This window comes from Allobosea psychrotolerans, assembly GCF_002917105.1.
Classification (GTDB): domain Bacteria; phylum Pseudomonadota; class Alphaproteobacteria; order Rhizobiales; family Beijerinckiaceae; genus Allobosea; species Allobosea psychrotolerans.
Window position 1 is genome coordinate 454058 of sequence record NZ_PQFZ01000002.1, and the last position, 57671, is coordinate 511728.

49 protein-coding genes and 2 pseudogenes (2 of these 51 running past the window's edge) are annotated in these 57671 nt (G+C 66.2%); 27 read left to right on the top strand and 24 right to left on the bottom strand.

The window, feature by feature from the left end; genetic code table 11:
• On the bottom strand, nt 1–957 hold the 5' portion of the coding sequence (locus tag CYD53_RS29835) for a PHA/PHB synthase family protein (RefSeq protein WP_181011717.1). Its footprint begins 1230 nt before the window's first position; 957 of the gene's 2187 nt are visible here — the first part of the coding sequence; its start codon is at nt 955–957; its stop codon lies off the left edge, out of view.
• On the opposite strand from CYD53_RS29835, the gene CYD53_RS30135 reads away from it, so the two are divergent.
• Together CYD53_RS30135 and CYD53_RS05200 are read left to right on the top strand one after the other, a co-directional pair.
• Nucleotides 931–1149, top strand: coding sequence for a hypothetical protein (locus CYD53_RS30135; protein ID WP_181011718.1), 219 nt, complete (start codon nt 931–933; stop codon nt 1147–1149). The genes CYD53_RS29835 and CYD53_RS30135 overlap by 27 nt on opposite strands.
• Before the next feature lie 33 nt (nt 1150–1182).
• A complete protein-coding gene (locus tag CYD53_RS05200) occupies nt 1183–3051 on the top strand; it encodes a heavy metal translocating P-type ATPase (protein WP_103717023.1) in 1869 nt (622 codons plus the stop codon).
• Nucleotides 3052–3244: 193 nt separating this feature from the next.
• Here the strand turns inward: CYD53_RS05200 and CYD53_RS05205 are convergent, their stop codons facing one another.
• Nucleotides 3245–4078, bottom strand: coding sequence for a hypothetical protein (locus CYD53_RS05205; RefSeq protein WP_103717024.1), 834 nt, complete (start codon nt 4076–4078; stop codon nt 3245–3247).
• A gap of 128 nt (nt 4079–4206) precedes the next feature.
• Between CYD53_RS05205 and CYD53_RS05210 the strand changes: the two genes are divergently transcribed.
• Together CYD53_RS05210 and CYD53_RS05215 are read left to right on the top strand one after the other, a co-directional pair.
• Entirely contained in the window at nt 4207–5910 is a 1704-nt protein-coding gene (locus tag CYD53_RS05210) for a bifunctional aminoglycoside phosphotransferase/ATP-binding protein (RefSeq protein WP_103717025.1), read from the top strand.
• The gene (locus CYD53_RS05215) at nt 5907–6800 is read left to right on the top strand and encodes a universal stress protein (RefSeq protein ID WP_181011719.1); all 894 of its coding nucleotides are present in this window, start codon (nt 5907–5909) and stop codon (nt 6798–6800) included. Before CYD53_RS05210 ends, CYD53_RS05215 begins: the two co-directional genes overlap by 4 nt.
• A 36-nt stretch (nt 6801–6836) precedes the next feature.
• On the opposite strand, the gene CYD53_RS05220 is transcribed toward CYD53_RS05215, so the two are convergent.
• On the bottom strand, nt 6837–7298 hold the full coding sequence (locus tag CYD53_RS05220) for an NUDIX hydrolase (RefSeq protein ID WP_103717133.1): 462 nt from the start codon (nt 7296–7298) through the stop codon (nt 6837–6839).
• Between the two features lie 200 nt (nt 7299–7498).
• Here CYD53_RS05220 and CYD53_RS30645 point away from each other — a divergent pair, with 200 nt between their 5' ends.
• Nucleotides 7499–7648 carry a CBS domain-containing protein gene (locus CYD53_RS30645; protein WP_245928088.1) on the top strand — a complete coding sequence of 50 codons (150 nt, stop codon included), beginning with the start codon at nt 7499–7501 and terminating at the stop codon, nt 7646–7648.
• Nucleotides 7649–7842: 194 nt separating this feature from the next.
• Here the strand turns inward: CYD53_RS30645 and CYD53_RS05230 are convergent, their stop codons facing one another.
• The 9 genes and pseudogenes from CYD53_RS05230 to phnA form a co-directional block, all read right to left on the bottom strand.
• Entirely contained in the window at nt 7843–8907 is a 1065-nt protein-coding gene (locus CYD53_RS05230; RefSeq protein WP_210202282.1) for an NAD(P)-dependent alcohol dehydrogenase, read from the bottom strand.
• A gap of 506 nt (nt 8908–9413) precedes the next feature.
• Entirely contained in the window at nt 9414–11222 is a 1809-nt protein-coding gene (pabB, locus tag CYD53_RS05235) for an aminodeoxychorismate synthase component I (RefSeq protein ID WP_181011720.1), read from the bottom strand.
• 168 nt (nt 11223–11390) lie between these two features.
• Nucleotides 11391–12152: a precorrin-6A synthase (deacetylating) gene (gene cobF / locus CYD53_RS05240; protein WP_103717029.1), complete on the bottom strand. Its 762-nt coding sequence runs from the start codon at nt 12150–12152 to the stop codon at nt 11391–11393.
• Between the two features lie 171 nt (nt 12153–12323).
• A complete protein-coding gene (locus tag CYD53_RS05245) occupies nt 12324–13949 on the bottom strand; it encodes a dipeptide ABC transporter ATP-binding protein (RefSeq protein WP_210202283.1) in 1626 nt (541 codons plus the stop codon).
• Nucleotides 13949–14856, bottom strand: a pseudogene (locus CYD53_RS05250) (ABC transporter permease). The gene CYD53_RS05245 and the pseudogene CYD53_RS05250 overlap by 1 nt, the downstream one beginning before the upstream one ends.
• A gap of 113 nt (nt 14857–14969) precedes the next feature.
• A complete protein-coding gene (locus CYD53_RS05255; RefSeq protein WP_103717031.1) occupies nt 14970–15905 on the bottom strand; it encodes an ABC transporter permease in 936 nt (311 codons plus the stop codon).
• A gap of 20 nt (nt 15906–15925) precedes the next feature.
• Nucleotides 15926–17476, bottom strand: a complete 1551-nt coding sequence (locus tag CYD53_RS05260) for an ABC transporter substrate-binding protein (RefSeq protein WP_103717134.1) — start codon at nt 17474–17476, stop codon at nt 15926–15928.
• A gap of 29 nt (nt 17477–17505) precedes the next feature.
• Nucleotides 17506–18786 (bottom strand): alkaline phosphatase family protein, encoded by a 1281-nt coding sequence (locus tag CYD53_RS05265; RefSeq protein ID WP_103717032.1) that lies wholly within the window; start codon nt 18784–18786, stop codon nt 17506–17508.
• Nucleotides 18787–18789: 3 nt separating this feature from the next.
• Nucleotides 18790–20058 carry a phosphonoacetate hydrolase gene (gene phnA, locus CYD53_RS05270; protein ID WP_103717033.1) on the bottom strand — a complete coding sequence of 423 codons (1269 nt, stop codon included), beginning with the start codon at nt 20056–20058 and terminating at the stop codon, nt 18790–18792.
• A gap of 102 nt (nt 20059–20160) precedes the next feature.
• Here phnA and CYD53_RS05275 point away from each other — a divergent pair, with 102 nt between their 5' ends.
• Nucleotides 20161–21027: a LysR family transcriptional regulator gene (locus CYD53_RS05275; RefSeq protein ID WP_103717034.1), complete on the top strand. Its 867-nt coding sequence runs from the start codon at nt 20161–20163 to the stop codon at nt 21025–21027.
• A gap of 39 nt (nt 21028–21066) precedes the next feature.
• On the opposite strand, the gene CYD53_RS30650 is transcribed toward CYD53_RS05275, so the two are convergent.
• Both CYD53_RS30650 and CYD53_RS05285 read right to left on the bottom strand, forming a co-directional pair.
• On the bottom strand, nt 21067–21546 hold the full coding sequence (locus CYD53_RS30650; RefSeq protein WP_245928090.1) for an invasion associated locus B family protein: 480 nt from the start codon (nt 21544–21546) through the stop codon (nt 21067–21069).
• 295 nt (nt 21547–21841) lie between these two features.
• Nucleotides 21842–22702: an ATP-binding cassette domain-containing protein gene (locus CYD53_RS05285; protein ID WP_103717036.1), complete on the bottom strand. Its 861-nt coding sequence runs from the start codon at nt 22700–22702 to the stop codon at nt 21842–21844.
• A gap of 485 nt (nt 22703–23187) precedes the next feature.
• Between CYD53_RS05285 and CYD53_RS05290 the strand changes: the two genes are divergently transcribed.
• The 6 genes from CYD53_RS05290 to CYD53_RS05315 all read left to right on the top strand — a co-directional run bounded on the left by CYD53_RS05290 (nt 23188) and on the right by CYD53_RS05315 (nt 29016).
• Nucleotides 23188–23472 (top strand): hypothetical protein, encoded by a 285-nt coding sequence (locus CYD53_RS05290; RefSeq protein ID WP_103717037.1) that lies wholly within the window; start codon nt 23188–23190, stop codon nt 23470–23472.
• Nucleotides 23473–23611: 139 nt separating this feature from the next.
• Complete coding sequence (locus tag CYD53_RS05295) at nt 23612–23824, top strand: hypothetical protein (RefSeq protein ID WP_103717038.1); 213 nt, start codon at nt 23612–23614, stop codon at nt 23822–23824.
• 209 nt (nt 23825–24033) lie between these two features.
• A complete protein-coding gene (locus CYD53_RS05300) occupies nt 24034–26163 on the top strand; it encodes a TonB-dependent siderophore receptor (protein WP_210202286.1) in 2130 nt (709 codons plus the stop codon).
• Nucleotides 26163–27239, top strand: a complete 1077-nt coding sequence (locus CYD53_RS05305; protein ID WP_103717040.1) for an ABC transporter substrate-binding protein — start codon at nt 26163–26165, stop codon at nt 27237–27239. Before CYD53_RS05300 ends, CYD53_RS05305 begins: the two co-directional genes overlap by 1 nt.
• A 20-nt stretch (nt 27240–27259) precedes the next feature.
• Entirely contained in the window at nt 27260–28282 is a 1023-nt protein-coding gene (locus tag CYD53_RS05310; protein WP_245928091.1) for a FecCD family ABC transporter permease, read from the top strand.
• Entirely contained in the window at nt 28279–29016 is a 738-nt protein-coding gene (locus CYD53_RS05315; RefSeq protein WP_103717042.1) for an ABC transporter ATP-binding protein, read from the top strand. The genes CYD53_RS05310 and CYD53_RS05315 overlap by 4 nt, the downstream gene beginning before the upstream one ends.
• Nucleotides 29017–29277: 261 nt before the next feature.
• On the opposite strand, the gene CYD53_RS05320 is transcribed toward CYD53_RS05315, so the two are convergent.
• Nucleotides 29278–29748, bottom strand: a complete 471-nt coding sequence (locus tag CYD53_RS05320; protein ID WP_103717043.1) for a hypothetical protein — start codon at nt 29746–29748, stop codon at nt 29278–29280.
• Here CYD53_RS05320 and CYD53_RS05325 point away from each other — a divergent pair.
• Nucleotides 29735–30058 carry a hypothetical protein gene (locus tag CYD53_RS05325; protein WP_146055817.1) on the top strand — a complete coding sequence of 108 codons (324 nt, stop codon included), beginning with the start codon at nt 29735–29737 and terminating at the stop codon, nt 30056–30058. The genes CYD53_RS05320 and CYD53_RS05325 overlap by 14 nt on opposite strands.
• 25 nt (nt 30059–30083) lie before the next feature.
• On the opposite strand, the gene CYD53_RS05330 is transcribed toward CYD53_RS05325, so the two are convergent.
• Nucleotides 30084–31010 (bottom strand): LysR substrate-binding domain-containing protein, encoded by a 927-nt coding sequence (locus CYD53_RS05330; protein ID WP_181011721.1) that lies wholly within the window; start codon nt 31008–31010, stop codon nt 30084–30086.
• Nucleotides 31011–31190: 180 nt separating this feature from the next.
• Between CYD53_RS05330 and CYD53_RS05335 the strand changes: the two genes are divergently transcribed.
• The 5 genes from CYD53_RS05335 (at nt 31191) to CYD53_RS05355 (ending at nt 39247) form a co-directional block, all read left to right on the top strand.
• Nucleotides 31191–33224 carry a hydantoinase/oxoprolinase family protein gene (locus CYD53_RS05335; RefSeq protein WP_103717046.1) on the top strand — a complete coding sequence of 678 codons (2034 nt, stop codon included), beginning with the start codon at nt 31191–31193 and terminating at the stop codon, nt 33222–33224.
• A 2-nt stretch (nt 33225–33226) separates the two neighbouring features.
• Nucleotides 33227–34981 carry a hydantoinase B/oxoprolinase family protein gene (locus tag CYD53_RS05340; protein ID WP_103717047.1) on the top strand — a complete coding sequence of 585 codons (1755 nt, stop codon included), beginning with the start codon at nt 33227–33229 and terminating at the stop codon, nt 34979–34981.
• A gap of 73 nt (nt 34982–35054) precedes the next feature.
• A complete protein-coding gene (locus tag CYD53_RS05345) occupies nt 35055–36596 on the top strand; it encodes an ABC transporter substrate-binding protein (protein ID WP_210202287.1) in 1542 nt (513 codons plus the stop codon).
• 164 nt (nt 36597–36760) lie between these two features.
• Complete coding sequence (locus tag CYD53_RS05350; RefSeq protein WP_103717048.1) at nt 36761–37468, top strand: DUF1345 domain-containing protein; 708 nt, start codon at nt 36761–36763, stop codon at nt 37466–37468.
• Nucleotides 37469–37702: 234 nt separating this feature from the next.
• On the top strand, nt 37703–39247 hold the full coding sequence (locus CYD53_RS05355; RefSeq protein WP_103717049.1) for a GMC family oxidoreductase: 1545 nt from the start codon (nt 37703–37705) through the stop codon (nt 39245–39247).
• A 133-nt stretch (nt 39248–39380) separates the two neighbouring features.
• Here CYD53_RS05355 and CYD53_RS05360 read toward each other — a convergent pair.
• Nucleotides 39381–40758 (bottom strand): annotated as a pseudogene (locus CYD53_RS05360) (M20/M25/M40 family metallo-hydrolase).
• Nucleotides 40759–41121: 363 nt separating this feature from the next.
• Between CYD53_RS05360 and CYD53_RS05365 the strand changes: the two are divergent.
• The 9 genes from CYD53_RS05365 (at nt 41122) to CYD53_RS05405 (ending at nt 50497) form a co-directional block, all read left to right on the top strand.
• Nucleotides 41122–41916, top strand: coding sequence for an IclR family transcriptional regulator (locus CYD53_RS05365; protein ID WP_181011722.1), 795 nt, complete (start codon nt 41122–41124; stop codon nt 41914–41916).
• Nucleotides 41917–41920: 4 nt separating this feature from the next.
• Nucleotides 41921–43984, top strand: a complete 2064-nt coding sequence (locus CYD53_RS05370) for a hydantoinase/oxoprolinase family protein (protein ID WP_103717051.1) — start codon at nt 41921–41923, stop codon at nt 43982–43984.
• Between the two features lie 41 nt (nt 43985–44025).
• Nucleotides 44026–45576 (top strand): hydantoinase B/oxoprolinase family protein, encoded by a 1551-nt coding sequence (locus CYD53_RS05375; RefSeq protein ID WP_103717052.1) that lies wholly within the window; start codon nt 44026–44028, stop codon nt 45574–45576.
• Between the two features lie 90 nt (nt 45577–45666).
• Nucleotides 45667–46806 carry an ABC transporter substrate-binding protein gene (locus CYD53_RS05380; RefSeq protein WP_103717053.1) on the top strand — a complete coding sequence of 380 codons (1140 nt, stop codon included), beginning with the start codon at nt 45667–45669 and terminating at the stop codon, nt 46804–46806.
• On the top strand, nt 46803–47549 hold the full coding sequence (locus tag CYD53_RS05385; RefSeq protein WP_103717054.1) for an ABC transporter ATP-binding protein: 747 nt from the start codon (nt 46803–46805) through the stop codon (nt 47547–47549). Before CYD53_RS05380 ends, CYD53_RS05385 begins: the two co-directional genes overlap by 4 nt.
• Nucleotides 47518–48483, top strand: a complete 966-nt coding sequence (locus CYD53_RS05390; RefSeq protein ID WP_103717055.1) for a branched-chain amino acid ABC transporter permease — start codon at nt 47518–47520, stop codon at nt 48481–48483. The genes CYD53_RS05385 and CYD53_RS05390 overlap by 32 nt, the downstream gene beginning before the upstream one ends.
• Complete coding sequence (locus tag CYD53_RS05395) at nt 48480–49265, top strand: ABC transporter ATP-binding protein (RefSeq protein ID WP_103717056.1); 786 nt, start codon at nt 48480–48482, stop codon at nt 49263–49265. The genes CYD53_RS05390 and CYD53_RS05395 overlap by 4 nt, the downstream gene beginning before the upstream one ends.
• Nucleotides 49258–50136, top strand: coding sequence for a branched-chain amino acid ABC transporter permease (locus CYD53_RS05400; protein WP_103717057.1), 879 nt, complete (start codon nt 49258–49260; stop codon nt 50134–50136). The genes CYD53_RS05395 and CYD53_RS05400 overlap by 8 nt, the downstream gene beginning before the upstream one ends.
• Before the next feature lie 28 nt (nt 50137–50164).
• A complete protein-coding gene (locus tag CYD53_RS05405) occupies nt 50165–50497 on the top strand; it encodes a cupin domain-containing protein (protein ID WP_092166171.1) in 333 nt (110 codons plus the stop codon).
• Nucleotides 50498–50721: 224 nt separating this feature from the next.
• Here CYD53_RS05405 and CYD53_RS05410 read toward each other — a convergent pair whose 3' ends face one another.
• The 7 genes from CYD53_RS05410 to CYD53_RS05440 form a co-directional block, all read right to left on the bottom strand.
• Nucleotides 50722–51873, bottom strand: a complete 1152-nt coding sequence (locus CYD53_RS05410) for a Gfo/Idh/MocA family protein (protein WP_103717058.1) — start codon at nt 51871–51873, stop codon at nt 50722–50724.
• A 15-nt stretch (nt 51874–51888) separates the two neighbouring features.
• Nucleotides 51889–52947, bottom strand: coding sequence for a sugar phosphate isomerase/epimerase family protein (locus CYD53_RS05415; RefSeq protein WP_103717059.1), 1059 nt, complete (start codon nt 52945–52947; stop codon nt 51889–51891).
• A gap of 117 nt (nt 52948–53064) precedes the next feature.
• Nucleotides 53065–54225 carry a Gfo/Idh/MocA family protein gene (locus CYD53_RS05420; RefSeq protein ID WP_103717060.1) on the bottom strand — a complete coding sequence of 387 codons (1161 nt, stop codon included), beginning with the start codon at nt 54223–54225 and terminating at the stop codon, nt 53065–53067.
• A gap of 10 nt (nt 54226–54235) precedes the next feature.
• Entirely contained in the window at nt 54236–54994 is a 759-nt protein-coding gene (locus CYD53_RS05425) for a sugar phosphate isomerase/epimerase family protein (RefSeq protein WP_103717061.1), read from the bottom strand.
• A gap of 26 nt (nt 54995–55020) precedes the next feature.
• Nucleotides 55021–56097 (bottom strand): ABC transporter ATP-binding protein, encoded by a 1077-nt coding sequence (locus CYD53_RS05430; protein ID WP_103717062.1) that lies wholly within the window; start codon nt 56095–56097, stop codon nt 55021–55023.
• A gap of 2 nt (nt 56098–56099) precedes the next feature.
• Nucleotides 56100–56993 carry a carbohydrate ABC transporter permease gene (locus tag CYD53_RS05435; RefSeq protein ID WP_103717063.1) on the bottom strand — a complete coding sequence of 298 codons (894 nt, stop codon included), beginning with the start codon at nt 56991–56993 and terminating at the stop codon, nt 56100–56102.
• Nucleotides 56990–57671 carry the 3' portion of a carbohydrate ABC transporter permease gene (locus CYD53_RS05440; protein WP_103717064.1) on the bottom strand. It continues 212 nt past the right edge of the window, so 682 of the gene's 894 nt are visible here — the last part of the coding sequence; its start codon lies off the right edge, out of view — the gene reads right to left on this strand; the stop codon is at nt 56990–56992. The genes CYD53_RS05435 and CYD53_RS05440 overlap by 4 nt, the downstream gene beginning before the upstream one ends.

Genomic DNA, 57671 nt, shown 5'->3' on the forward strand with positions numbered 1-57671 from the left:
GTTTTGCCCGCCACTCTTCAAGGTCGCATCCAGAACCTCGGGGTTGGTCAGCGGACTGTTCGACGGCGCCACGCAGTCGAGCGCCTGGCGGCCGACGAAACGCAGCATGGCGAGATGGTGCGGGGTCGCACCATGGATCTTGCATGTAGCCGCGTCGAGCGTCCGCTCCATCGCAAGCAGCGTCTCCGCATAGAGAGCGAAGGGCCATTGCCGCCAGCTCGGATGGCGAAAGCGCTTGTCCTGAGGCAATGCGCGCTCGCACGGGATGCATTCACCGCCATGGACCAGCATGCTCAGATTGAGTTCGGCCAAACGGCTCGCCTCCGTCGCGCAAGACATCGCGATTTCGGCAAAACGCGCAGGCGAGACGGCCAGATGCGCGGCCCAGTCGAACCACGCCTCGGCCAACCCCATTGGCGAAAAACCTGCCGACATCGTGCCGATCGCAGCGTGCAGCAGACGGTCAATCGGCTCCTCCGCGTTAAAATCGTCAGCAGCGTCGGGCTTCGCCGGCGCGACGGGATCCGAGCGGTTGATCGTAGCTTGCAGTGGGGCATGCGGCGCGGTGACCTTCGCTTGGACCGTCATGTGAACACTCCCGCAGCCCGTTCTCGATCGAAGCAGCTTTACCGACATCGACCGATACCGCCTTTGATGCGGATCAAGGCGGCATCCGCAGGATCGCCGATGCTGACTTCTTTGGAGGCCGCGCAGGATGCGCGGCCAGGCAGGAGGCAAGCCATGACGAACCCACGCACCCCTCAGAGCCCCAACGGAGCGAGCAGGAGCGGCATGCAGCCATTTGGATCCTTTGAGAGCCTGTCCAAGTCGATGCAGGGGCAGTTCGCGGCGATTTCTGCTATCCCGCACGCCATGCTCGAAGCCCAGCTGACGATGGGGTCGGAACTTTTCGGCTTCATGGGGCGGCGGATGAAGGCCCAGGCCGAACTCTGTCACGAACTCAGCCAATGTCGCGAACTCGCGGACGCTGTCCAGGCGCAGCGCAAATTCAGCGAACGCGTCACCAGCGACTATTCCGAGGAGTTCGGCCAGATCGCGACGATGCTGCGTAACGAGCTCACAAGTGTCGCGGACGCGGCGAGCGAGGCTGTCACCGAGGCCAGCAAGGCGGCCAAGCTCGCAGCCTGAGTTCAGGATTCCGAACGTGAAACGGGCGGCACTATGGCTTTCGCACAAGTGGTCAAGCGAGGCATCGTCGCCTGCCCGTTGGCCGGCCTGCTGATCGGCTTCGGGCTGCATCAGTTCGGTGGCGATGAAGTCGCCCGGTCGGTCTGGGCATGGGCCACCTTGCCCGTGCTGGCCGTGCTCTGCATCGAGATTGCCACGGCGCTTCGCCGTGGCGAGTTCGGCCTGGACATTGTCGCGGCCTTGTCGATGTCGGCAGCGCTCGTCTTCGGCGAGCCTCTCGCCGCCGTTGTCGTCGCTTTGATGTATGCCGGGGGCCAGCATCTCGAGGACTTCGCCGAGCGTCGCGCCCGCAGGGACATGACCGCCCTGCTCGGTCGCGCGCCACGCTCGGTGATGCGGTACGAGAACGGCCATCTGCGCAAGGTCGCGACCGAACTCGTCCTTCCCGGTGACGCCCTGCTGATCCGCAGCGGCGATATCATTCCCGTGGACGGCCGCATCGCGCGCGGCGCAGCGGTCCTGGATATGTCCGCACTGACCGGAGAAGCACTTCCCCAACGCATGGAAGAAGGGGCCATGATCGCCAGCGGCGCGCTCAATCGCGGCGACGCCTTCGATCTGACTGCGCTCAGGCTCGCTCGCGACAGCGTCTACGCCGGCATTGTACGCCTCGTCGACGCTGCCCAGAAGAGCAAGGCGCCGATGGCGCGTCTGGCCGACCGATACGCCCTCGGCTTCCTGGTCCTCACGCTTGTCATGGCCGGCGGCGCCTGGTGGTTGTCCGGCGACGCCAGCCGCGCAGTCGCCGTGCTCGTCGTCGCAACGCCCTGCCCCCTGCTATTGGCTGTTCCGATCGCCCTCGTCGCCGGCATGTCGCGGGCCGCGAAGGCCGGAATCCTGATCAAGAGCGGCGCTGCGCTGGAGAAACTGGCGCTCCTGCGTGCGATCGTCTTCGACAAAACCGGCACACTGACATCGGGATCAGCACAGGTCGTCGAAATCATGCCCACGACCGGCCATTCGGTAGATGAACTCCTTCGCGCTGCCGCATCGCTCGGCCAGATATCAAACCACGTCGTTTCACATCAACTCGTCTCGGAAGCCCGGCGGCGCGGGATCGAGCTGGTTATCCCGACAGGCGTTTCCGAAGCGGCCGGCGAAGGCGTGACGGGCTTCGTCGCCGGCAAGCGGACGATCATCGGCAAGCCCAGCTTCGTGCGGAATCAACTCAAGCTGGGACAGCCGGACAGCGGGGCGCCATCGGGAGCGCTCCAGATCGCAATCGCAATCGAGCAACGCTACGCTGGCCATATCATCATGTCCGATGGGCTTCGCCAGGGCACGCCCGATCTGCTGCGGGCGCTGCGCAACAGCGGCATCGCCCGCATCGTGCTCGCAACGGGGGACCGCCGCGACGTCGCGGAAGCACTCGCCGCAGACCTCGACCTCGATGCCATTGAAGCCGATCTCACGCCGGCGCAGAAGATCGCTACCGTCAGCGCAGCGCAGCGTCATGGTCCGGTCATGATGGTCGGTGACGGGATCAACGACGCGCCCGCGCTCGCGGCGGCTGATGTCGGCGTCGCCATGGGCTTGAGCGGCTCGGCGGCCTCGATCGAGACTGCGGATGTGGTTCTGCTCATCGATCGGCTTGATCGGCTTGTTACCGCTCTGCAAATCGCCAAGCGGTCACGCGCCATCGCGATACAGAGCGTTGTGGTCGGCATCGGCCTGTCAACGCTCGGCATGATCGCCGCGGCCTTCGGAGGGCTGTCTCCGGTCGAGGGCGCCCTGCTGCAAGAGGCCATTGATGTCGCAGTCATTCTCAATGCGCTACGCGCGCTCGGCGACCAGCATGGCCTCGGCCGCCGGCTTCGCCCTCAAACCGACGCCGTGGGCTAGCCCATTGTCTCCACGCGAACCGGTGTCCACTTCGCTCGAAAAGGCTCCAGCCCACCGTCTGCGCTGGCTCTTGCCAGTTTCGCATGAGCCCCTGAACCACCAGGACAGCCGCCAGGGGGCTCACTGGGGGGCAGTGACCTCAGCGGCGAGCGCCCTACGCAGCGGCTCAGGCCAGTTCCCGCCAATCTCCCCGTCACTGGCTGATAAGACACGGGATCGACAGCTCGATCATAGCGTCGACTTCGGCGGCCAGGCCAGAATGCAGCAGCTGATGATGCGTATAGCCACCGCCGACGATCAAGTCCGTCCCCTCATCTGAAGCGAAGATGCGAAGCCGCTCCATCGTCGGCATTCCCATCTGCTTCAAGGCGACCGCTCGCGCAGCAATGCCGTGACATTGCAGAAACGCGGCGACGTCCGAGGTCCCCGACACAGAATGCAAAGCGTCATTCTCCTGGTCCAACAGCTGAACCACGACCACCTGCTTCATCAACCGCAGCACAGGCAAAGCGTCACGGACCACGCGCCTGCCGGCACGGTCATCATGCCAGAGCACAATGGCATTCCGACGCAAGAACGGTTGCCCCGCAGAATGAGGTATGAACAAGAGCGGCCGCCCGCTGTTCAGCAGCAATTTGTCGAGATCGGAGCCTCCGCCCTCGTCGTCAAAGACCGTGTCCCTTCCGATGACCAGAATATCCGAAGCGCGGCCGTGCCGGATCAACGCGGGCACGCGCGGCTCACACTCTGCGATCCACTGGCCTCGACACTGTTGCCGTCCAGCCAGGGCGATAAACCGCCGCCCGGCCTCGTCGAGTTGATGCTGTGTCGCGATCCTCTGTTCCCGTATCAGATCGCGGACCATTCCAATCGTGTCATCCGGCGAAACCTCGGGCGTGGCTGGTGCCTGCGCCACCAAACCCACGAGCCGGGCATCCAAATGCCGGGCTAGCCAGATGGCGTGGTCGACGCGTCCAGCTCCGGGCCGGTCGTCGGGAACATCGACCAAAATGCTGGCATAGGACATTGCGCGCTCCTTGAGGCCTCTGACACGGCAATGAAGAGCAACTCGCTTCTGGATCCTTTGATGTCGATCAATGCCCGCGATCCTGGTGTCCTTAACCTCACATCAGAAATGAGACCGAGGCTGGGTTCATGGACAATCAGACGGAGACGATCTCGTTCCTGTCCTCCGCGGCTGGGTTGGCAGGCAAGAGCCAAGATCGCCAAACCGTCGCGACCCATATCTCGACCGTGCTCCTGCTCGGCGACAAGGCCGTCAAGCTCAAGAAGGCCGTGCAGTTTCCCTATCTCGACTTTTCGACGCCCGAACGGCGCCTGGCCGCATGCTATGACGAATTGCGACTGAACCGGCGCACCGCGCCGGCCATCTACCGCGCCGTGCATCGTATCACCCGCGAAGGCAATGGCCGGCTCGCACTGAACGGGCCTGGCAAGCTGGTCGACGCCGCGATCGAAATGGCGCGCTTCGATGACGACCAGCTCTTCGACAGGTTGGCGCGCGCTGACCGCCTGACGGTCGATCAGATGGACCAGTTGGCGGCCCAGATCGCCCGGCTGCACGAAACCGCCGAGGTCGTATCGGGCGAAGGCGCAGAGCGGTTCGAGCGCATCATCCGTGGCAACGAGCGCGCCCTGGCGGGTTGTCCGATCTTCCTGCCTTCAGAGGTCGCCGATGTGACCGGCGCCTGCCAGCGCCATTTTCAAGGGAAGGCAGCACTCCTCGACCATCGGGCTCGCTCCGGTCGTGTGAGGCACTGCCATGGCGACCTGCACCTGCGCAACATTTGCATGATCGACGGACAACCAACCCTGTTCGATTGCCTTGAGTTCAACGAAGAGCTTGCCACGACGGATGTCCTCTACGATCTCGCCTTCGTGCTGATGGATCTCTGGCATCGCAAGCTGCCCCTTCACGCCAACATCCTGTTCAATCGATACCTCGATCTGACAGGCGACGAGGGTGGCGTGGTCCTGCTGCCGCTGTTCATGGCCGTGCGCGCCGTCATTCGCGCGCATGTCACGGCCATGGAAGTGGCGGAGACCGATCTGGCCTGCGCCTGGAAGGAGGCCGAGGCGAGATCCTATCTCGATCTGGCCCGGGATTTCCTTGCCGAGAATCCAGCCCTTCTGGTGGCAGTGGGAGGTTATTCCGGCTCGGGCAAATCGACCGTTGCGACCCGGATCGCGCCAGAGATCGGACCTGTGCCGGGCGCGCGCATACTCTCCAGCGACCGCATCAGGAAGAAGCTGTTCGGCGTCGCGCCGCAAGCTCGGCTCGGCCCGGAGGCCTATGCTGACGAGATCTCGGAACAGGTCTACGCGACCATCGCCGACCGGGCGGGCGCGCTCGTGGCGGCAGGCCACGGCGTGGTGGCCGACGCCGTGTTCGATCGCCCCTCCCGGCGCGATCGGCTGGCGGCGGTTGCCGCACGCTGCAATGTGCCGTTTCGCGGACTGTGGCTCGACGCCCCCGCGGACATGCTGATGCGTCGCGTCGCAACTCGCAAGAACGATCCTTCCGACGCGACGCCCGCCGTGGTGATCGATCAGCTTGTCCGTCAGTCGGCGCCGACCGATTGGCTGATTCTGGATGCGGCCGGAGATATTGAGGTCGTCAGCAATGCGGCGCGTCTCGCCGTGCGCCCGCAATCGGCAGTCGAACATCACGCGCCGGCTTGCTCGGGAATACGCGTCGCGTCCGCCTCGCCAGAGCCTCGCCGGTCACGCGACCAGGCAGCTCGCCTCTCGCGCAACCCGCCTGACCCGACTTGCACCACTTCGGGTGCGCACGTCCCACCAGGCTCTCAAACCATCATCGCATGGAGGAAACCATGAACCAGATCGCAATGAAGTCTTCGACCACCGGTATCGCCAAGCCGATTCTGAAGGCCGGCTACAAGGATGTGATGGTCCACCTCGACGGCACCGTCGAGGACGAGATTCGCATCGCCCATGCCGAAGCGATCGCCGCCCAGTTCGAGGCCCATCTGACCGGCCTCTATACAAATGCTCTCCCCGATGCCGCCCTCTATGCCGGGGAATTCGGCACTTCGGCCATCGTCGACGCCTACGATGCCGCGCGCAGGGCTGGAGATGCAATCCATACCCGATTGACGCAACGTTTCGCCCGTCTGGGTGTCGCAAACGAGGTGCGGCGATTGGAGAGCTTCCCCGGCTTGTTGGAGAAGGACGTAGCCACCGAAGCGCGCTGGGCTGATCTCATCGTGGGCTCCTGCCCGCATGGAACATCCGATTGCGAGCGCTGGGGCAGCTTGATCGAAACGATCATGTTCAACAGCGGACACGGGCTCTATCTCGTGCCGCCCGGCTTCAAGCCGCGACAGGCGATCCGCACCGTGCTGATCGGTTGGGTCGATACGCGGGAGGCGGCCCGCGCCGTCTCCGAGGTCCTGCCCCTGCTCGGACTGGCGACGCAGGTCCATCTCGCGAGCGTCCAGGAGGCCGGCAAGGGCAAGCTCGGCGGCGCCGAGGCACTGGCTGACATCGCGACCCATCTCGACCGGCATGGCATCGCGACGACGATAAGCCTCCTGCCGGACAACGATACGCCAGCTGCCATGCTCCTCGCCGAGGCCCATCGGGTTTCGGCCGACCTGATCGTCGCGGGAGCTTACGGCCATACGCGGCTGCGCGAATGGATCCTGGGCGGGGCGACCTATGATCTGCTTCAGAGTTCGAACCTGCCGCTTCTGATGGCGCACTGAACTCCATCCCTCTCTGCGCAGCAGCATCGAAAGCCTTCAGGCGCTCGCGAGAACTTCGAGACGGTCGAGCAGCGGCAGTTGCGCAGGCAGAATCTTCTCGCGCGCCATCGGGAAGGCAAACCAGCCGAGGCGGTCGATCTCCGGAAAGGACTGCACGCGCCCACGGCCCGGAGGCCACTCGATCTCGACCACGGCGCTGCGGAACTGATCGATGTCGAAATCGCCTTCCAGGGCGAAGGCCTCGACGACCTTTCCGCTGCGCTGGCGTATGGTGCCGAGCGGATGCAGAACGCCGCTCGGCGAAAAGCCCGTCTCCTCCGCAAATTCCCTGCGAGCCGCCGCCTCGGCCTGCTCGCCCGCCTCGATCCCGCCCTTGGGAATCGACCAGGCCCCAACGTCCTTCCCGCGCCAGAATGGGCCGCCGGGATGGGCGAGAAGAACCAGAAGCTCTCCGTTCGCACGTCGATGCATCAGGATGCCGGCGCTTCTCTTGGGCAGCCCCTTACGTTGAGCGCGACCTGCCATGCCTGATCCCAATCCGGCTTATCGGGTTCGCGCCCGACCGCCGCCGCCCGCTGCAAATGGTCAGTCCAATTGATACCGAACAAATTGCAATCACCACCTGTGTGACAATCCGCCTGGATAAAGCTGCCGGCGGCGCGAGCGCGGGTGCCGCACCCCTGCGGGAGATTGCCGGGATGCTCGTCGAAGCCATCATGACCGCACCCGTGATCAGCATCGCCCCCTCGCCCTCGATGCGTGACGCCAGCCGCCTGATGCTGGCCCATCGGATCAGCGGCTTGCCCGTCGTCGCCGGCGACGGCGCGCTGGTCGGTATGGTCAGCTAAGCAGATTTCCTGCGGCGCAGCGAGCTCGGAACGCAGCGCAAGAGCTCGTGGCGGCTCGAATTCCCGGTCGGCCCCGGCGCGGTCGCGGACGATTAGGTTCACGCGCATGGCCGGCGAGCGCCTGGTCTATGAAGCGCGTCCCGTCCCCCGCCCGGGAACAGGCGCATGGCTGATCCCTGTCGGGCCAGCCCCCCTCAAGGCGTGATCGCGACCTTCAGGACGCCGTCACGCTGGGCGGCGAAAAGCTCATAGGCGTCGACGATCCGCTCCAGCGGAAACCGGTGGGTTACGAGCCCGCCGAGATCTATCCGTTCCGTGGCGACCACCTCCATCAGGCGCCGCATCCGCTCCTTGCCGCCCGGACACAGCGTCGTGACGATCCGGTGATCGCCGAGGCCGGCCGCGAAAGCTCCAAGAGGAATGGTGAGGTCGGTCGAATAGACGCCGAGCGAAGACAGCGTCCCGCCCGGGCGCAACACGCGCAAGGCGGCCTCGAACGTCTCCTGACGTCCCAGCGCCTCGATCGCAACATCGACGCCTCGCCCATCGGTCAGGCGCATGATCTCGGCGACGGGATCGCCTTTGGAAAAGTCGACAACCACATCGGCGCCGAGGCGGCGCGCCATTGCCTGCCGCGCGGGGATACTTTCAACTGCGATGATGCGCGTCGCCCCCATCAGCCGCGCACCCGCAGTCGCGCAGAGTCCGATCGGCCCCTGCGCGAACACCGCGACACAGTCGCCGATCCTGACGCCCCCCTTCTCCGCTCCCGAGAAGCCTGTCGACATGATGTCGGGACACATCAGGACCTGCTCGTCACTCAGGCCCGAAGGCACCGGCGCGAGATTGGTCATCGCATCGGGAACGAGCAGAAAATCGGCCTGAGCGCCGTCGATCGTGTTGCCGAAACGCCAGCCGCCCATGGCTTTGAAGCCGTGCCGCTCGCCTGGCCCATCCTGCGAGTGGCAGCCGCAAAGGCAGGCCGTGCTGTAGCCAGAGGGCGTGATCGCGCCGGCAATGACGCGCTGCCCCTCCTTGAAACCCCGCACGGCGGAGCCGAGCTTCTCGATGATTCCGACCGGCTCATGGCCGATCGTCAGGCCCCTCGCGACCGGATATTCGCCCTTGAGGATATGAACGTCCGTGCCGCAGATCGTCGTCGTTGTGATACGCAGCAGGGCGTCGAAGGGGCCGATATCGGGCACTGGCTTGTCTTCGAGGACAATCCTTCCGGGAGCAATGAAGACAGCGGCGCGCATTTTCGCTGGCCGGGGCCGAGATCGCGTTTCAATCGAGAATGAGGTTGTTCGAGGATAGACTGCGATGTGGCTCATCTCTGCGCCTCGTGTCGGAACGGGACTATTTCAGCGCATCATCTTTGCCCAAAACTGGCTTGAATCCTTGATCTGACGCAATCGGGCGCAACGAAATCCGCCTATTATTTCTCCTTGTTGGCAAGGCGGCTTTTTCTAGCTTGTCCGCTTTCTGCGAATACGATCTCGCGGAGCAGAGCAAGCCCGCCGCGGAATCGCAGCCAGGCGGCAATGGGTGGACGCTCGTCCAAATCGTCACTGATCGAGGGATTGCCCTGAGAGGAACCACTGCGCGCTCTGAAAAGACGACGCAGCCGAGAGGCCAGTCCAGATACTGATCTGATGGTCATTGCATCACCACAAGGCCAGCTTCCAGCTGGCCTTGTGAACTCTACTGGAAATGAACCAATCGGGATTGACCTGGATCAATCAGGAATATTCCCAAAGTGTCGCTATAGGTTCCCGAGTTGAGCCCGTCTCAATCCGCGCAGGCTATTGCCCAGGAACCAGCGCTCCGCGCGTGCGAGATCATCAAGCACAAGTTGTTGCTCGATGGCTTCACCGCTTCCGATCAGGCTTTGGCGCAGCACGCCCGGCAGGACGCCATCGGTCAGCGGCGGCGTCAGCAGGATCCCTCCCCGCTCGACGAAGATGGTGCTACGCGCCGATTCCGTCACGAAACCGGCTCGATTCACGAAGATCGCCTCATCGGCTCCCTGCATGAGCGCCGCCGCATAGGCGGTCTCATAGAGCCGGCGGCGCGTCGTCTTGTGCTGAAGGAATGGATCTGCGGCATCGGTCCTGTCGGCTGCGACGATGACGCTGAGCAGTCGCTCCGGCTCCTCCGCCAACACCGGTGCGGCGAGATCGAGAACCCCATCGCGGCGCAGTTCGAGGCGGATGCGCCGGTCGTCCCGCCTGTCGAAAGTTGTCGCCAAGCCGTCAAGCCTGGCTTGCACATCGCAACGGTCGAAACTGAAGCCAAGCGCGCTTGCCGAGCGGGCGAGGCGGTCGAGATGCAACTGCAGGCGTGCGAAGCCCGTTTCCCGTGACCAGCGCAATGTTTCGACAAGCCCGTAATCCTCGGCGAGATCGGTCAGGACACGGGCCTTGAGCAAGGCTTCGGCGTATTCGCTCGCGGCCTCCGAATCCGCCACGATGCCACCTCCGATACCATAGCGCCCTGCCCCATCGGGAAAGATCGCCGCAGTGCGAATGGCAACGTTGAAACGCAGATCGCCGTTCGGAGCGATTGCGCCGATCGCTCCGGTATAGACATCCCGCGGCCCATCCTCGATCTCACGGATGATCTGCATCGCCCGCAGCTTGGGCGCACCGGTGATCGAGCCGCACGGGAAGGCCGCCCGCATGAGCTCCTTGAGCGAAAGCCCGGGCTGCAAATTGGATGTCACGGTCGATGTCAGCGTGTGGAATGTGGGGTAGGTCTCAACCCTGAAGAGGCTCGGCACCTCGACCGAGCCCAGCACGCTGATCCGGCCCAGATCGTTGCGCAGCAGGTCGACGATCATGAGATTTTCGGCGCGTTGCTTCGGATCGGCCTGTAGCGCCGCCATAGCGACCCGATCGGCCTCGGGATCGCCGAGACGCGATGCTGTTCCCTTCATCGGGCGCGTCGTCGCCCGACCGGACTTGACCTCGAGGAAGAGCTCCGGCGAGACCGACAGGATCGTGGCGCCTTCGAAGGCGATGATCCCGCCATGCGAAACCGGCTGGCTCGCCCGTAATGCGGCATAGAGCGCGAGCGGATCGCCATCGTAGCGGAAGTCGACCGGGAAGGTCAGATTGATCTGGTAGGCGTCGCCGGCATGCAGATAGTCGAGCACGCGCGCGACCTTGGCGGCATGCGCGGAAGCCTCGAGTCGCGGTTGAACCAGGCCGAGCGGCCGCGGCGGAGCCAGAGCCGCGAAGTGCCGGTCGAGTTCAACCGGCGCGACCTCCAGCGGCTCCCGGAACAGCCCTAACCACAGCAGGGGCAATGCACGGTTCAAGGGCATCGCCGCCATGAGCCGGGGCTCAAAGGCGTAGCCCAGCTCGTAGCCCAGGAAGCCCGCGGCATGCAGCCCACGCGCCAGGCCGCCCTCGATCCTACGCAACGCGGCCGGAACGTCGTCGCCATGAACACAGGAGACGATCTCGACCGGATCGCGATAGAGCCGCGCCGGGGCCGATCCGGCGAGGCGGTCCTCCAGCAGCACGAATGGCTGCTGTGAGCTCAGCATGGTCTGGATCGAAAACGGCATCTGCAGTGTAGCTTCTGACTGGATAGGCGGCGCAACGCCCGAATCGGCTGCGCGTTCAGATAGAAGGCAGAGCGCGACATGCCGAGGGGCATCTGAGCCTGGGCCTTCCATCCGCCTCCGACAATCGGATGTCGCGGCCGCGATCTGATTCAGGCGGGACTGCCCCGATCAGGTCTTACCACCCTTGCGGAGCAGATAGGTATCCATGATCCAGCCCTTCTCCTCGCGGGCTTGCCGTCGAATCCGCTCGATATCGCCCATCACCTCAGAGAGCTTTCCAGCCACCAGGATCTCATCCTCGGTGCCAAGATAGGCGCCCCAGTAGATATCGAGATCATCCGCCTCGATGCGCTTGAAGGCCTGGTCGCCATCGAGCATGACGACGACGCTGTCGAGATTGTCGGGAAACCCCTCAGTGAGTTTGCGCCCGGTCGTGATCAGCACCGGTTGTCCGATGCGGTTGAGCGCGACGCGATGCCGGGCCGCCAGTGCCTGCACGCTGCTGACGCCGGGGATGATATCGTATTCCAGCGCACATCCCTCGGCTCGGATCTGTTCGATGATCCGCAATGTGCTGTCATAGAGCGTCGGGTCGCCCCAGACGAGAAAGCCCCCGCATTCGCCATCTCCGAGCTCCTCCATGATGAGGCTCTCATAGTCATCCGCCAGCTGCGCATGCCACTGATCGACACTGCCGCGGTAATCTTGTCCTGCAGCGGCGCGCGTTGGAATCGGCACCGGGACCATGCGATAGTCCGAGCCGTCGATGAAGCGCTCACAGATGTCCTTGCGCAGTCGCTGCAGCGCCGTCTTGTCTACTCCCTTGTCCGGGATGAAGAAGACATCGACCTGGTTGAGGGCCTTGATCGCCTGGACCGTGACATAATCGGGATTGCCTGCCCCGATCCCGATGATCAGAATTTTGCGCATGCGAGCCTCATGATCCAAGCTCGCATCTCAAGCGGGCTCGCAGCCATAGCATGCGAGGTGCCTTCGATCACCGACAAGGACACGATGCCACGCGGCTTCCCCCCTGACGGCATGCCAGAACGGCGGCGCCCCGAGCGGGGAGCGAGGCGCGGATGAGCCTTCTCGAAAGCCCTAAGCACTCTCGAGGACACTGATACCGGCCATCGTGCTCGTCATGTCGTGCGGCTGCGGCATCGCGGCCATCAGCCGTTGCGTATAGGGGTTCGTGGGTTCCTCGACGATGGCCGCAGCCGGCCCCTGCTCGACGATGCGCCCGCGATGCATCACGGCGATACGATCAGAGACCCAGCGCACGATCTCGATGTCGTGGCCAACGAACATCATCGCAAATCCACGCTTGGCCTGGAGCACCTTCAGCATGGCGATGACCTGCATCTGCACCGTGGCGTCCAGGGCCGAGACGATCTCGTCGCAGATCAGGAGGTCCGGTTCCGATAGAAGCGCCCGCGCGATGCAGACGCGCTGGCGCTGGCCACCGGATAATTGGTGCGGATAGCGGCCGAGATGCTCGCCAGAGAGTCCGACATCGCCCAATGCGGCTTCGAGCCTGGCTCGCTCGCCCTGACCTGAGAGGCCGAGCAATTCCAAGGGTTCGCGCATTGCAGCTTCGATGGTCAGCCTTGGATTGAGCGCGCCATAGGGATTCTGGAAGATGATCTGGCAGCGGCGCCGCAGGGCGCGGCCGAGCCGCTCCAGCCGCGCGATCGGTGTGCCGAAGAGCGAAATCTCCCCGCCCCCAGCTCGGGCAAGACCGATGGCGAGCCGCGCCAAGGTCGACTTGCCAGAGCCGGATTCGCCGAGAATGCCGAGCGTTTCGCCCGGTCCGATCGTCAGCGAGACCCCGTGCAGCGAGCGGAAGGGCCGGCTGAAGAGGCGCCTGGCGGGATAGTCGTGGACGAGCCCCTCGATGCGCAGCACGGGCTCCACCGCATGCGCCACGGGCGACGCCTGCGGCGGCGTGGCGAGCATGCGACGCGTCGAGACGAGCTTGCGCGTGTAGTCCTCCTGCGGATCACGGAGGATGACCGCGGTCGGTCCGCGCTCCACGGCTCGGCCCGCCTGCATCACGACGATGCGGTGCGCGAGCTCCGCCGCGGCCGCCAGATCATGGGTGATGAACAGCAGCGCGTTGCCGAGCTTGCGCTGCAGATTTCTCAGAAGCGTCAGGATTTCGGCCTGGACGGTGGCGTCGAGCGCACTCGTCGGTTCGTCGGCAATCAGCAGGCGCGGTTCGGCGGCCAGCGCCATGGCCAGCATGACGCGCTGCTGCTGACCGCCGGACAGCTCGTGCGGATAGCGCCGCGCAATCTCGGCCGGATCGGGCAGCTCGACCATGGAGAGCAGTTCGAGACGGCGCGCACCGCGCTGCCGGCCATCGCCCATGCCAAGCCGGCATAGCGCCTCGTCAATCTGCCCCGCGACCGTCATGAAGGGATTGAGGCTGCTCATGGGATCCTGGAAAACCATGCTCATGGCGCGGCCACGCAAGGGGCGCATCGCCACGTCATCGTCTGGTTTGAGCAACTCACCGTCGAAACGCAGGCGCGCATGGTCGGCGATGACGGCGCCGGGCGGCAGAAGCCCCATGATGGCGGCCGCCGTCATGGACTTGCCGGAGCCCGATTCTCCAATCAGCGCCATCGTCTCGCCCGGCGCGATCGCGAAGCAGAGCTCGCGCACCACGCGCCTGCCGGCGATGGTGATGTCGAGATCGGTGATGTCGAGGATCGGGCGCATCAGGCAAGCCTCGGATCGATCAGGCGATGGAGCATGTCGACCATCGTGTTGATGGCGACGAGGGCGACCGCGATCAGGGTGACGGCGGCAAGGATGATCGGATAGTCGCGGCCATGGATCGCATTGAGCGTCAGGCTGCCGAGACCCGGCAGTCCGAACAGCACCTCCATCGTCAACGAGCCGGCAACCAGCCCCCCAGAACGAGGCCCGACAAGGCAAGCATGATGGGCATCGCCGCCGGCAGAACATGAGCGAAGGCGATGCGCCAGGGTGACAGGCCCTTGGCGCGGGCCGTGCGCACATGCGGCAGCATCACCGCCTCGCGCAGCTCCTCGCGCAGCGATTTGACGATCTGGCCCGCATTGTCGAGGCCGATCACGAGCACCGGTATCAGCAGCCCCCCGATGACGGGCAACCAGCCAAGCCAGATCGAGAAGACGAGGATCGCCGCGACGCCGGCGCAGAAGGTCGGCACGGCGATCGACCAGGTGTTGACGAAGTCGATCACCGCATCGAGCCAGCGCGAGGGTCTTGCGGTCGCTGCGATCGCGAGCAGCAGGGCCAGCGAGACGCCGAAGCAGAAGCTGAGCGCAGCAAGCCGCGCCGTGACCGGCAGTGCCGTCCCGAGCATGTCTCCGACGGGTCGATCGAAGCGGATCGAACGGCCGAAATCGCCGCTCAACGCATGGCCGACCCAGTCTGCGAACTGTTGCGGCAAGGGCTGGTCGAGCCCGAGGTTGCGACGCATCTCCACCTGCTGGTCGGCGGTCAGCCCCCCTTCCAGGCCGAGCACGTCGACGACGTCACCCGGCATGACGCGGCAGAGAAAGAAAGTCAGCATGACGATGAAGCAAGCCTGGAGGAGGCCTCGCAGCAGGCTGAATAGGACGGCGACGATGCGTGCCATGATGATGCATCCTGGAGCGTTTTCGAGCGAAGCGGATACCGATCCGCGTGAAAATATTGTGTTAAAACAAAAGCATAGAGTAATCTAACGATCCAATCGGATCGGACATTGCGCTAGGCGATCGCGAGCGGCGGCTGGGCTGGAGCGGCGGGCTGCGCCTCATCGTCCCCGCCAAGGCCCGGGGCTTCGGCGCGGACAGGATCGAGCCAGCGTCGCAGATGGTTGCCGACGACGGAGAGGCTGAGCGTCAACAGCACCAGCGCCACGAGCGGCACCGCGATTGCGTGTGGGGCGCGTTCGACGAAACGGCTCGAATCCGCAATCATCCGGCCCCAGGTCGGCGCGTCCGGCGAGGAGCCGACGCCGAGAAAGCTCAACACCGACTCCGTGACGATGCAGCGCGGCAAAATGATCGTAGCCTGGGTCACCAGGGTGCCGGCGATATTGGGCAGGATGTGACGACGCAGGATATGCAGCCTGCCGCCGCAGAAGCTCGCCGCCGCCTGGACATAGTCCCGCGCCACCTCGCGCTTATAGGCCGCGCGCGTCACATAGGCGACGAGCGGCGCAAAAGAGATCCCGAGCGCGAGGATCAGCGGCCCGGGGCCGCTGCCCAGGCCGACGATCAGCAGCAGGGCAAGCAGCGTGCCCGGAAGCGCGCGCACGAGATCGATCAGTGAGAACAGGACAGCAGCCGGCCAACGCCCGAACGTCAGCGCAAGCAGGCCCAGCCCGGCGCCGATGGCGAAGGCGATCGCCGTGCCCGCCAGGGAAATGCCGAATGTCGAGCGTGCCCCGTAGAGCAGCCGCGCGAAGACATCGCGGCCGAGATGGTCGGTACCGAGCGGGAAATCCGCGCTCGGCCCCTTGTTGATCTGCAGCAGGTCCTGGTCGAGCGGAGAATTCTCCGTCAGCCAGGGCGCAGCGAGGCCGGCCGCGACCACCAGCAGCACGATGGCGCAGGAGAGGACGAGGCCAGCCGGCCAACGACGACGCCGGGAAGGAGTTCGGCTGAGGCCGGCCTCCTGTGCTGAAGCCTGGATCGCCATGGCGAGCCCCTCCTGTCCGGTCAGGCGTCGATCGTGGTGTGTGCGACGCCACCGCTCGCCCAGTGGCAAGCCCAGGTGAAGCCTGGGTCGTACCCCTTCACGCCCTTGCGGATCGCAATCAGGCTCGGCGCATGGCCGAGTACGTAGAAATAGCCCTTCTCGATGATGCGCTGGGAGGCCTTGAGATAGGTCGCCTTGCGGTCGGCGGCGTCGGGCTCCTTGACGGCCTCGTCGATCAGCTTGTCGAGGTCGGGATCCTGGATACCGCCCCAAAGAACGGGATTGGGTCCGTCGCTCATCAGGCGGACATAGCGCAGGAAGATGTCGGAGCGCGGCCCCGACGCCATCGCGTTCATGTCCCAGTCGTATTGGCCGAGGCGCTTCTGCGCGGCGATGTCGTCGAGCGCGACATGGTTCACCTTGAAGCCGAGCTTGCGCACCATCTGCACGACGACCTGCGCATAGGGTTCCTGCCAGGAAACGAACTCGATCACATGCTCGGCCGGCTTCACGCCGGCATCAGCGAGCAGCTTCCTGGCCTGGTCGAGATCGAGCTTGCGGAACGCATCGGCGTCATGGCTCGCCTTGTCGAAATAGACATTCCCGGGCGTAACGATCTGATTGGTGACGATGCCCTTGTCGCCGCCGACGAAGTTCATGAAAGCGGCCTTGTCGACGGCCAGCGTCAACGCCTTGCGCACGCGCACATCGTCGAAGGGCTTGCGCGGCTTCCTGTTGTTGAAGGCGACGAAGTACCAGGTCGAATCTTTCAGGCCCGAGATGGTCGCGACGCCGGCTTTCTCCAGGCCTTCCGCCGCTTCGCGCTCGGCACTGATGATGTGCACGTCGCCGGCGCGCAGCGCGAGGCTCTTGTCGATGCCGTCGCGCAGGTCGAACTCGATCGCTTCCAGATGCGGCGCACCGCTTTTCCAGTAGTCGGCGAAGGCGGGGGCGAGCAGTTTCACCTTGGGCTGCCAGGTTCCGAAGGTGAAGGGGCCGGTGCCGATCGGCGTCTTGATCGTCTCCTCCCAGCCCTCGGATTTCGGCGACAGGATCCAGAGTTCCGAGAGCAGGTTGAGGAAGGGCGAGTAGGGTTCCTGCAGGGTGACGGCAAGCGTGGTCGCATCCGGCGTTTCGAGCTTCACGACGCGCTTCATCGCCGAGACGAGCCAGCCGCCCTTCACCTTCGTCTTGACCCGCTCGAAATTGGCGGCAACGTCGGCGGCACTCATCACCTCGCCATTGTGGAATTTCACATTCGGCCTGACCTTGAAGCGATAGGTCAGCCCGTCCGGCGTCATCTCGAAGCTCTCGGCCAGGAACGGCTCGACCGATCCGTCAGCCGCGATCGAGGTCAGCGCCTCGGCATAGCATTGCTGCACGGCGATGCTGCCGGTGTGGCGGTGCGGGTCGGAGGTGTCGAGGCCGAGCGTGGCGTATTTGAGCACGCCCTTGCGGGCGGCCTGGCCGAAAGCCTCGACAGGCAGGACGGCAAGGGCGCCGGCGAGGCCGGCGGCCCGGGCAAGGAAGCTGCGGCGGTCGAGACCGCGATCATTGGTGAAGCTGGTCATGGCTGCGTGTCCGATCGTCATTGCAGGGGTCAGAGGCGTGTCTGCAGCGGCCGGCCGTCCAGGCCGTCCGTGTCATGTCCGAGAAAGGCGAGAAGCGTCGGAGCGAGGTCGATCGCGGAGGTTGTCTCGGCGATCACGGCGCCGGCTTCAAAACCGGGGCCGTCCAGCATCAGGACCGGCGATTGCTCGTAGCGCCCAAGCCCACCATGCTGGCCGCAGCCGAGCCGGTCAGGCTTGCCGCCCGCAGGTTTGGCCGCCAGGCTGAGGCCTGGAACGCCATATTCATTGACCGCCTCGTCATCGGCGGCCATGGCTACGGCGAAAGCGAGATGTCCGCCGGCCGGCACGCCGAACGCCTCGAAATCATCCGGCGTGATCAGGCGGCCGACCCAGGGGCGATCGGCCAGGAAGCGGCCGAGCCCCTCGATCCGGTCATGATGCTCCGGATCGACATAGATCAGCGCCGCGGTACCGTTCGGAGCGACCACGACATCGGCCGAGTCCGGCGCGGCCTTGAGGCCGGCAGTGACCAGCTCGGCCACGATGTCGACGACGCCGGTGACGGTCTGGTGGCCATGGTCCGAGCCGACGAGGAGCAGGATCTCTTCACCTCGCAACCGGGCGGCAGCGACGGCAGCAATGACCGCGCCGGCATGGGCATCGGCCCGGCGCAGAGCCTCGTGATGCGGCGGCGAGCCGAGTGGGCAGTCATGCTGGGTCGTGTCGGGATGCCCCAGCCAGGCGAGCGCCAATGCGGGAGCACCGACCTCGATCGCTTCAGTCACGAAACGAGCGACGAGAGCGGCATCGCCGTCGAGATCGCCAGCGATCGTCAAGGCCCGCTCGCCGGTCATCGGCTCCCGGCCCGGCCCGAGGCTGCCGGCACGGTGATAGACATGGCCGTGGCCGAGCGGATCATGCAGATAGGCAGCCCCGGGCGAGACATTGTTGTAGATCACGACGCCACCCGTCAGGGCGAGGCGCTCTGCGAGCGTCGGCATAGCCAGCGCCGCACCGGTCAGGCGCTGCTTCTCGGCGATGAACTCCGGCTTGCCGGCGTCGAAGAGGGCAAGCGCACCATGCTCCACCATCGCAATCGTGTTGCCGGCCAGCCCATGCCGGGCGGGCCAGCAGCCCGTCGCAACGCTCGACGAAACGACACGTGTCACGGATGGAAAGACCGAACGGTGTTGCTCGCACCAGTTCGCCCGCTCCCGGAAGGCAGCGAGCCGAGGCATCAGCGCTGGCGTGACGAAGTCCCGGCGCAGCCCGTCGAGCATGAGGAGAACAGCACGGCGTTGCTTCGTCATGGCTCAAACCTCCTCGCGGCACGCGCCGTTCAGCACGAAATCGAAGATGTCGTAGTTATGGAGCTGCTGCGTCGCGGCCTTGCGCCGATAGGCCGTGTTCAGCGGATGCGAGACCAGGAAGGGCACGTCCCGCTCGGCCAGGCTGCCATGCGAGCGCAGCCGCGTACCGGCCAGTTCGCCCAGCGCATGGGCGCCGTCATGGGTGCCCAGAGCAACGCCTTTGCTGGCGATGATCGCGACGTCCCCTTCCCGTTCGATCGGCTGGTCGAAGCGGCGGCACATCTCCTCGCGCAGGAGCGCGAGCTGGACGCCGGGCAGCCGGCCCAGGAAGCCGCGGACCTCGTCATGGTCTTGATCGCCCAGAATATGGACGCGCACGAAACCGCCGAGCGCACCGTGATGGCGCACGAACGGATCGGTGATCGGGCAGATCACGCGCGTCGCGCCCACGCCATAGCGGGCGTCCAGGCAGTCGCCGAGATAGAGGATGTTCGGGGAGCCGTCGGCGAGCGAGAGATCCGTCATGCCGTGATCGGCGACGATGCCGACCGTCGCGCCGGCGTCGAGAAACGCCCCGACGCGCGCATCGACGGCGCGGATGAAGGCGTCCGACTCCGGCGCGCCCGGCGCATGGGCGTGCTGCACGAAATCCGACAGCGACAGATAAAGAACTTGCGCACGGCCGCTTTGGAGCAGGCGCAGGCCGGCATCGAGCACGAACAGCGAAAGCTCGGGCGAATACTGGTCTGGAACAGGCTGTCCGGCCTGTGCTTCCTCCCCTGAAATGCCGTGCTCCGCGACGGTGCAGGAGGCGGCTTTCTCGGCGGAGAAGGCGATGCCCTGGCGGCCCTCGCCCGCCAATCCGACGGCAAGCGCCTTGCGCAGCTTGTCCTTGGCCGTGACGGCAGCGACCTTCACGCCTATCTGGGCGAGGCTGGCGAGGATCGTCGGCGCGCGCAGCGGCCCGGCATCGGTCATCATGACCTCAAGGCCGGTCGCGCGGTCATACCAGTAATTGCCGGAGACCCCATGGACGCTGGGTGGCGCACCGCAGACGATCGAGACATTGTTGGGATTGGTGAAGCTCGGCATGGCCGAATGCGCGCTGGCATAGAGGCCGTGCGCCGCCATGGCGGAAAGGCGCGGAGAAATACCCCTTATCGCCGCATCCGCAAGATATGACGGGTCCATTCCATCATAGCAGATCACGACCTTAGGGGATGACGGCACGCAATAGCCGCGTTTATTGACCTCTACCGGCGTATTAAGCATGTAATCCTCAGCATTTTTACTTTTGCTGAGGCCATATTTACCTATTTACGGCAAGATGTAAGCGATTTATGTTCAGCCGAATTTGAGTTAAGGTCACATTCGATGTCGCATTTACCTTCACTGCGCGCCCTTGCGACCCTGGAGGCCGTAGTGCGCACCGGCAACATCGTGGCAGCGGCAGATGAACTCTGTGTGACACCGGGCGCCATCAGCAAGCAGCTCGGGCAATTGCAGGAGGTGATCGACGAGCCCCTCTTCGAGAAAGGGCACCGCCTCCGTCCGACGCCGCTCGCCACCGAGCTCGCACAGGCCATCGGAGCAGGCCTGCTGCAGATCCGCGACGGCTGGGAAGCCGCATCGCGGAACGGGCAGCGGCGCGTCCTGACGCTGGCCGCCAATACCACGCTCTCGGTTCACTGGATCATGCCGCGATTGGTGGATGTGGAAGTGGCGGCGGGAGGACGCGCCATACGCGTCTCGCCACTCCACACCACGGATGACTGGCAGCACGCACAATTCGATATCGGCATCCTGCGCAACGCCTGGAAACCCGAAGGCTGGCAATATCGTGAGATCGGTATCGAGCGGTTGACCCTGCTCGCTCCGCCTGATCGGGCGGAGGCGCTGCGGCGAACCGGGCCTGCCGGTCTCGAGGCCGAAACCGTCTTCGTCGCCGACACTCGCGGCGGCGAACTCGAAAGCTGGCTCGCAATCGCGGGAATCGGAAAACCGGCGACCATCCGGTCCACGCCGCATTTTTACATTGCGGCGCAGGCGGCCATGGCGGGACAGGGCTGCATCATCGCTCCGCCCCTGGTGCTGGCCGACCTCATCGAGCAAGGCCGGCTCGCCGCGCCGTTTCCCGACATCATCTCGAAGGGGGCGACCCTGACAGCCGTCTTCGACCCGAGCCGCTGCAAGGCAGCTTTCGTCGAAAAGCTGTTGGGGGCTCTGTTTCGGGACTTCTGAGGTCGATCGAAGGCTCTAAAATCCGAACGCTCGGTGCGGCTAGCCGCCGAGCTGTCCGATGCGGGCGAGCGCCGCTGCAAAACCATTGAGCGAGATGTTGAAGGCGACAGGGTCGCCGCTGGAGAGGTTCAGCGCGGCGGCGGTCAAGGTCTTGCCGGTCTTCATCGCCTCGGTGGCGACCGTCGGAAACGACACCGGAAGCAGGCAGCCTGCGGGAATGCAGGTCGAGAAGCGCAGGCCCTGACCGAGATCCTTGTCGTCGAGCCGCAGGATCGCGCCGTTTTCGAGCTTCAATCCGAACGGCATCAGGATCGTGCCGTCGGCACGGCCGTCCCGCGGCGTACGAAGCTCGATCGCGAAGAGGCGCTGATTGTTCTGACTATTGCCCTGCGACTGGGCGAGCACGCAGAGTTTCTGCCCCTCGGTGACGCGGCAATCGACCGTCCAGTCGCCATAGCTCTCATTGATGGCGCTGGCGCCATTGGGAAGTGTCGCCGGCCCGGACGCGGGCTGGCTCACGGAAGGCACTTGGGGTTGAGCCTGGGCCTGCGTTGCTGCCTGTGGCGGACGCGCGGGCGGCCTGACCGCGACCGGCTTGGGAGCGGGCTTCGGCGGCGCAACTCGCCTGGCGGCCTCGGGCTTGGCCGCGGGGGCTTCCTCCGGGACGTCGCCGGCGGGAGCATCCTGCGCGGATGCCCAACGGGGCAGGGAAACGCAGATCGCGATAGCGGCGAGGCCGACAAAAAGGAGAAGCGGAAGGCGGCGGCGTTCGCGGGACATGGTCTGGCTCTTGAATATGGGCGTCGGGTTGAGTTCAGCGGACGAAGGCGAGCGGACGTGCCGTGTCGGGATGAGGCATCACGCCCATCCCCACGCCGTAGATGGCCTCGAGTTGTCCAGGCGTGAGGATGTCGTCGGGCGCGCCGCGCGCAATCAGCCTTCCCGAATGCAGGGCGATGATCTCGTCGCAGAAGCGCGCGGCCATGTTGACGTCGTGCAACACGATGACGACGCCGAGGCCGCGCTCGCTGGACAGGCGATGCACCAGTGAGAGCACCTCGACCTGATGGGAGACGTCGAGCGCCGAGATCGGCTCGTCGAGCAGCAGGCACTCCGCATCCTGCGCGACCAGCATGGCGATCCAGACGCGCTGGCGCTCACCGCCTGACAGCGTATCGACGAGACGGTCGGCAAAAAGCTCGACATCGGTCAGCGCCATCGCCTCAGCGACCTTCTCGCGATCGACGGCCCCGAAGCGCCCGAGCGCGCCATGCCAGGGATAGCGACCGAGCGCGACCAGTTCCCTGACCAGCATGCCGGAGGCCGGCGGCGTCTGCTGCGGCAGATAGGCGACCTTGCGGGCGAAGGGCCTGTCGCCCCAGTCGCCAAGCGCCTTGCCTTCGAAGCGGACCGTGCCGCCGCTCGCCGGCTGCTGGCGGGCAAGGATCTTGACCAAAGTCGATTTGCCCGAGCCGTTATGGCCGACCAGCCCGACCACGCGCCGGGCCGGCAGGTTAAGCGTCAGCGGCTCCAGAAGCACTCGCCCGGGAATCGAGAAGGAGACCGCATCGAGAGCAAACAGGGCCTCCTCGGCGGCGGAGGCCGGCCAGGACCCTGCCCGCCCCGAAAAGGCGGTCTCGGCAAGGCTGGAGGCGGTCTTGAACAACGGCTTCATCGACTGAACCTGATCGAAACGGTGAGCGAGATCGCGCTGGCCCCGCTACGCTCACCGATGCGGCTGGACAACGATCTCGCGCACTTGGCGCGAGGAGAACCCGCATCGCTTAGACAATGCAGAATTCTCTCACAACAACAATGATTTAGATAGATTCTAGAGAAGGCGGAGCCGCGCAGCGGATTCTGGACATTTCAGTCTCTGCCCACCGCCTGTTTCTTCGCCACGAGCCAGGACCGCCCTCTCCTACCCGGCCGGAATGCGTCACAACCGAAACTTGGGCCGCTGGCAGTAAACTGACCTTCACCTCCTGGGGTGCTTGCCGCCCGGCTTGGCCCCGCAACAGACGTTCGCAGGCACGATGGAATGCCACCGCATGTTAGGATTCCCCAGATTACCTAGTTCCGGCGAGATGGTCACCGATGCCTTCGAACGGCTGTATGGGATATCAGCCGGCAGGGCGTTGAGGTTAGGATGACGGCGTAATGGCATACACCGACGAACTCGAGCCGCTCCTGGCCCTCGAGCAGGAGCTCCGGCGAAAGATCGCTCTGCGGATCGCTGAAGAGGCGGGCGAGCAGCCCGACGGCGCTCCGTCCGAGAATCAGATCGCGGTTGCCGATGAGGTGATCGCGAACTGGATCGAGGCGGGGGAGGAAGACCAGGACATGCGCGCCTTCCGGCCGATAGGCCCCCTCCAGCAACTGCTCGCCGATCATTTGCTGATCTGTGAGCGCATCCTCGATATGCGCGATCGGCGGCTGTCATGACGAGCAACGCGACCGTCGGTCCACTCAAGATTGCCTAGCGGTCTTCGGAGCGCCTGCTGCGGGCGCCGTCCTAACATTTTCTTTGGAATGACTGCCTGTCGTATAGCTGCCTCCGCCGAATCGCGCCGGGGAGAAGTCGATGCCAAAGCTCTGCAAGTTCACATCGCCCGCAGACGGAAAGCCCGTCTACGTCAATCCCGCGCAGGTCAGCGTCGTCTACACCTTCAAGGGCGAACCGCCTGACACGATCATCGGGTTTCGCAAGGACTTCATGCTGGGCGTGAGGGAAAGCCTGGAGGAAACCGTCAAGATTCTCGACAAGGCGATGGCCGAGGAGTCGGCTGGCGATTAGCCCACCGGCGGCCCCGGCATCGGCTGAGCGACTGAGAGAACTGGGTCCGGGGAATACTGGTTTATAGAGTATAATTCTGCCAGAAAGTCGCAATACGTCAAATTAGTATAATTATAATCTAACAACTCAATATTGCACCGCACATCCACTGCGACTAACACGCGGCTTGAGCTGGCGCCCGCGCCAGAAACTCTGCTGCGAGTGTTACGATGACCAGCCTGCGCCGCCCCCTCCTTGCGATGACCTCGCTTGCCTGCGCCTGGCCCCTGGCGGCCGGCGCACAGACGCAAGCCCCGGCCGATACTGTCGTGCTCGACGAGATCAGGGTCCAGGGCGAGAGCGCGACACGCGGCTACCAGCCGCTGCGTTCCTCGGTCGCGGGTGGCGCGGAGAAGCCGCTCGTCGATATCCCGCAATCCGTGACGGTGGTGTCGCCGCAGGTGCTGCGCGATCAGGCGGCGCGCAGCCTCGACGACGCGCTCGCCAATGTCGCCGGCGTCGTCCAGGCCAATACGCTTGGCGGCACGCAGGACGCCTTCGCCAAGCGCGGCTTCGGCGACAATCGCGACGGCTCGATCATGCGCGATGGTCTGCGTGTCGCCGCACCGCGCGCTTTCGACGCCACGGCCGAGCGCGTCGAAGTGCTGAAAGGTCCCGCGACGCTGCTCTTCGGCATCGTCGACCCCGGCGGCATGGTGAACATCGTCACCAAGAAGCCGGAGCTGACCGCACGCAACACCATCGAGACGCGGATGAGCAGCTTCGGCGGCGGCAAGAATGGCGGCGGCACGACCATCGACATGACCGGCCCGATCGGCCAGAGCGGCTTCGCCTACCGCCTGATCGGCGATGTGCAGACCAGCGACTATTGGCGTGAATACGGCATGAACCGCACGCGCATGCTGGCGCCCTCGCTGACCTATTTCGGGCCCGACACGACGATCCGCGTCTATGCGCAATATTCGCAGTACAAGGTGCCGTTCGACCGCGGCACGATCTTCGATCCCGCTACGGGGCGGGCGGTGCGCGTCTCGTCGCGGCACCGTTTCGACGAGCGCTACAACGTCACCGAGGGCGAGAACCAGCTCGCCGGAATCGAGTTCGACCACCGCTTCAACGCGAACTGGTCGCTGAAGGCGCATTACGCCTACAGCCACAACTGGTACAACGACAATCAGGCGCGCGTGATCGCCTATAATTCCGCGACTGGTGCCGTGACCCGCCGCGCCGACGCGACCCAGGACTCCAATCTCGACGTCCACGCCCTGCGCGTCGACCTGACCGGGCGCGAGAAGCTGTTCGGCTTCACCAATGAATTCCTGATCGGCGCCTCTTACGACTACAGCAAGGTCATTCGCACCGACCTGATCCGCAGCGCCAACGCGACCGGGTTCAACATCTACCGCCCGGTACACGGACGGCTGGCCGCGAGCCGAAACGTCGTCGCCTCGGACAGCGACCAGACCGAGCGCCTGGAGACGGCCTCGGCCTATATCCAGGACACGCTGTGGCTGACCGATCAGCTCAGCCTCGTCGGCGGCGCGCGCATCCAGGCCTTCGATCAATATGCCGGGCGCGGCCGGCCGTTCTCGGTCAATACCGACATCAGCGGCAACAAGGTGATCCCGCGCGCCGGCATCCTTTACAAGCTCACCCCGGCGGTCTCGGTCTATGCGAGCTACACCGAATCCTTCAAGCCGAACTCCTCGATCTCGCAGGCGATCGGCGCATTGCCCCCCGAGGAGGGCAAGTCCTATGAAGTCGGCGCCAAGGCGGAGCTGCCCTTCGGCCTGACCGCCACGGCGGCGATCTTCGACATCGACAAGCGCAACGTGCTCTACACCGAGACGGTGGGAGGCACGACGATCGCCCGCACCGCCGGGCGGGTGCGCTCGCGCGGCGCCGAGTTCGAGCTCGCCGGCAATCTGACCGAGCAGCTCTCGATTGCCGCCAACTACGCCTATACGGACCTTAAGGTCTCGGATGATCCGACCCTGGCGCCGGGCTCCAGCCTGCCGAACGTGGCGCGCAACAGCGGCGCCCTGTTCCTGACCTATGATTTCGGCCAGCTCGGGCCGGGGCGGCTGCGCGCCGGCGCCGGCGCGCGTTATGTCGGCCGTCGCCCGGGCGACGCGGCAAACTCGTTCTACCTGCCGGAATACACGGTCGCCGATCTCTTCGTGTCCTACGAGACCAGGCTCAACGGCCACCCGCTCGACCTGCAGCTCAACGTCAAGAACCTGTTCGACAAGGTCTACTACCCCTCTGCGGTCAATAATCTCAATGTCGCGGTCGGCGAGCCTTTCCAGGCCCTGTTGACGGCGCGGCTCGGCTTCTGATGCGCAGGCTCGTCGTCGGGGCGCTGCTCGCCGGATTGGTGGCGGGGCTGGCCAAGGCCCAGCCCATCGCCTTCGAGGATCTTGCCGGCCGATCGATCTCGCTGAGCGCCCCCGCGTCGCGCATCATCGCGCTGCCGATCCCGGCCGCGCCGACCCTCATGGCGCTGGATCGTTCGCCCGCGCGGCTGCTCGGCATGCATCCGATCGTGCGCGCGATCGCGCGCGAGAGCCTGCTTGCGCGCATCTTCCCCGGGATCGCCCAGGTCGAGACCAACTTCGTCATGCCGGGCGCGACGGCCTTCATGCCGAATGTCGAGGCCATCGCGGCAACCGGGCCGGACCTCGTGCTGCAACGGGGCGAACGCGGCGCCGACATCATCGGCCCGCTGATCAATGCCGGCCTGACCACCGCCTTGGTGATCTATGGCGACGAGGAGATCAGCCGCCGCAACATCGCGATGCTGGGCGCCGCGATCGGCGCCGATGCGCGCGCAGAAGCCATCATCGGCTGGCGCAAGGCGGTGGCGGAGCGGCTCGCGCCCTTACGGACGCCGGAACTTCGCGCAAAGGCGCCGCGCATCCTCTTCCTCTCCCGCTCGGCCGGGCGCTTCGTCGCCACGGGCGAGGAGAGCATCATGGGGTACGCGATCTCGCTCGCGGGCGGGCGCAATGCGGCCGATGGGCTGACAGGCTCCAAGACGGCTTCAGCCGAGCAGATGATGATCTGGGACCCCGACGTCATCCTGCTCAACAGCGCCGTCCCTGACCTGACGCCGCAGACCGTTCTCGACGATCCGATCCTGTCGGGCACACGCGCGGCAAAGGACAGGCGCGTCTACAAGATCCCGACCGGCGCTTATCGCTGGGAGCCGCCGACACAGGAGAACCCCTTCCTCTGGCTCTGGCTGGCGGCCCTTTTGCACGAGACCGGCCCGGCCATCGATCTGCGCCACGAATTGCGCGAGGGACTGCGCGATCTCTATGGGTTCGCGGCCTCGGAGAATGATCTCGACCAGGTCCTGCGGCTCGATGTGAACGGCTCATCCCGGGCCTATTCGCGCTTCGCCCGGCCATGACCATCGCAGCGGGCGGATCAATGTCGCATGACCGTGGCGCGACCCTTGTCATGGTCGCCCTGGCGGTCGGGCTCGGCCTGGTCATGGTCGCCGCCCTCTGCGCCGGTCGGCTTTCGCTTTCGCCCGGCACCGTGCTCGGCATCGTCCTGTCCCGCATCGTTCCCGTCGACCCGAGCTGGAGCGACTTGCAGGAGCGCATCGTGCTTCTGGTCAGGCTGCCGCGCGTCCTGCTCGCCGCCATCTGCGGCGCCGCACTTGCAGCCGCCGGCGCCGCTATGCAGGGCGTGCTGCGCAACCCGCTGGTCTCGCCGCATATCCTCGGCGTCTCCTCCGGCGCCTCTTTCGGCGGCGCGGTCGCGATCCTGCTCGGCCTGTCCGGCTGGCTCCTGATCGGCTCGGCTTTTCTCGCTGGTTCCGCCGCCTTGCTGCTGGTCGGCGCCATCGCCCGCGTCGATGGCCGCGCGGGCACGGTCACCGTCGTGCTGACCGGCGTCATCGTCGCGGCGCTGTTCAGCGCACTGGTCAGCCTGACGCAATTCGTCGCCGAGCCCGACAGCTCATTGCCGGCGATCGTGTTCTGGCTGATGGGCAGCTTCGCCACCGCGAGCTGGCGCCAGCTCGCAGCCGCCGCTCCCGTGCTTGCGCTGGCCCTCATGCTCGTGCTCGGCCTGCGCTTCCGCATCAACGTGCTCTCGCTCGGCGAGGACGATGCGCGCGCACTCGGCCTGCCGGTCGAGCGCGACCGTTGGCTCGTCTTCCTGGCTGTGGCGTTGATGGAAGCGACCGTCGTCGCCTTCGCCGGTGTCATCGGCTGGGTCGGGCTCGTGGTGCCGCATGCCGCGCGCATGATCGCCGGCGAGGATCATCGCCTGCTGATCCCGGCCTCGGCCCTGCTCGGTGCATCCTATCTGGTGCTGGTCGACACCATCGCCCGCACGGCAGTGGCCGCCGAGATCCCGCTCGGCGTTCTGACCGCGATCGTCGGTGCTCCGGTCTTTGCACTGCTGCTGCGCCAGCGTCAGCGCCGGGAGCTGACGGCATGATCGCGTTGAAAGGCGCAGGCATCCGCCGTGGCGAGCGCTGGATCTTCCGCGGGCTCGATCTATCGCTGGCGCCGGGGCGCTGCGTTGCCGTGCTTGGCCCCAACGGGCGCGGCAAGACCACGCTGATCAAGGCCGTCACGGGGCTCGACAAGCTCGATGAGGGCACCCGCACGGCGCCGCCGCTCGTCGCCTATGTGCCGCAGGTGATCGCGCCCCTGCCCTATCGCGCGCTCGATGTCGTGGTGATGGCGCGCGCCCGGTCGCTCGGTCTGTTCGGAACGCCGCGCCGTGCCGACTACGACATCGCCCGCGCAGCGCTGGCGCGCATCGGCGCCGAGGCTTTCACCGAGCAGCGGCTCGACCGGCTCTCGGGCGGCGAGCGCCAGCTCGTGCTGCTGGCGCGCGCCTTGGCGACGCAATCGCCCGTCCTGGTGCTCGACGAGCCGGCCTCGGCGCTCGATCTCGCCAATCAAAGCCGCCTCGTCGCCGTGCTACGCGACCTGCGCGCCGCCGGCGAGCACGCGATCCTGTTCAGCACGCATCTGCCGACCCACGCACTTGAGGTCGCCGACGAAGCCCTGCTGCTGATGGGGCCGGAGGATCAGCGTCAGGGCCCTGTCGACGCGGTGATGAGCGAGAGCAATCTGAGCGCCCTCTACGGCACGCCACTGCGCCGCCGCCAGGTCGCGATCGAAGGCCATGGCCTGGTCGAGACGATCATCCCGCTGCATTGACGGGATAGGTCAGGCCCAGGGTCTCGACTGCCCTTGTCATGGAGCGCCCAAGATCGTGTGAGCCAACCCGCGCGGGCGGAACTTATCAGGGTCATTATAGCATAATCGCTATAATGTTTAACCTATCTGACAGCCGAATGATCCCGGACCCTAGGCAATCTGACAGCTAATCGCCGAATAGCCTGCCGCGCGCTCGGCCGCCACAAGGGCGAACACCGGCACGTCTCCATCGACTGGAGGCTCCGTCGTCGGTCCTGCCGATCAGGCCGTTTCCGCGTCATTGCCGCGTCCGATTCTGCTCAAGCGCTCGATGAATTTCGGCTTTCTCTCGTGCGTTGTCCGGATCGAGGCTAGGCGGCGGTTGAATTCGTCCTGCTCTCCCGCCTCCCTGGCCAGCACCTGAAGGTCGAAGAGCAGACCTGCCGCCCGGTCATAGCCCGAGGCGTTGCGGCGCTCGATTTCTTGATTGATCTCCCGCCAGGCATCGGCGCCGCGCTGCCTGGGGGCGTTGATCCGCGTACGCCGCGTCCTTTCGGCCTCTTCGGCCTGCCGGCGCCGCTCCGCCTCGCGACGTTTGGCGTCCGCCCGCTCGCGTGCCTCGGCGATCTCCCGCGCCCGAACTCGCAGCTCGCCGGCCGTGCGGCGTGTCGTGGACACTGGATGGACCTCGCGTGCCCAGCTCCTGAGCTCGGCGGCCACGTGGGGGTCGCCATCGACGATGCGCAGCAGCAACTCGGTCCCAGCTGGACCTGGTGTCGGTTGTTGCTGGGCCGCCGCTCCGGCCGATAGCGGCTTTCCGACCTTCCGGCACTCCGTCTTCGGCATGTATGTCTGCCTGACCGTCAGCTTGCCCGACGAGGTCGCTCATATCGCCGTCGGGCATTCCTTCAAAGGGCAACATGTGGGCGTCAGCGCGGAATGCACCATTGTGCGCCAGGCCGACCATGGCTGGTGGCATGTCGCCGGAGCGCTCGGACTCATCAAGCCGGAAACGATGACCGGCCTCGCCGCGAATCTGACTGCCAGGAAGCCCACGCTCTGATGCCGCTAGACGCGCAGCCGCGGCTTTACACCGTCAGCGCATCCGTCTCCTGATCGACATAGCGCGCCATCTGCCCGTCGCAGATCTCCATGAACAGAGCCTCGGCGCGCGTCACGGGCGCATCGAGCCGGCGCACCATGCCGAGTTCGAGCCTGACCAGCGGCTCGAAGCGGCGGGAGATGCCGCCAAGCCGCTCATGATGCGCGGCCGTGATCGCATCGACGATCGCGACGCCGGCGCCTTCGAGCACAAGCAGCGAGGCCAGCGGCAGCAGCGGCGTCTCGACCGGCATCGCAGGCGAGACGCCATGCCGGTCGAGCAGCGCCTGGACCTGTGTGTCCATCAGCGTGCGCCGCGAGGCGCTGACCAGGCTTTCGCCCTCCAGATCGGCAGGGCCGAGAACCTCCCTCCCCGCCAGTCGATGACCGGGCGGCAGGATGCAGCGACAAGGCAGCGAATAACGCCGCACGGTCTGCAGATTGGCGAGCGGCACCGAGATGCTGATGAAGCCGATATCGTATTGGCCGGTCATGACCTGCTGGGTCACCGTCTGCGACCCTGCCGAGTCGAGCCGCACCGCGACGCCCGGCGCTCGCCGCAAGAATTCCCCGACCATCTTCGGCAGCAGGGAACTCGCCAGGATAGGCAGCGAGGACATCGACAGCGTGCCGCGCCGTCCTTTCCGGATTTCTGCCACCGCCGAGGAGATCCGGTCGAGCCCGACGAAGGAACGCTGCACTTCGTCGAGCAGCAGTCCGGCCTCGGCGGTGGGCACGAGCCTGCCCTTGGTCCGGTCGAACAGGCGCAGGCCCGTATCGAGCTCCAGCTCCTTGAGAAGGCGGCTGACGGCCGGCTGCGACAGGTTCATCGTCGCCGCTGTCGCAGAGACGCTGCCGGTCAGCATCATCACGCGGAAGGCCTGCAGGCCGCGATGGCTCAACTGGCGAGGCATGGCAGGGCTATCAGCTTTTCGCATACGAGGTGACGGGAATTCTATTTGAGCGCATGCGACGGGAGATGCAACCGTAGCACCGACGTGCAAACACTGCCCTTAAGTGCTTAGGGATCCAATATCGGAGCCATAAGGAAAGGGAATGCAGCAGCCGTCCGCCAGCAGGGAACCGACGATCTCATGTACAGGGTTGGTTTTGACGTTGGCGGCACCTTCACCGATTTCACCATTCACGATGGAGCCAGCGGCGCGATACGCCACTTCAAGGTCGCCTCGACTCCATCCGACCCGTCCGAGGCGATCGAGAGCGGGCTGTCGGCGCTGATCGCCGAGCTCGGCATCGCAGCCCATGACATCGGCTTCGTCGGCCATGGCACCACGGTCGCGACCAATATGGTGATCGAGCGGCGCGGCGTGCGCACCGGGCTGATCACCACCAAGGGCTTCCGCGACGTGCTCGAGATCGGCCGCCAGGTCAGGCCGCATCTGTTCGACTACTCAGTCGGCAAGCCCGAGCCGCTGGTGCCGCGCCAGCGCCGCATCGAGGTCGCCGGCCGGATCGATGTCGAGGGCAACACGCTGACTGAGCTCGACGAGGCTGCAATCCGCAGCGCTGCCGCGGCGCTGCTTGCGGCTCGCGTCGAGGCGATCGCGATCTGCTTCCTGCACAGCTATCTCCGCGGCGCACATGAGCGGCGCGCCGCCGAGATAGTGCGCGAGGTCGCGCCCGATCTTTATGTCTCGACCTCCTCGGAGGTGCTGCCCGAGTTCCGCGAATATGAGCGCTTCTCGACCACGGCGATCAACAGCTATGTCGGCCCGAAAATGGACCGCTATCTCAACCGGTTCCTCGGCCGATTGACGAATCTGGGCATCGCGGCACAGCCCTATACGATCCATTCCAATGGCGGGCTGATGTCGGTCGAGACGGTTCGCGCCTATCCGGTGCGCACCTGCTTGTCGGGACCGGCGGCAGGCGTCGTCGGTGCAGCCGAGGTCGGCAAGGAGGCGGGCTTTCCCGATCTCATCACCTTCGATGTCGGCGGCACCTCGACCGACGTTTCCCTTGTCCTGGCGGGCGCCCCAGCCTTCGCCGCCAGCCGCATGGTCGCCGACCACCCGGTGCGCACACCGATGGTCGACATCCATGTCATCGGCGCGGGCGGCGGCTCGATCGCCTGGATCGACGACGCCGGCGCGCTCAAGGTCGGCCCCCACAGCGCCGGCGCCGATCCAGGCCCCGTCGCCTATGGCCGCGGCGGCACCGAGCCGACCCTGACCGACGCCAACATCATCCTGCACCGGCTCAATCCAGTGACGCTGCTCGGCGGCCGGATGAAGGTCGATGAGGGGGCGGCTCGCCGGGCCGTCGAGGAGCGCATCGCCAGGCCGCTGGGCCTCACGGTCGAGGAGGCGGCGCTCGGCATCATCCGTATCGCGGTCGCCAATATGAGCCGGGCGATCCGGGCCGTCTCGACCGAGAAGGGCCACGACCTCGCGAATTTCGCGCTCTTTCCCTATGGCGGAGCCGGGCCGCTCCATGCGGTCGCGGTGGCCGAGGAGTGCGACCTGAAGCGCGTTCTGGTGCCGCAGGAGCCGGGCACGATGTGCGCGCGCGGCATCCTGATGTCCGATCTCAGCCTCGATTTCGTCAAGAGCGAGATCATCATCGCCAATGACGCGAGCTGGCCGCGCATCGTCGCGCAGTTCGACGGCATGCAGGAGCGCGGTCTCGCCTGGCTCGACAAGGAGGCCGTAGAGCCCGGGCGTCGCAGCTTTTTGCGCGTGGTCGAGGCCCGCTACAAGGGCCAGAACCATGAGGTCCAGGTCCGCCTCGACAAGGAGGCATCCAGCGTCGCCTTCGCCGAGTTCGTTGCCGGGTTCCGCGAGGCGCACCGCCGCGAATATGGCTATGATGTCGAGGGTCTCGCGATCGAGGTGGTGAATTGCCGGCTCAAGGTCGTCGGCGCGATCGACCGTCCCGGGACGAAACCACCCGGCACGCAGGCCGCAGCCCCGCTCGCGCGCGACCATCGCCTTGTCCATTTCGCCGATGGCTGGGTCGATACGCCGATCCATGACCGCGTCAGTCTGGGCGCGGGCGCACGGCTCGAAGGTCCGGCCGTGATCGAGGAGATGAGCTCCACCACCGTCGTCGGCCCGGGCCAGCATGTCAGGATCGATGCCATCGGCAACCTGATCGTGGAGCTGTGACCATGACCGCCACCCTCCAGACCAGCCTCGCCGCGCTACGCAGCGATGACGAAGCCCGCCTCGCCGATCCGATCGCGATGGAGGTCTTCTCCAACCGGCTGCTCTCGATCACCGAGGACATGGGCAACACGCTCGTCCGCTCCTCCTTCTCGACCAATATCAAGGAGCGCAAGGACTGTTCGGTCGCGCTCTTCGACGGTGCCGGCCGGCTCGTCTGCCAGGCCTCGCATGTGCCATTGCATCTGGGCTCGCTGATGGGCAGCGTCACCGCGGTGCTGAAGGCCTGCCCGGTGGCGCGCATGCGCGATGGCGACGCCTTCATCTGCAACGATCCCTATCTCGCCGGCGGCACCCATATGCCGGACATCTCGATCGTCACCCCGGTGTTCATCGACGGAGCTTTGCGTTTCTTCGCGGCCAATATCGGCCATCATTCCGATGTCGGCGGCTCGGTTCCCGGCTCGATCTCGGGTACGGCGCGCTCGATCTTCGAGGAGGGCCTGCGCATCCCGGTGATCCGGATCGTGCGCGCCGGCGAGCTCGATGAGGATCTGCTCAATCTCGTCTCGCAGAATTCGCGCGAGGCCGAGGAACGCTCGCTCGATCTCAAGGTCCAGATCGCCACGAACGAACGCGGCAAGCGCCTGTTGCTGGCCCTCTCGCTTCAGATGGGGTTAGCCGCGATGACGGGCGCGATCGACGATCTGCTCGCCTATACCGCGCGACGCCTGCGCAACCGCATCCGCGACATGCAGGACGGCCAGGCGAGCTGCATCGCCTGGCTCGACGATGACGGGCTCGGCGGCGATCCCGTGCCGATCCAGGCCAATGTCACGGTGCAAGGCGAAAGACTGATCCTGGATTTCAGCGGCAGCGCTCCCCAGGCGCGCGGCGCGATGAACGTCGCCGAAAGCGCGCTGCTGGCGACCTGCTACTACGCGGTCAAGACGCTGCTCGACCCCGAGCTTCTGCCCAATAGCGGCATGTTCGCCTGCGTCGAGGTTTCCGCTCCGCCCGGCAGCATCGTCAACCCCGCCTACCCGGCTCCGGTCGGGGCGCGCTCGATCACCTGCAACAAGGTGGCGCGCGCCCTGTTCGGCGCCTTCGCCCAATTGCTCCCAGCGGAGCGGGCGATGGCCTCTTCGCAGGATGTCGTGCCGGTCATCATCTTTTCCGGCCAGCGCCGGCGCGACGACGGCACCTTCGTCTATCTGGAATCGATGGGCGGAGGCGCTGGCGCGCGCCATGACGGCGACGGCATGGACGGCGTCCATGTCCATATCACCAACACCTCGAACCTGCCGGCCGAGGCGTTGGAGAACGAATACGCGCTGTTGGTCGATGAATACGCGCTGGTCGAGGATTCCGGCGGCGCAGGGCGCCATCGCGGCGGGCTCGGCATCGCTCGCCAGATCTCGGCGACGCGCGACGGCATCGTCTTCTCCGCCCGCTCGGACGGCCACCGCGCCGGCGCTCCCGGCCTGTTCGGCGGGTGTGACGGCCGCACCGCCCGGCTGCGGCGCAATCCGGGTACGGCGCATGAGGAGGAGCTCTCCTCGAAGATCTCCAATCTCGAGCTCAGGGCGGGCGATTCGGTGCGATTGGAGACGCCGGGCGGTGGCGGCTTCGGCTCGCCGGCCGAACGCGAGCTCAAGGCCCTGGCCCAGGACATCCGTTCCGGCAAATGCTCGCGGAGCGCAGCCGAGCGCGACTATGGCACAGAGCGCGTGACGCAGGCGCTGGCCCTAGTGCACTGATCGTCAAGAACACGGTGCGCGCGGCTGGGCCTTGCGCCCCTCCCGGCTCCGAACACGACAAAGGAGCGGGATGATGAACGAGATGACGATGCGGCCGAGCCGCCGGGCTTTCCTGGCGGGCGCAGCGGCCTTCGCCGGCAACCTTGCCGGGCCGGGCGCGATCAGGGCGGCACGCGCGCAGGGCAAGGACATGCTGCGCTTTGCCCTGTCGAGCTATCCGTCGAGCTTGCGTCCGTTCCAGCACGCCGGCACCAGCGCCGGCGCCGTCAAGCTGATGATCCATCGCGGGCTCGTCGGCTACGACGCCACCGGCAAGCTTCGCGGCGAGATCGCCGAAAGCTTTCGCGCCGATGGCGAGCGCGCCTATGTCTTCGAGCTGCGCGAGAACGCCAGATTCCACAATGGCGATCGCGTCACCGGCGAGGATGTGAAGTTCACGATCGAGCAGATCGCCGGCGCGAAATCGACCGCCTATCTCAAGGCCGCCTACGAGATCGTCGAACAGGTCGAGGTCAAGGGACGCAGCGTCCGCATCCTGCTGAAGGCCCCCTCCGCCACATTCCCCTTCCACCTCGCCAGCTTCAACGCGCCGATCATCTCGGCGAAATCGAGCGATGCGGAGGCGATCGGCTGCGGCCCCTATCGCATCACCGAGATCGAGCGCGGCACCCGGATGGATCTCGCCGCCTTCGACGGCTATTTCCGCCCCGGCTTTCCGAAGACGCCCAAGCTGCGATGCATCGCCTATGCCGACGAGAACCTGCGCGTCGCGGCACTCCAGGCCGGCGATGTCGATCTGATCGAGTATGTGCCCTGGCAAAGCATGGCGGCGATCGGCGCCAATCCGGCCCTGAAGCTCGACGCGACGGACGGCCCCTTCATGGGCCTCGTCTTCAACACCAGGCAGGGCCCCTTCGCCAATCCCAAATTGCGCCAGGCCGTGGCCTATGCGGTCAACCGGGCCGATGTGGTCAAGGCCGCCTTCTTCGGCCATGGCACGCCGATGGAAGGGTTGCCGATCGTCCCGAACTCACCCTTCTTCGACGCGGCGCGCGAGGCGCATTGGAAACAGGACGTCGCCAGGGCAAAGCAGCTCCTGGCCGAGGCCGGAATGCCGGACGGCTTCCAGACCACCCTGCTCTCCTCGGCGCAATACGGCATGCACAAGGACACGGCGGAGGTGGTGCAGCAGAGCCTCGCCGCGGTCGGGATTCGCGCCACGCTGCAATTACCCGACTATGCGACGCGCCTCCAGCTCGGCAATCGCGGCCAGTACGAGCTCGCCGTCGTCGGTTATGCGCTCGACTATGAGGACCCCGACGCGATGTCGAGCTTTCTCGCCGGCAGCTCTCCCTCCTATCAGCGCTCCTTCGGCTTCGAGAACAAGGCCATTGCCGAGTTGCTGGCCAAGGGCCGGGCCGAGCTCGATCTCGCCGCGCGGAAGGCGACCTATGACGAGATGATCCGGCTCGCGCTCGCGGAGGCGCCGATGGTCGGACTCGCCTGGCGTTCGCAGGGTTATGCCTTCCGGCGGGAGGTCTCAGGCTTTCGCAGCCTGCCCGGCTCGCTCTCCTTCTACTCGCCGGTCACCATCGAGGAGGCGCGCCTGGTTTGAGCTGAGCGCACAGAATATCCGGATCCGCGTCCAGGCTCCGTAAAACCTCATTGCGGCGGGCAAGGCGGCAACGCAATCTAGCTCGACTCGCGCTGCGGCCTCGGATTGCTCCGTCCCCCGCCATGGCGGGACCATATGTCGGGGCAACGCGCTAGGGATTAACCATGGACAGCTCGGCGCTTGACCGGCATCGCCAGCGCTGGCTGCCGATCCGCTATGTGCGGGCGAGACCGCGCCTGTTCCTTTGCGCGGCGCTGGCGGTTCTGGTGGGCTTGCTCTTGCCCGAGTCCTGGCGGCCGACGACGCGGGCGCTGGTGGCTTGGAATGCGGGGACGATCGCCTTCCTCTGCAGCATCATCGTGATGATGCTGCGCGCCACGCGCGCGACGATACGTCGTAACGCGGCCCTGCAGGATGAAGGCCAGTTCCTGATCCTGTCCCTGGCGATCCTGGCAGCGATCGCCAGCATCGGCGCCATCGTGGCCGAGCTCGGCTCGGTCAAGGATGCCGTCGGGATCGTGAAAGGGCTCCATCTCGGCCTGGCCTTCCTCACGATCGTCTCGGCCTGGGGCTTCGTCCATGTGATGTTCGCGCTGCATTATGCGCACGAGTATTTCGACGAGTGGCGAACCCATCCGGATGCGAAGCCACAAATGCGCGGCGGTCTCGACATTCCCGGCAACGAAGAATGCCCCGACTATTTGGATTTCCTCTATTTTTCCTTCGTCATCGGCGTGGCCACGGCGACGGCCGACATCAACATCGCCTCCCGTTCGATCCGCCGGGCGGCGCTGGTTCACTGCGTCCTGGCCTTCTTCTTCAACCTGGCCATTCTCGGCCTGACCATCAACATCGCCGCCAGCCTGATTTAAGCCGTTTCCAATCCAATCTGCTCGAAAACGGCTCCAAGCACTTGGTTCGATGCGCATTCTTCACGTGAGCCGACCCTAGTCCGCGAGCCATGCGGCCGCCACCACCCGTGTGCCCTCTCGCAAGCAGCACACCAGATCGGTTGCCATGGCCGGCACCTCGGTTCCGCGCCTGCCGCATGGCGCAGGGTGTCCGGCCATGTCAGAACGCGGTGTGGACAGGGAGAATCTGAGCGCATGTACGACGTGATCGTGGTGGGCGCCGGCTCGGCCGGGGCGCCGCTGGCCGCCCGGCTTTCGGAGGATCCGAACCGCCGCGTGCTGCTACTGGAGGCCGGGCGCGACTGGCGCGCCACCGAGGCGCCGCACGCGCTGCGCAGCGCCAACATCATCCCGTTCATGCACGATCCGGCGCATCAGGCGCAATGGCAATGGCCGGAGTTGACGACCCGCCGGACCGCGGCGCAGGAGCCGCGTTTCTACTGGCGCGGCCGGGCGCTCGGCGGCTCCTCCACGGTCAACGCGCAGATCGCCATTCGCGGCGTCGCGGAGGTCTTCGACACCTGGGCTGAGTATGGCTGCGAAGGCTGGTCCTCGGAGGATGTGCTACCGGTCTTCGATGCGATCGAAGGCGATCCGCAGGCCGGCACCGCCGGCCCCTTGCCGGTGTATCGCGCGCCGGAAAGCAGCTGGGGCCATGTCGACCTCGCCTTCCGCGATGCGGCTCTGGCTGCCGGCTATCCCTGGCTCGGCAACCTCAACGCGCTGCAGGGCGAAGGGATCGCGACCAACCCGATCAACTCCCGTGACGGCGCGCGCATCTCCACCAACGACGCCTATCTGGAGCCGGTGCGGGGACGCGCAAATCTGGAGATCCGTGGCGACGCCATGGTCGACAGGATCCTGTTCGACGGCCATCGCGCCCGTGCTGTGCAGGTCCGCTTTGCCGGCGAGGAGTGGACGCAGATCGAGGGCCGCGAGATCGTGCTGTGCGCCGGCGCGATCCACAGCCCCACCATCCTGATGCGCTCAGGGCTCGGCCCGGCCGCGCAACTGGCGGCGCTGGGAATTCCCGTGCTGCGCGACCAGCCTTTTGTGGGGCGCAACCTGATGGACCATCCGGTGCTGCGCCTCAGCCTGGCCCTCAAGCCCGGCTTCGTCGCGCATGATCCCGATGCCCGCCACACCAATTGCTGCCTGACCTATAGCAGCGGCCTCGGCGGCGGCGGCCGGCGCGACATGATCATGGTCGCATACAACCATCGCGGCTTCGTGGGCGCCATGCCCGGGCCAGGCGGAGGGGTGGGCGTATCGCTCTACGATGCGTTCTCGCGCGGCGAATTGCGCCTGAGCTCGGCCGACCCCGACGCCAATCCTATCGTCGACGAGAACATGCTGGCCGACCCGCGCGACCGGCTGCGCATGCGCGACGCGGTGCGGCGGCTGGCCGCGCTCGCCGAGCAGCCGGCCCTGCGCGCGGTCTGCGACGACATTCGCTTCTGCGAGACCCCGCTCAGCCCGGCCGAGGCGGCAACCTTGCCGGAGGCCGAGCTCGATGCGCTGATGCTGCAGGAGGCCAGCGACATCCAGCACGCCGCCGGCACCTGCCACATGACCGCCTATCACGACCCGCGCGGCGTGGTGGACCCGGATCTGCGGGTGCGCGGCGTCGAGGGACTTAGGGTCGCCGACGCCTCGATCATGCCGACGGATTGCCGGGCGAACCTGCACTTCACCTGCGTGATGATCGGCGAGGCCCTGGCGCGGCGGATGCGCGCCTAGATGTAAGCATTTTCGAGCGAAGTGGACGCCGGCTCGCGTAAAGACAACGCATAGAGACAAGGAGCTGGAGCGGTTCAACGCTCCGATGGGATCGGAAACCGCTCCGGAACGAGGGCGTGCACTGCCCCGGCGCTCAAGGCGCCCGCAGCTGGCCGAGCTCGTGCAGCAGCGCGGCCCCGGTGCGCAGCCCGCTATAGAAGCAGTCGAGCGTCAGGTTCTCGTTGGGGCGCGTGGTTCGCCTCGTCGGGATTCGCATAGGGCGTGACGAAGGCGGGCATGCCGAGGATCTTGGTGAAGACATAGCCCGGCAGGCTGCCGAAGCCGGCGGGGATCAGCAGCGGCTCGACGCCTTGCGCGGCGACGAAGGCCCGGCGCAGCACCGGAGTGAAGGGCGAGGCGATCGGCGTCTTGGAAGGCTGCATGCCCTTCTCCGCCGCGATGAACTCGACCTCCGGCGCGTGCCTGGCGACATGGGCCGCGATCTTGCGCAGGATGTCTTCCGGATCCTGCGCCCCCACCAACCTGACATCGCATTTCACGAAGGCCTCGTTGGGTAGCACCGTCTTGGAGCCGGGCCCGCCATAGCCGCCGTGGAAGCCGTTGATGGTCAAGGTCGGGCGGAAGCAGAGACGATCATAGAAGGGCCGCTCCGCCGGCGCGTCGAGCCGTGCGAGCCCGAGGCTGTGCTTGAACGCCTCGATGTCGAGCGGCAGCCGCTCGATCGCGGCGAGCTCCTCCGGTGAAGGGGGCTCGACGCCGTCATGGAAGCCTTCGATGGTGATCTCGCCAGCCTCGTTCTTCATGGTGCCGAGCAGATGCACCAGCGTCCAGATCGGGTTGGGCACGACGCCGCCGAAATTGCCGGAATGCACGTCGCGACTGGCATGGCGGCAGCGCAGCTCGAAGGATGCCACGCCGCGCGAGCCGAACTTGATCGCGGCCGCCCCGCTGGCATGGCGCGGACCGTCGGCGGTCACCGCGAGATCGGCCTTCAGCACCTCCCTATTGGCGCGCACGAAGCCGGCGATGTTCGGGCTGCCGATCTCCTCTTCGCCTTCCAGCATCAGGATGACGTTGCAGGGCAGAGTACCATGCACCTTGATATGGGATTCGATCGCCAGGATCTGCGCGAAATGCTGGCCCTTATTGTCGCCGACACCACGTGCATAGAGACGCCCGTCGCGGATGGCGGGCTCGAAGGGTGGCGACAGCCATTTCTCGAGCGGATCGGGCGGCTGCACGTCGTAATGGCCGTAGAGCAGCACGGTCGGCTTGCCCGGCGCCTTCTCCCAGCGCGCGACGACCATGGGGTGCCCCTCGGTCGGCATCAGGCTGGTCTCGAGCCCGATATCGCTCAGCATCTCCACCAGCAGAGCCCCGACTTCGGCGATGCCGATATTTTCGGCGCTGATGCTGGGGTGGCGAAGATAGGCGATCAGGCGATCGAGGAAACTCGCTCGGTTCGTCTCGATATGCTCGAAAACCGCAGCCAGCGCATCGGAGGAAGGCATGACTTTGTCCCTGACTGAGAAGGATAGGCCTGAAGGCGCAGAACGCCTCATCACTTGTTTCTGGATAGTTGAGCCCGATGCTTGATGAAACGGTTTATCGGGGTGCCGGCATCTTTCGCACGGCATCCTTCGCCTCTCCAAAAGCCTCTCGGGCCTCGCTGGAGAGGCCCGCGCCGGAGCCAATTCGCCGCCCTTTCTAACAGCGCCAGACGATTCGGCGCTGCGCGCGCCCCGATCCGGGCATCCGAAGAAAACTGATCAGCACGGCCAGAGGAGGCATTGACCTCCCCGCGGCTTTCATCATAGCGTATCAAATAACAAAATGATGTTTCATTAAATGAAATGAAACACAGAGGAACGCCCTTGTCGACCAAGCCCGATCCAGATGCGGCCAAAGCCGCACCGGCCGGCACCAGCACGCTCGATCTCGCCTTGCAGGCGGTCGAGTACCTGGTGCAGCAGAGCCGTCCGGCCGCGCTGGCGCAGATCGCCGGTGCGCTGGGGGCATCGAAAGCCACGATCTACCGGCATCTGGTGACACTGCAGCGCCACGGCTTCGTCCGGCAGGATGCCGAGACCGGTCGTTACGAAGCCGGCATCAAGCTGATGATGCTGGGCGAGTCGCTGCGGCAGCGCTTCGACATCGTCAGCGCCGCCCGCGAGGAGCTGATGACCCTGCGCGATCGCACCGGCCAGGCCGTCACGGTCTGCGCCGCGATCGACGCCGAGCTGATCGTCCTCGAACTGATCCAGGGCCGCACGCTCATCGAATTCTCCACGCGCCCCGGCACGCGGCTCGCCTTCCATGCCAGCGCGCATGGCAAGATCTGGCTCGCCTTCGGCTCGCAGGAGCGCACTGCCGCCATTGCCAATGGCGAGCTCAAGGCCTGGACGCCGGCGACGATCACCACGCGGGAGGCCCTGCTCGCCGATCTCGAGGCCGTACGCGAACGCGGCTGGGCGACCGCACCCGACGAGGTCATCACCGGCGTCAACACGCTCGCCGCCCCCGTCTTCGACCATCGCCAGATCCTGGTCGGCTCGATCGCCATCGTCGGCGCGACACAGTTCATCCCTCCCGTCCCCGATCCCGAACAGATCCGCGAAGTCGTCGGCAGCGCCGCACGCATCTCGCGGGGATTGACCTGGAAAGACTGAAGCCATGAGCTATTCGCTGGCCGTCGATATCGGCGGCACCTTCACCGATATCGTCCTGCGCGACTCCAAGGGCGGCCTCAGCGTCGACAAGACGCTGACCACGCATCACGACCTGCTCGAAGGCTTCTTCCGCGGCGTCGATTCGGTGCTCGGCAAGGCCGGCGTCGCGGCCGGCGCCGTCGACGGCCTGGTGGTCCACGCAACCACGGTCGTGACCAATGCTCTGATCGAGCGGAAGGGCCTGCCGACGGCGCTCGTCGTGACCGAGGGCTTCCGCGACGTGCTCGCGATCCGCAACGAGCACCGCTACGACATGTACGATCCCCAGATCGAGTTCCCCGAGCCACTGGTGACGCGCGAGCTGACCTTCGGCCTGAAGGAGCGCGTCCTGGCCGACGGCACGATCGCGATCGCGCCTAATCCACAGGATATCGCGCAATTGGTGCGCGATATCCGCGCCAGCGGCGCGCGGGCGCTGGCGATCTGCTTCCTCAACAGCTTCGCCAACCCGGCCAACGAGGCCCTGGTCGCCGCAGCGCTGGCGCGCGAATTGAACGACGTCTTCATCTGCACCTCCTCGGAGGTCGCCCCGCAGATCCGCGAATATCAGCGCGCCTCCACCGCGACGGTGAACGCCTATGCGATGCCGATCTCGCAGCCCTATCTCAAGCGCCTGAGCGACAGGCTGCGCGTCGAGGGCTTCGCCAACACGCCCTTGATCATGCTGTCCTCAGGCGGCGTCGTCGGCGCGGAAACGGCCGGGAAGAACCCGGTGCGCATGATCGAAAGCGGCCCCGCCGCCGGCGCGCTCGCGGCCTGCCATTATGCCGAACTGCTCGGCATCGACCGCTTGATGTCCTTCGACATGGGCGGCACCACCGCCAAGGCCTGCCTGATCGAGAACCGCACCCCGCTGGTCACCGGGCTGTTCGAGGTCGACCGGCGCTATCGCTTCAAGGAGGGCAGCGGCCTGCCCGTCACCGTACCCTCGATCGACCTGATCGAGATCGGCGCCGGCGGCGGCAGCATCGCCCATGTCGACGATCTCGGCCTGCTCAAGGTCGGCCCGGAAAGCGCCGGCTCCAATCCCGGCCCCGCCTGCTACGGCCGCGGCGGCCAGAGCGCGACCGTGACCGACGCCGACCTCGTGCTCGGCCTGATCGACGCCGAAAACTTCCTCGGCGGCGACATGTCGTTGGACAAGCCGGCCTGCGAAGCCGCGATGGCGCGGCTCGGCCAGGCGCTTAACGTCTCCCCCGTCCAGGCGGCGCGCGGCATCTACCGGATCGTGACCGAGGCGATGGCCTCCGCCGCGCGCACCCATGCCACCGATCGTGGCGTCGATTATCGCGGCCTGCCGCTGTTCGCCTTCGGCGGCGCGGGTCCCTTGCATGCCTGCGGCGTCGCCGACCTGCTGCAGAGCACCTGCGTGATCGTGCCGCCGCAATCGAGCGTGCTCTCGGCCTTCGGTACGCTGGTGACGCCAGTCCGGCTCGATCTGGTGCGCAGCGACCTGACCTTGGTCGCCCATCTCGACTGGAGCCGCGTCGACCGCGTGCTCGGCGACCTGGAAAGCGAGGGCATGGCGGCGCTCGGCCAGTCCGGCTGCGCGCCCAAGGACGTCACGATCCTGGTCGGCGCCGATATGCGCTATGTCGGCCAGCAGCACGAGGTCACCGTCATCTTCGAAACCGACCCGCGCCAAGGCCGCGATGCGGGCGCTCTCGCCCAGCAGTTCGAGGCGGCCTATCGCACGCTCTACGGCGTCAACCCCTCGCATGTCCCCATCGAGATCGTCACCTGGCGCGTGGTGGCGCGCGGCCCGTCCCCGCGTTTCGACGGCCAGACCCGTCCGCAGATCGCGCAAGGGCAGGCCAAGCGCCATCGCCCGGTCCATGCCTGGCAGGATGACCAGTCGGTCCCGGTCTATGAACGCGCCGCGCTCGCCGTGGGCCAGACCGTCGCAGGCCCCGCCATCATCGAGGAGCGCGAGACCACGACCGCGCTCCCCCCCGGCTGGAACGCCACGATCGACAGCCTCGGCTGCATCATCGCCAGGAAAGGCTGAATCCGATGGCAGTGTCACATCCAACGGCAAAGTCGCCAGCAATGGACGGCGTCGAACTCGAAATCCTCTGGTCGAACCTGATCGGCATCGTCAACGAGCGGGCCAAGGCGCTGCAGCGCATCGCCTTCAGCCCGATCGTGCGCGAGGCGGGCGACCTGGCTTGCGCGCTGTTCGACCAGCGCGGCCGGATGGTGGCGCAGGCCAATACCGGCACGCCCGGCCATATCAACTCGCTCGCCTTCGCCGGTGCGCATCTCGTGCGCATCTTCGAGGGGCGCTGCGAGCTCGGCGACGTGCTGATCACCAATGATCCCTGGCTTTCGGCCGGGCATTTCTTCGACATCACGGTGCTGACGCCGATCTTCGACGGGCAAAACCTCATCGCCTATATCGGCTCGACCATCCACCACACCGATATCGGCGGCTACGGCATCGGCGCCGGCGCACGCGACGTGCATGAGGAGGGGCTGTGGATTCCCCCGCTCAAGCTCTATGAGCGCGGCAAGCCCAATGAGGTCCTCCACGATATCATCCGGCGCAATGTGCGCACGCCGGACGCCGTCTTCGGCGACCTCTCCGCCCAGGTCTCCAGCGGCGAGGCGGCGGCTGAATATCTGATCATGCTGTGCCGGCGCTACGGCGTCGCCGATATCGAAACCCTGTCGGACGAGATCATCAATCGCTCGGAAGAGGCGACGCGCAACGCCATCCGCAAACTGAAGCCCGGCACCTATCACGGAGAAACCAGCTTCGACGTGCCCGGCGGCGAGATCATCACGCTCAAGACCGCCGTGACGGTCGATGTCGAGGCCGGTGCGATCATCGTCGACTTCGCCGGCTCCTCGCCCCAGACCGCCACCGGCATCAATGTCGTGCTGAACTACACCCACGCCTATTCGACCTTCGCCATCCGCTCGTGCCTCAACCCCGATCTGCCCAACAACACCGGTTCGCTCGCGCCCATCGAAGTGCGCGCGCCGGAGGGCTCGATCATCAACTGTGCCTATCCCGCGCCGGTGAACGCCCGCCATGTGGTGGGCATGTATGTACCGATGCCGATCCTGAAGGCGCTGCATCAGGTCATGCCCGAGCGCGTGCTGGCCGAAGGCTCGGGCGCGGTCTGGACCATGCAGATCCAGGGCAAGCGGCAGGATGGCCAGGCCTTCACCTCCTCCATGTTCAACTATTCCGGCGGCATGGGCGCCCGCGCCAACAAGCCGGGCCCCAGCGCAACCTGCTATCCGACCGGCGTCGCAGCGGTGCCGATCGAGATCCTGGAGGCGACGATGCCGATCGTGTTCGACCGCAAGGAGCTGCGGCGCGGCTCTGGCGGCAAGGGCCGGATGCAGGGCGGCGACGGCCAGAGCATCCAGTTCCACATGCGCACCGACGCGCCCTGGCTGCTGAACGCAGTGCCGAGCCGATTGAACCACGGCCCCGACGGCATCGATGGCGGACTGCCCGGCGCATCCGGCCATTTCCTCGTCAACGGCAAGCCTGTCAGCGAAGCCAAGAAGCTGACGATGCAGCCCGGCGACGTCGTGCTCCTCGAAACGCCGGGCGGCGGCGGCTACGGGAAACCAGCAGCCTGAGCGAGGCGCGAAGCCTCGCCACCAAGACCATAAAGGGCGCGCCGCGGCTTGCGGTGAACGACCCGAAAGCAAGGGAAACGGGAGGAACCCATGAAGACATCCACTGCCGTGGCAGCCGCGCTCGCTGCCTGCCTCGCATCGGCTCTGCCGCAGATGGCGGGCGCGCAGGATTACAAGATCGGCGTCTCCGCCGGGCTCACCGGCTATGCCGCAACCGTCGATCGCGCCTGGCGCGACGGCGTCGAGCTCGCTGCGGCGGCCGTCAACGCCAAGGGCGGCGTGATGGGCCGCAAGATCCAGGTGATCGTCGAGGACAACCGCTCCGAGCCGCAGGAATCCGTGACGGTCTACCGGAAGATGCTGAGCTCCGACAAGGTCGACGTCTTCGTCAGCGGCTGCGTCTCCGCCGGCAATTTCGCCGCCGCCGGCCTGCTGTTGCGCGCCAAGGTGCCGATGATGCTGTGCTCGATCCTGCCGCAGCAGGCGGAGCATCTGCCCTGGGCTTTCACGACGCTGCCGCCGGCCGGTTTCGAGGTCGACAAGCGCCTCGAATTCCTCAAGGAGAAGACGCAAATCCGCAAGATCGCGGTGCTGCACGACCCCACGCCCTACGCCAATCTCCAGAAGACCGTGGCCGAGCGCAATGCCGCGAAATACGGGCTCGAAATCGTCTCCATCGAGCAATACAAGCAGGACGACGCCGATCTCAGCGTCCAGATCAGCAAGGCGCGCTCGGCCGGGGCCGGCGCCATCCTGAAGATCGGGCTCGGCGGCACCACGCTGACCGCCGCCAAGAACATCAAACAGCTCGGCGCCGACATGCTGCTGCTGACCAGCCTCGAGGACCTTGCCGTGTTCGGCCCCGTCGCCGAAGTGCTGGGCGACAAGTTCTTCTTCGTCGCCTCGCCCTCGCAGGTCTATGAGGCGCTGCCGGACGGCCCGCTCAAGACCGGCATCAAGGCGTTCCTCGACCCCTGGCGCGAGAAGTACCGGGACCGCGACCCGAACTGGGCCTCGCGCGGCTGGGACGGTGTGATGCTCACCGTCGCCGCGATCGAGCGGGCCAAGTCCTTCGAGGGCGAGAAGCTCCGCGCGGCCTATGAGGAGCTGAAGGGCTTCCAGGGCACGACCGGCGTCTACAATTTCCGGCCCGACCTGCATCAGGGCATCACCGAAAACCCCTTCGTGCTGGCGACGATCCAGAACGGCGCGGTCAAGGTGGTGCAATGAACCTGGCTCTGGCCTCGGCGCGGGGCGTCGCGGCTCCCGCGCCGATACTGGCGGCGACAGGGCTCTCGGCCCGCTATGGCCATGTCCAGGCGCTGCATCCACTCGATATCCGGATCGGCGAAGGCGAGCTCGTCGCCGTGCTCGGTCCCAACGGCGCCGGCAAGTCGACCTTGCTGCGGGCGCTGATGGGGCTGGTCTCGAATGCGGGCGAGGTCCGCTTCCGGGATGCGCCATTGCCGCGCCAGGATGTGGTCGCCGTCGCCTCGCGCGGCATCGTCCTGGTGCCGGAGGGGCGCGGCATCTTCGGGCCGATGAGCGTGGCCGATAATCTCGAACTTGGCGCCTATCGCCTGCGCGACAAGTCCGAATTCGCCCGCCGGCGCGAGCGCGTGCTGACGCTTTTCCCGCGCCTGAAGGAGCGACTGGGGCAGATCGCTGGCTCGATGTCGGGCGGCGAGCAGCAGATGCTCGCCATCGGCCGGGCGCTGATGGCCGGTCCCAAGGTGCTGCTCCTGGACGAGCCTTCGCTTGGTCTGGCGCCCCGCGTCACCGACGAGATCCTGGAGACGCTCGGCCTCCTGAACCGCGAAGGCCTCGCGATCGTGCTGGTCGAGCAGAAGGCGCCGCTGGCGCTGAAGCTCGCAGCCCGAGTCTATCTGCTTTCCCTGGGGCGCATCGTCGCCGAACTCGATCCGCGTGACATCACATCCCATGACGATCTCGCCCAGCATTACCTCTCCTGATCGGCGCCGCCTGCAGCTGGTCGGCCTGCTGCCCTGGCTCTTCGCCGGCGCAGTCGTCGGCTATGCCATCCTGGTCGGCGGCTATCCGGCGACCGTCGTCTCCTTCGCGCTGATCTATGCCGTCTTCGTCACCGGCCTGAACCTGTTCATGGGCTTCGCCGCCCAGGTCTCCTTCGGCCAGAACGCCTTCGCCGCGATCGGCGGCTATATCTCCGCCGTGCTCACCGCAAGCCATGGCTGGAGCCCCCTGCCCGCCATGGTGCTGGGCATGGCTGCGGCCGTGCTGGCTGCCGCCATCATCGGCTTCCCGACCTTGCGGCTGAAGGGCCATTACCTCGCCATGGGCACGCTCGCCATCGGCCTGATCGCCTATGAGATCACGGTCGAATGGCAGTCGGTGACGCAAGGCTATATGGGCATTTCCGGCATCCCGCCGCTGAGCCTGGCCGGCTACGAGGTATCTTCTGATCGCGGCCAGCTCGTCATGCTGGCGCTGGTCGTCGCCGGCGGCGCTTTCGCCGCGGCGCGCATCCGCCGCTCGCGCTTCGGCCGCGCCTTGTCGGCCGTGGCCGGCAGCGAGGAAGCCGCCCAGGCGCTGGGCATCGACGTCGCGCGCTACAAGCTGATGGCCTTCCTGCTCTCGGCGGGCTTTGCCGCGCTCGCGGGCTCGCTCTTCGTCCATGTCGTCGGTTTCGTCAGCCCCGAGGTATTCGGGCTGCACATGGTCATCGTCACCTTCACCATGCTCTATGTCGGCGGCATCGGCACCGTCGCGGGGCCGTTGATCGGCGCGCTGATCGTCAGCCTGCTGCCCGAGACCTTCCGTGCCTTCAAGGACTATCAGGACCTCGCCTATGGCGCGGCGCTGATCCTGCTCCTGATCTATGCGCCGCGCGGTCTCGCCAGCCTGTTCTCGACGCGAGGCCGCTCATGACCCGCCGCCTGCGGCTAGAGGGCGTGACGCGCCGCTTCGGCGGCCTCGTTGCCGTCGATAATGTCAGCTTTGCCGTGCCGGCCCAGGGCGTCACGGCCGTAATCGGCCCCAATGGCGCCGGCAAGACCACATTGTTCAACCTGATCTCGGGCTTCCTGCCCCCAAGTTCAGGTCAGATCATCTTCGAGGAAGAGGACATCACCGGCCTGCCGCCGGCCAGGATCGCGGCGCGCGGGCTGGTGCGCACCTTCCAGCTCGTCAGATTGTTCGAGGATCTCAGCGTGCTCGACAACGTCAAGGTCGGCTGCCATCTGCATGGCAAGGCCGGCCTGTTTTCGGCCCTGCTGCGCCCGGCTTCGGCCCGGCGCGAGGAGGCCGAGGTCGAAAACCGCGCCCGCGAGCTTCTGGCCTTTACCGGCCTTGCCGCGCTGGCCGAGGAACCCGCCTCCAGCCTGCCCTATGGCCGGCAGCGCCTGCTCGAACTGGCCCGTGCCATGGCGGCGGGTCCGCGCCTGATCCTGCTCGACGAGCCCGCCGCAGGGCTGAACGCCGAGGAATCGGCCGCCCTGTCGCGGATCATCCGGCGCATCGCCGAGACCGGTACGACGGTGCTGCTGGTCGAGCACGACATGACATTGGTGATGAACACGGCCGACCGGATCGTTGCGGTCGATTTCGGCCGCAAGATCGCCGAGGGCACGCCGGCGCAGATCCGCTCCGACCCGGCCGTGATCGCAGCCTATCTCGGCGCCCCCGCCAGCAAGGAAGCGGCCCATGGCTGACTGGTCCTATATCCCCCAGGTCCTGGTCAGCGGGCTCGGCATCGGCTGCGTCTATGGGCTGATCGGTATCGGCTTCTGCGTGATCTACAACGCCAGCGGCATCGTGAACTTCGCCCAGGGCGCCTTCGTGATGCTCGGCGGCATGATCACCCAGACATTGTTCAGCCGCCACGGCCTGCCCTTGCCGGTGGCGGCGCTGGTCGCGGTCGCGGCCGTCGCGGCGCTCGGCGTCGTGATCGAACGGATCGTCGTCAGGCCGCTCTGGAACCGCAAGGCGACGATGTTCGTGATGATCCTGGCGACGCTCGCAGCCCAAATCGTCATCGAGCGCCTGACGCTGATCGTGGTCGGCGACCAGCCCAAGACGCTACCGGTCTTCACCGACCTGCCGCCCCTCATGTTCGGCAGCGTCGCGATCGGCACGCAATTCCTCTGGATCGTGGGCGGCTCGCTCGCGATCGTCGCGCTGCTGGCCGCCTTCTTTGCCCTGACCCGCACCGGCAAGGCGATGCGAGCCTGCTCGATCAACCGCGAGGCGGCGGCGCTGCAAGGCATCCCGGTCTCGCGCATGCTGGCGCTGGCCTTCGCGCTCAGCGCAGCGCTCGGCGCCATCGCCGGCATCCTGATCACGCCGACACAATACACCGCCTTCAACGTCGGCGTGCCCTTCGCCATCAGCGGCTTCATCGCCGCGATCGTCGGCGGTTTCGGGCGTCCCTTCGGGGCTTTTCTCGGCGGGCTGCTGCTCGGCCTGATGCAGGCGCTCGCCATCGTCGTCTTCGGCGCCGGACTCAAGACCGTCGCGGCCCTGTCGGTGCTGCTGTTGTTCCTCTTCATCCGCCCATCGGGAATCCTCGGCGCGGCCAAGTAAGCGCGCCCGTCACGACAGGAGACAAGCCATGGACATCCACAAGATCGACTGGAGCCAGCTCCCCTGGACGCCGGTGCGTCCGGGCGTCGAGCGCAAGGCCTTCTCGGGCAGCGCCGCGACGCTGGCGCTGCACCGATTGATGCCGGGCCATGAGCCAAAACCCCACAGCCATCCCCATGAGCAGATCGCCTATATCGTCAGCGGCACGATCCGCTTCGTCGTCGGCGGCGAGGAGCATCTGCTGGGGCCGGGCTCGCTCCTGGTCGTGCCGGCCAATGTCGAGCATTGGGGCGAGGTCGTCGGCGACGAGCCCGTGATCAATCTCGACGTCTTCACGCCGCGCAGGCCTGAATACGCCTGATTAAGGAAACCACCCATCACCTTGGATTGATTCACGAACTCTTGCCCGCCCGTTTCGACGGAACGTCGCCGACTCGGCCAGTGGCGCATCCCTCGATTCTGACGCCGAGACTGCGCAATCAAAGTCCAGGTTCAAACATCCTGGGTATCTTCGAGCGAAGTGGACACAGCTTCACGTGACGAAAATGCGTTGAAATAAGTGGCTTTGGAATGGTGCGACAGCCTTCACGGCTCCGCCGTCACCCAGAGCCCGCCCACAGCATGGGAGCGCAGCGCGGCCTCGACCATGGCGACCCCGGCGAAACCATCCTCGATCGTCGGGAAAGTAACCATGGGATCGAGCGGCGCGCCTTTGCGCCGGGCCAGTATCGCCTCGGCCACCTCCGCATAGATCGTCGCGAAGGCCTCCAGATAGCCTTCCGGATGGCCCGAGGGAATGCGGCTGACCCGCTGCCCGGCAGCGTTCACTGCCGTCGTGCCGCGCTTGATGAGACGTGGCGCCTCGCCGAGCGGCGACCAGACAAGCTGATTGGGCTCCTCCTGTGACCAGTCGAGGCCGCCCTTCTCGCCAAAAACCCGCAGTCGCAGGCCGTTGTCGCTGCCCGGCGCGACCTGGCTCGCCCAGAGCGCCCCGCGCGCGCCATTGCCGTAGCGCAGCAGGATCTGGGCGTTGTCGTCGAGCCGGCGTCCCGGCACGAAGCTGGTCAACTCGGCCAGGATCTGCTCGGGAGCCATGCCGGTGACGAAATGTGCCAGTTGATAGGCATGGGTCCCGATATCGCCGATGCAGCCGCCCGCGCCCGAACGCGCCGGGTCGGTGCGCCATTCCGCCTGCTTCTGGCCGCTGGCCTCGAGTGGTCCAGCGAGCCAGTCCTGGGCATATTCCACCTGCACGACCCGGATCGCCCCGAACTCGCCCGCCTGCACCATGGCACGGGCATGGCGGACCAGCGGGTAGCCCGAATAATTATAGGTCACCGCGAAGATCAAACCGCTCGCCCGCGCCTTGTCGCGCAGCCGGCGCGCCTCTGCCAATGTCGCCGTCAGCGGCTTGTCGCAGATCACATGAAGGCCGGCTTCGAGAAAGGCCTCGGCCACCGATGCATGCATATGGTTGGGCGTGACGATCGCCACCGCCTCGATGCCGTCGGGGCGCGCGGCCTCGGCGCGGGCCATGCTGCGGTAATCGGGATAGGAGCGCCCTGGCGGAAGCCCGATCGCCTCAGCCGAACGCATCGCCTTGTCGGGCGAGGCTGAGAGCGCCCCTGCGACCAATTCGTAGCGGTCGTCAAGGCGGGCGGCGATGCGGTGGACGGCGCCGATGAACGCGCCTTCGCCGCCGCCGACCATTCCCAATCGAATACGTGGCTCGGGCATCCCGCGTCTCCTCGTTCAGGTCAGGCCCAGCATGCGGCGCAATTGCGCATCGTCGCTTCCGGCGCCGGCGAAATCATCGAACGCCTTGTCGGTGACGCGGATGATCTGGTCGGCGATGAAGGCCGCGCCCTCGCGTGCGCCATCCTCTGGGTGTTTCAGGCAGCACTCCCATTCCAGCACCGCCCAACGGTCATAACCGATGGCGGCGAGTTTGGAGAAGATCGCCTTGAAATCGACCTGCCCGTCGCCCAGCGAGCGGAAACGACCGGCGCGATCGAGCCAGGGCTGGAAGCCGGAATAGACGCCTTGCCGGCCGCTCGGATTGAACTCCGCATCCTTGACGTGGAAGGCGCGGATGCGCTCGGCATAGATGTCGATGAAAGCGAGATAATCGAGCTGCTGCAGCAGGAAATGCGACGGATCGTAATTGATCGCGCAGCGCGGATGGTTGCCGACGCGCTCCAGGAACATCTCGAAGGTCGCGCCATCGAAGACGTCCTCACCGGGATGGATCTCGTAGCAGAGATCGACGCCGGCCTCCTCATAGGCGTCGAGGATCGGCCGCCAGCGCCGGCCGAGTTCCTCGAAGGCGGTCTCGATCAGCCCCGGCGCGCGCTGCGGCCAGGGATACAGGAAGGGCCAGGCGAGCGCCCCGGTGAAGCTGACGCTGCCGCTGAGCCCAAGGCGGCGCGAGGCTTGCGCGGCCTTCATGAGCTGGTCGACGGCCCAGGCCTGGCGCGCCTGCGGCTTGCCCCTGAGGGCCGCTGGGGCGAAGCCGTCGAAGGCCTCGTCATAGGCGGGGTGGACGGCGACGAGCTGGCCCTGGAGATGGGTCGAGAGCTCGGTGATCGCGAGGCCATGGCTTGCCGCGATGCCTGCGACCTCGTCGCAATAGCTCTGCGAGCCCGCCGCCTTGTCGAGATCGAACAGGCGGGCATCGAAGGTCGGGATCTGGACGCCCTTGTAGCCGAGCCCGGAAGCCCAGCCGCAGATCCCGTCGAAGCTGTCGAACGGCGCGGCGTCGCCGGCGAACTGCGCCAGGAAGAGCGCCGGTCCTTTCATGGTGGCTGGCATCGGTCTCTCCTGCGCGTCCGGCGTCTCTGGTTGATGCTGCAGACCAGCTCCAGCCGGTCCCGGATTGGCCTCCGGAGCGTCTCCCCGGAGGAATAGGCGGCGAATCGCGAGCCCCGCTCAGCCCGCCGCAGCGCGCCAATAGGACGCCGCCTCCGCATCGGAGAGCGGCGCGGGCCGCTCTATGCGCGACTCCACCGCGATCGTGCCGCCATGCTCGCCGGCCCGCAGGATCGCATGCATGGCTTCCAGCACATGGGCCGCGAAAGCGCCCGACGCGCGATGCGGCGTTCCGTGCAGGACAGCGCTTGCCAATTCGGCGATGCCGAGGCAGCGGTAATTCGCCCGGTCTGGAGCGCTGGCGGGCCAGTTCGGCGAGCGCCAGTTCGGCTTGCCGTAGAGCCGGTCCGCGGAATCGAGCACCTGCCAGTCCTCGCCGCGCGCGGTGATCTCGACCGTGCCGCCGAAGAAATTCGGATCAGGCGCACGCAATGAGCCCTCAGTGCCGTAAAGCTCGATCGGCGGATGGCCGTGCTTCCACACGTCCCAGCTCATCGACAGCACGATGTCCGCGCCTTCCGCGAAATGCAGCAGCGCCATCACGGTCGTCGGCGTCTCGACCGTGATGCGGTCGCCCTTGCGCGCTCCCTCGGCTGTGACCAGCCGCTCGGCGAAACCGATCGAGGCGCGCGCCTGTACGCTCTCGATCGGCCCGAGCAGGTTGCACAGCGCGCCGAGATAATAGGGCCCGATGTCGAGGATCGGCCCGCCGCCGGGCTTGAAGAAGAACTCCGGATTCGGGTGCCAATGCTCCATGCCGTGGGACATCAGGAAGCAGGAACCCGCCAGGATGCGCCCGACCTTGCCACCATCGATCGTCTCCCGCGCGAGCCTTCCGCCCGCGCCGAGAAAGGTGTCGGGTGCGCAGCCGAGCTTCAGTCCGCGCCGATCAGCCTCTTGCACGAGGCGCAAGCCGTCCTCCGCCGAGACGCAGAGCGGCTTTTCCGAGAAGACATGCTTGTCCGCCGTGAGCGCGGCATGGCTCACCGCGAAATGGGCGTTCGGCGTCGTCAGATTGACGACGACATCGACCTCCGGATCACGCAGCAATTCATCGATCGTAAGCGCCCGGATGCCGAATTTTTCAGCCTGGGCGCGCGCGCTGTCCGCCAGGAGATCGGCGCAGGCGACGAGGCGTACGCCTCGAAACAGCGCGAGGTTCTGCATGTAGATGGTTGAAATGACTCCGCAACCGACGATTCCGACACCAAGTTCGGTCATGCCCTGCTCCTCAGCGCCAGGATGAGACGGTGGCGAAGGCGCGCCGGGCAAAGCGGGCGACATCGTTGGGCTTGTCGTGCTCGGCGACGAACAGCGTCACGCCGATCTCGTGGAGCACCGGCAGGAGCTCTCCCCAATCGAGCACGCCATGGCCGGGATCGGCCCAGCCATCCTCGTCCAGGCATTGGCCGGCAGGAGCGATGTCCTTGACATGGACGGCCTTGACGCGACCGGCATAGCGCCTGACCTCGGCTGCGGGATCGGCCCCGCCGCGCACGATCCAGGCAAGATCCGCCTCCCACAGAATGTCGGGCGCCTCCTGCAGCATGATGTCGAGGAAGCGCCGGCCATCCGCCGCCCTGCCATATTCCCAATGATGGTTGTGCCAGCCGAAGCTCAGCCCCTCGCCGGCGACGACCTTGCCGATCCGGTTGAGCTCCTGGCCGATGGCCTTCCATTCGGCCTCGCCGCCCTCGCGCTCGCCGAGCGGCGGTGCGGGTGCGTAGATCGTGCCGACGCCGAGATCGCGGCACAGCCTGACCGTCGCCACCGGGTCCGCCCGCAGGCGGTCCAGGCCGACGTGCGATGTCGGGGCCGCGATGCCGTGACGCTCGAGCAGCCCCTTCAGCCTGTCCGGCTCGTTCAGAAGCCCGCCGAAGGGCTCGACCTTGCGATAGCCGAGGCCGGCCAGCAGCTCGAACTGCGTCTCCAGCGGCTCGAGCATCCTGGCCGAGTAGAGCTGGAACGAAAGACCATCGAGCGGCGTCATGAGGCGTCCTTTCGGTTATGCGGGGGTCAGAGACGCCGGCCGGTGGCGGCGTCGAACAGGTTGAGCTTGTCGGCCGGCAGCCTGAGCTGCATCGCCGCGCCCGCGACGGTGCAGGCCTCCGCCGGCAGGCGCATCGAGAGCGGATGGCCGCCGACCCGCAGCCAGGCGAGCTGATCGCTACCCATCGGCTCGACCATCTCGATTTTGGCTGGAACGCCGCCGCCGGCTTCGACATGCTCGGGGCGGATGCCGAGCTCGACAGGCGCGCCGTCTTGCGGCGAGGCCTCGAAAGCGTAGCCGTTCAGCGGGATGGCGATGCCCTCGCTCAGAAAGCAGGGCGCGCCCTCCCTCACCGCGAAGGCGCCGGGCAGGAAGTTCATCGCCGGCGAGCCGACGAAGGAGGCCACGAACCGGTTCGCCGGCCGGCGGTAGATCTCATTGGGCGTGCCAAGCTGCTGGATCACCCGGTCCTTCATCACCGCGATGCGGTCGGCCAGCGTCAGCGCCTCGATCTGGTCGTGGGTGACGTAGATCATCGTCGCCGCCAGGCGCTGGTGCAGGCGCTTGATCTCGACCCGCAATTCGGCGCGAAGCTGGGCGTCGAGATTGGAGAGCGGCTCGTCGAACAGATAGACGCCGGCATCGCGCACCAAAGCGCGGCCAATGGCGACGCGCTGGCGCTGGCCGCCAGAGAGCTCGGCCGGCCGGCGATCGAGCAATTCGGTGATCTGCAGCGTCGCTGCGGCAGCCTTGACCCGCCGCTCGATCTCGGGCTTCGGCATGCCGGCGACCTTGAGGCCGAAGGACATGTTGCCGCGCACGGTCATGCGCGGATAGAGCGCATAGGACTGGAACACCATGGCGATGCCACGATCCTTCGGCTCCTCCCAGGTGACGTTCTTGCCGCCGATCCAGATTTGCCCGGCCTGCACGTCGATGAGGCCTGCGACCGCGTTCAGCAGCGTCGACTTCCCGCAGCCGGAGGGACCGAGCAGGACGATGAACTCCGATTGCGCCACATCGAGATCGAGCTTCTCCAGCACGCGCACCGCGCCGAAGGAAATCTCGACCCCGCGAATGGAGACGTCGCAAAGCTTGCCCATGGTCAGCCTTTCACCGCGCCGGCGGCGATGCCGCGCACGAACCAGCGCCCGGAGGCGAAATAGACGGCGAGCGGGACCAAGGCCGTGAGGAGCGTCGCGGCCATGTCGACATTGTAGGCGCGCTCGCCCTGGGTGGAGTTGACGATATTGTTGAGCTGTACGGTCATCGGCAGGTTCTCGCGCCCGGCGAAGATCAGCCCGAGAATGAAGTCGTTCCAGATGCCGGTGACCTGCAGGATGACGGCGACGATCAGCATCGGCGTTGCCATCGGCAGCATCACCGACCAGAAGATGCGGAAGAAGCCCGCCCCATCGACGCGCGCGGCCTTGAACAATTCCTGCGGCAGCGAGGCGAAGTAATTGCGGAACAGCAGCGTCATCGTCGGCAGGCCGAAGATGGTGTGGATCAGCACGATGCCGAGGATCGAGTTATTGATCCCGGCAAAGGCGAAGACGCGCACCAGCGGGTAGATGAAGATCTGGTAGGGCACGAAGGCCACGATCATCAGGGCGCCGAAGAGCAGGCCTGCCCCGCACACCCGCCAAAAGGACAGCGCGTAGCCGGTGAGCGAGCCGACCGCGATCGAGGCGGCGACGGACGGCAGCAGGATCTTCACAGAATTGGCGAAGCCGACGCTGATGCCGTCGCATCTCAGCCCGGTGCAGGCCGCCGACCAGGCCTTGATCCAGGGCTCCAGGGTCGGCGCGCGCGGCAGGGCCAGGATCGCCCCGAGGCGGATCTCCTCCATCGGCTTGAGCGAGGTGACGAGCATCACATAGAGCGGCGTCAGGAAGAACAGCGCCGTCACGGTCAGGAAGGCGTAGACGCCGATGCGGGCGGGCGTCAGTCGGCGCGGCCGCATGCCGGCGGGCTGGGTCACGGCGAGCGCGCTCATGCCTGCGCCCTCCGCGTCCGGCGGCTCTGCCAGACCAGCCAGGGCGCGACCACAGCGGCAACCGTGATCAGCATCGAGGTCGCGGCCGCCGTGGCAAGGCCGAGATTGCCGCGCTCGAACAGGTGGTCCATGACGAATTTCGCCGGCACCTCCGAGGCGACCCCGGGTCCGCCATTGGTCATCGCGACCGAGAGGTCGTAGAGGCGCACCACGCTGGTCGCGAGCAGGACGGCGGCGGTGGCGAAGCTCGCGCCGAGCATCGGGATCACGATCGAGAGATAGACCCGCCAGGGCGGCAGGCCGTCGATCCTGGCCGCCTTCCAGATATCCTCGTCGATGCCGCGCAGGCCCGCCAGCATGATCGCCATGACGAGGCCCGCCGCATGCCAGACGGCGGCGAAGACCAGCGTGTAGATCACCATGTCCTGGCGCACGATCCAGTCGAAGCGGAAGGACGGGAAACCGAGGTCCCGGACCATCTTCTCGATGCCGAAGCCCGGGTTCAGCAACCACTGCCAGACCAGGCCGGTGACGATGAACGACATCGAATAGGGGTAGAGGAAGATCGAGCGCAGCGTGTTCTCGGCCCGCACGCGCTGATCGATCGCCACCGCCAGCAGGAAGCCCAGCGCCAGGCTCGCGATCAGGAACAGCGAGCCGAACACGGCAAGATTGGCG

Bases quoted from the DNA above. Each gene is read 5' to 3' on its own strand.
- CYD53_RS30135 (WP_181011718.1), top strand. From the start codon at position 931: ATGAAGGCCCAGGCCGAACTCTGTCACGAACTCAGCCAATGTCGCGAA.
- CYD53_RS05200 (WP_103717023.1), top strand. From the start codon at position 1,183: ATGGCTTTCGCACAAGTGGTCAAGCGAGGCATCGTCGCCTGCCCGTTG.
- CYD53_RS05205 (WP_103717024.1), bottom strand. From the start codon at position 4,078: ATGTCCTATGCCAGCATTTTGGTCGATGTTCCCGACGACCGGCCCGGA.
- CYD53_RS05210 (WP_103717025.1), top strand. From the start codon at position 4,207: ATGGACAATCAGACGGAGACGATCTCGTTCCTGTCCTCCGCGGCTGGG.
- CYD53_RS05215 (WP_181011719.1), top strand. From the start codon at position 5,907: ATGAACCAGATCGCAATGAAGTCTTCGACCACCGGTATCGCCAAGCCG.
- CYD53_RS30645 (WP_245928088.1), top strand. From the start codon at position 7,499: ATGCTCGTCGAAGCCATCATGACCGCACCCGTGATCAGCATCGCCCCC.
- CYD53_RS05230 (WP_210202282.1), bottom strand. From the start codon at position 8,907: ATGCGCGCCGCTGTCTTCATTGCTCCCGGAAGGATTGTCCTCGAAGAC.
- pabB (WP_181011720.1), bottom strand. From the start codon at position 11,222: ATGCCGTTTTCGATCCAGACCATGCTGAGCTCACAGCAGCCATTCGTG.
- cobF (WP_103717029.1), bottom strand. From the start codon at position 12,152: ATGCGCAAAATTCTGATCATCGGGATCGGGGCAGGCAATCCCGATTAT.
- CYD53_RS05245 (WP_210202283.1), bottom strand. From the start codon at position 13,949: ATGCGCCCGATCCTCGACATCACCGATCTCGACATCACCATCGCCGGC.
- CYD53_RS05255 (WP_103717031.1), bottom strand. From the start codon at position 15,905: ATGGCGATCCAGGCTTCAGCACAGGAGGCCGGCCTCAGCCGAACTCCT.
- CYD53_RS05260 (WP_103717134.1), bottom strand. From the start codon at position 17,476: ATGACCAGCTTCACCAATGATCGCGGTCTCGACCGCCGCAGCTTCCTT.
- CYD53_RS05265 (WP_103717032.1), bottom strand. From the start codon at position 18,786: ATGACGAAGCAACGCCGTGCTGTTCTCCTCATGCTCGACGGGCTGCGC.
- phnA (WP_103717033.1), bottom strand. From the start codon at position 20,058: ATGCTTAATACGCCGGTAGAGGTCAATAAACGCGGCTATTGCGTGCCG.
- CYD53_RS05275 (WP_103717034.1), top strand. From the start codon at position 20,161: ATGTCGCATTTACCTTCACTGCGCGCCCTTGCGACCCTGGAGGCCGTA.
- CYD53_RS05285 (WP_103717036.1), bottom strand. From the start codon at position 22,702: ATGAAGCCGTTGTTCAAGACCGCCTCCAGCCTTGCCGAGACCGCCTTT.
- CYD53_RS05290 (WP_103717037.1), top strand. From the start codon at position 23,188: ATGGCATACACCGACGAACTCGAGCCGCTCCTGGCCCTCGAGCAGGAG.
- CYD53_RS05295 (WP_103717038.1), top strand. From the start codon at position 23,612: ATGCCAAAGCTCTGCAAGTTCACATCGCCCGCAGACGGAAAGCCCGTC.
- CYD53_RS05300 (WP_210202286.1), top strand. From the start codon at position 24,034: ATGACCAGCCTGCGCCGCCCCCTCCTTGCGATGACCTCGCTTGCCTGC.
- CYD53_RS05305 (WP_103717040.1), top strand. From the start codon at position 26,163: ATGCGCAGGCTCGTCGTCGGGGCGCTGCTCGCCGGATTGGTGGCGGGG.
- CYD53_RS05310 (WP_245928091.1), top strand. From the start codon at position 27,260: ATGTCGCATGACCGTGGCGCGACCCTTGTCATGGTCGCCCTGGCGGTC.
- CYD53_RS05315 (WP_103717042.1), top strand. From the start codon at position 28,279: ATGATCGCGTTGAAAGGCGCAGGCATCCGCCGTGGCGAGCGCTGGATC.
- CYD53_RS05325 (WP_146055817.1), top strand. From the start codon at position 29,735: ATGCGCAGCAGCAACTCGGTCCCAGCTGGACCTGGTGTCGGTTGTTGC.
- CYD53_RS05330 (WP_181011721.1), bottom strand. From the start codon at position 31,010: ATGCCTCGCCAGTTGAGCCATCGCGGCCTGCAGGCCTTCCGCGTGATG.
- CYD53_RS05335 (WP_103717046.1), top strand. From the start codon at position 31,191: ATGTACAGGGTTGGTTTTGACGTTGGCGGCACCTTCACCGATTTCACC.
- CYD53_RS05340 (WP_103717047.1), top strand. From the start codon at position 33,227: ATGACCGCCACCCTCCAGACCAGCCTCGCCGCGCTACGCAGCGATGAC.
- CYD53_RS05345 (WP_210202287.1), top strand. From the start codon at position 35,055: ATGAACGAGATGACGATGCGGCCGAGCCGCCGGGCTTTCCTGGCGGGC.
- CYD53_RS05350 (WP_103717048.1), top strand. From the start codon at position 36,761: ATGGACAGCTCGGCGCTTGACCGGCATCGCCAGCGCTGGCTGCCGATC.
- CYD53_RS05355 (WP_103717049.1), top strand. From the start codon at position 37,703: ATGTACGACGTGATCGTGGTGGGCGCCGGCTCGGCCGGGGCGCCGCTG.
- CYD53_RS05370 (WP_103717051.1), top strand. From the start codon at position 41,921: ATGAGCTATTCGCTGGCCGTCGATATCGGCGGCACCTTCACCGATATC.
- CYD53_RS05375 (WP_103717052.1), top strand. From the start codon at position 44,026: ATGGACGGCGTCGAACTCGAAATCCTCTGGTCGAACCTGATCGGCATC.
- CYD53_RS05380 (WP_103717053.1), top strand. From the start codon at position 45,667: ATGAAGACATCCACTGCCGTGGCAGCCGCGCTCGCTGCCTGCCTCGCA.
- CYD53_RS05385 (WP_103717054.1), top strand. From the start codon at position 46,803: ATGAACCTGGCTCTGGCCTCGGCGCGGGGCGTCGCGGCTCCCGCGCCG.
- CYD53_RS05390 (WP_103717055.1), top strand. From the start codon at position 47,518: ATGACGATCTCGCCCAGCATTACCTCTCCTGATCGGCGCCGCCTGCAG.
- CYD53_RS05395 (WP_103717056.1), top strand. From the start codon at position 48,480: ATGACCCGCCGCCTGCGGCTAGAGGGCGTGACGCGCCGCTTCGGCGGC.
- CYD53_RS05400 (WP_103717057.1), top strand. From the start codon at position 49,258: ATGGCTGACTGGTCCTATATCCCCCAGGTCCTGGTCAGCGGGCTCGGC.
- CYD53_RS05405 (WP_092166171.1), top strand. From the start codon at position 50,165: ATGGACATCCACAAGATCGACTGGAGCCAGCTCCCCTGGACGCCGGTG.
- CYD53_RS05410 (WP_103717058.1), bottom strand. From the start codon at position 51,873: ATGCCCGAGCCACGTATTCGATTGGGAATGGTCGGCGGCGGCGAAGGC.
- CYD53_RS05415 (WP_103717059.1), bottom strand. From the start codon at position 52,947: ATGCCAGCCACCATGAAAGGACCGGCGCTCTTCCTGGCGCAGTTCGCC.
- CYD53_RS05420 (WP_103717060.1), bottom strand. From the start codon at position 54,225: ATGACCGAACTTGGTGTCGGAATCGTCGGTTGCGGAGTCATTTCAACC.
- CYD53_RS05425 (WP_103717061.1), bottom strand. From the start codon at position 54,994: ATGACGCCGCTCGATGGTCTTTCGTTCCAGCTCTACTCGGCCAGGATG.
- CYD53_RS05430 (WP_103717062.1), bottom strand. From the start codon at position 56,097: ATGGGCAAGCTTTGCGACGTCTCCATTCGCGGGGTCGAGATTTCCTTC.
- CYD53_RS05435 (WP_103717063.1), bottom strand. From the start codon at position 56,993: ATGAGCGCGCTCGCCGTGACCCAGCCCGCCGGCATGCGGCCGCGCCGA.